We start from the raw sequence: 57,671 nt of genomic DNA, 5'->3' as shown, positions 1-57,671 counted from the left end.
AACACGATCCAGAAAATGGATTGCGCTTCTAACGCCATAAAGAACGGGAATGCGCTAAGCGTCCCGACCAGTGCGCCAGTAATGTAAACGCGCCGGCGACCAAAGCGGTCGGCGAGCCAGGCAAAGCAGGGGATGGTCAGACAGCTCAGTCCACCAACTAACAACCCGATATTCAGAAACAGTTCGCGAGGTAAGCCCAGATTCTGCGTGGAGTAATTAAGGGCAAACGCGGTGACGATATACATCGTCAGCAGTTCACACAGGCGCAGAGCTATAATTTTCAAAAACGCCCCTGGATGACGGATTAATGCCTCGACTACCGGTAGTCTCTTTTTCTCTGGTTGCGGTGCCTGCTGCTGCTGTTCGAATTCGGCCGATTCATCCATTCGGTTACGCATCCACAACGCGCCCAATACCAGCACGATGCTGAACAGGAATGGAATACGCCAGCCCCAACTCAGGAACTGCTCATCGGTGGTTTGCGAGCTAATCAGCGAGACCAGACCGGTAGAAAGTAACAGTCCGACGCCGTAACCAACCTGAACGCCGCTGCTGTAGAAGGCTTTTTTATTTTTCGGCGCGCTTTCGACCGAGAGCAACGCTGCGCCGCCCCATTCACCGCCAACGGCGAATCCCTGAATAGCACGCAGCGTCACCAGCAGAACGGGAGCCCACCAGCCAATGGTGTCAAAAGAGGGAATAATCCCTATCAGCGCAGTGGCAATACCCATCATCCAGACGGTAAGCATCAGCATACGTTTACGGCCCAGACGATCGCCGAAGTGGCCGAAGATCACCCCGCCTAACGGACGGAACAAAAATCCGACGCCAAAGGTAGCAAATGCGGCAAGTGTCCCCATCGCTGGGCTGACTTGCGGGAAGAACTCGTGGTTAAAGACCAGTGCGGCAGTAATGCCATAAAGCAGAAAATCATACCAGTCGACCACGGCACCCGCGAAGCTGCCAAGCGCAGCGCGTCGGGCGCGGTTAAGCGAAGAGGCGTCCTGTTGGGGACCCGTGGAGGTGAGGGTGGAATCCATAGTTATCCTGTCTGTACTGTTTTTTAGTTATTAGTATTTGAGTTGGGTTACACACATTGCAGTCGCAATATTAACGACCGTTATGAGATTACCGCGACAGACGGGAAGTGAAAACGATTATCTCCCTCATCTGATGGCAACATGAAAAATAAGATGAATGAAAAATCTGAATCAGGTGGAATCGTGGCCTGTCAGGAGTGTTCTGATTTCAGGCGGAGCATTAGGAGTACTGTATTTGGGGAAGCTATAAATCCACTTTCATAATGGTATACGGAGATTCAGTGAAACCACATCGCTCATAAGCACGAATCGCAAGCCCGTTATCTCCGTGGACATATAAGCGAAGCTCCAGTACCTTTTGTTCAAAATGTGCGCGGTAGATGCGGTAGCCCAGCGCATTAAGCAACATCGCGTCGGCCGGTGTGGCGTCACGGATTTGTAATGTCATGAATGATTCCCGTCCTGGTAATAAATTGACGATTACTGAATGATATCAAAACTGTAGGTGATACAGTGGGATGCGAATATTTCAGAGGCTTGTCAGTATGAGGATTGTTTTTATCCCTGCGTTGATCGTAGTCCTGATTGATAAAGAACAGGACATAGGACGGGAATTGACCCGCGATGAGGTTGAGTCCATTCGCGATGGTGCTACAGCCATCCGCCTGCCGGCCGAAGCAGCCGAGGATATAATCAGAGAGCGTGGCTACCGCGATATTGATCCTGAGAATGTCTGGCGCGAGTGGCAGGCGTATAAAGCTGACTGAATGTCGATGGGAACACACTGCTTTAGTGGCACATGAAAATTGTGCACTTACACGGATGCGTTTACTCAACACCTGGTGTGGAGCTGAGGGGCAACTTTGAGCGAGGGGCTGACATTGTGCTTAAATAATAATGATGGCTCTGGCAGGATGGGTGTTCAATGATTGCAAGGTGACCACTAATTCAGGTGACGTAAATGTGTAGCAATCCCCCACTTTAGGCCGATACATTTTCCATTAATCAGGTCGATAACAGAATAACTTGCATTGGGGTGAGCATAGCGAGGGAAACTATTGACAGTCCCTTCTTTAAGAATTGCCAGAGTGCCCTGACTGACATGCCCGTGAGACACAATACATATTGTTTGTTGATGTGATGAAGTATCTTCCAGGTTTTGTAAAAAACGCATAACTCGCTGAGAAGCATGCGCCAGTGACTCCCCCCCAGGTGGACAATACTCTGCATCAAGCCTGAATAATGCATTTGAATCGTTCGGATGTTTTTGTCTGAGTAGTTCTAACGGCATACCTTCAAACTGACCAAAGGCCTGCTCTTTAAGGGCCGGTTCAGCCGTCAGTGAACAGCGAAAGTGTTCAGCCAGGCTTTGCCCCATTTGCCAGGCACGTCCAAGCGGAGAAGCGTAAACACGCTCTATTTGATATTCACTTGCACTAAACGCTGCTAGTAGGACGGATGTTTCACGCAAACCCCGACAGGTCAAGGAGCTATCGCTGTGCCCCTGAATAATTCCGTCCAAATTCCACTCTGTTTCTGCGTGTCGAACAAGTATCAATTTCATCGTTAGCGGGCCATGCTCGTTGTTGTTCAAAATGCCCCAACAGCGCGATGTCAAATACACACCGTTGAAGCAGCAGAAGGCTTTCCGGTTTTGGAAATAATGAACAAGTGTAGCTTATTGCCGTTATGCAGCGGCTCTGGGTGTGAGGCGCTGAATTTTATCCGTAGTTAACTTCCGCTTTTGGCACTCAGCGGACGTTGGCATGAAGCAACCCGGCGCCCGTTAATATTAAGCGGAAAGATGAATTAACGCGTCTCCCCGTTTCTCCATCCTCTTCGCTTTTCCTTTATCCTGCCTCTCTTGCTGTGCATACAGCGACGTGTTATCACTCGTTAAATGCAAAAATTACCGAAGTTACGAGAACTTGCATTAGCCACGGATAATCAGCGTACCGAAACCTGCATTTCACGGGTTGCTATGGTGTTGAGGGTAATCCCTGAACACCGCCTGTCTGCAATTTATGAACCGATGATTAACATGGTTTTGACTGGTCCTAAACGCATGATGATTGATGACAGAACGCTGCAATATTATTCAGCTCAGAACAGTTGAAATGTTACCTGGGCAGGGTGAAGTCATCACAGCGCAAGTGATATGACAGGCGACCTGTTGAGACCATGGTACCATTACAGCTTGTGTCATTTACCTCACTACACACATCGGCCTACCAGATACTGGTTCGGGGTGTATTTCCGTATCCACATTGAATACGGTTCTCAGCAATCCAGGGTTCATCACCGCTTCTGGTGTGCCTTGCGCCATAATATGTCCGTTCGCCATTACCACCAGATGATCGCAGTACCGGCTGGCCTGATTAAGGTCGTGCAGCACTGCGACCACCGTTTTCCCCTGAGCCCGGAGTTCGCCCATTAACCGCATCAGTTCCACCTGGTGATTGATATCGAGATAGGTGGTTGGCTCATCGAGTAGTATGACGGGTGTATTCTGGGCCAGGACCATCGCCAGAAAGGCGCGCTGGCGCTGACCGCCGGAAAGATCGGTTAATCGTCGGTCGGCAAGATGTTGGATCCGGGTCTGGTGCATAGCATCTTGGACCCGCGCATTGTCTTCAACGGAGAGGCGCCCCCAGAGTGACAACCACGGGTTGCGACCGTACGAAACAAGCTCCTGGACGGTGATCCCCTCTGGCGTTAAATGGTGCTGGGGCAGCAGCGCCAGCCTGCGGGCTAGCTGGCGTGATGAGAGCGTGTTGATGGCATTATCGCCGAGAAATACGCCACCGGATTGCGGCGCTAACAGCCGTGAAAAACAGTTTAGCAACGTCGATTTCCCGCAGCCGTTAGGGCCGAGCAGGGCGGTTGTCTTCCCCGCTGGTAGGGCGAGTGAAACGCCATCAAGGATCTTGTTTGTACCGTAACAGACCGTCAGATTTTCAGTTCGTAATGTCATTTATCGCATTCTCACAAGCAGCCAGACAAACCACGGTGCACCGATAATGGCGGTCAGTACGCCAGCCGGAAGCTCCAGCGGGGGATGAGTAATTCGCGCCAGCAGGTCGGCAACCACCAGCAGCAACGCACCTGTCATGGCCGATATGGGCAGCAGCCAGCGGTGACGCCCACCGGTAATACTGCGCACCATATGCGGCACCACAAGACCAATAAAACTAATTGGGCCGCAGACGGCCACGCCGGTAGATGTCATGGCGACGGCCAGTAGCAAAGCCAGGAGCCGGATACGCGGCACCGACACACCGAGCGTGGTGGCGCGGGCATCGCCCAGTGCCAGAAGGTCGAGATCGCGGCAAAAACCCAGGCTCAGCGGCAGAAACAACATTAGCAGCGGGACGGCAATCTTCACAAAGCTCCAGTCACGGCCCCATAAGCTGCCGGTCAGCCACAGCAGGGCGCCGTTCACATCCTGCGGGCGCGAAAGCATCAGCCAGTCCGTCAGGCTGGCCCAGCAGGCAGACAGCGCGATACCCGTGAGTGCCAGCTTCATCGGCTGGCTGGTGTTCGCCAGCATTCTCAGCAGTATCAGGCCCACCATGCCACCGGCAAAGGCCAGCAGCGGCAGAGCAATCACCGGCAGTGACGGTACGAGAAGCAGTGCGCCCACAGAGGCAAGGCTGGCGGCATGGTTTACGCCGAGAATATCCGGCGACGCCAGAGGGTTACGAACGATCCCTTGTACCAGAACGCCTGCAACCGCGAGGGCTGCTCCGACAAACAACGCCAGCAGCAGTCGCGGCAGGCGGTACGCCGTTAACACGTAATGATACTCACGCCCGGCCTGCCAGTTGGTCAGCAGGGCGCGCCAGGGAACGGCGATCCCCCCCATTTGCAGAGACAGCAGCGAAAATCCTGCCAGTGCGAGGGCGATAAAAATGACTAACACAATTTTCAACCACGCCTCCTGACCAGCCAGACAAAGCAGGGCGCACCAATCAGAGCAACCACAGCCCCCGCGGGTAATTCGCCAGGAAAAGCCAGCGCGCGGGCCAGAACATCCGCCACTAGCATCAGTGTGGCGCCCATCAGTATGCTCATCGGCAGGACCTTGCGCTGGTCAAATCCTACCCAGAAGCGAGCCAGATGCGGCATCAACAGACCGATAAAAGCCACCGGGCCGGCCACGCTGACGCAGGTACCGACCAGAAGCAGCACCAGAATGTTGATGATTAAACGCAGCTTCGGCAGATTCACCCCCAGCGTACGGGCGGTGCTGTCGCTGACGTTAAGCAGATTCAGTTGATTGGCCAGCAGCAACACCACCGGTATAGCAACTGCCACCACCGGGAAAAGCTGCCAGAACTCCTGCCAGCGTACGTGGGATACGCCTCCCGCGAGCCAGTAAAAAATGCCGTAGGCGTGATCTTCCGTCAGCAGCAGGGTGATGCGGGTCAGGGCCATGCAAAACGCCGAGAACGCGATACCCGCGAGGATCAGTTTGTTTCTGTCCTGGGTATGGCGAAATCCGCCGCCTGCGGTCATCACCAGCAGCCAGCTTACGCCGCCGCCACAGGCGGCGATAAAGGAGATGGAGTAACCCGAAACGGGCACGGGGCTGAGCGCGCTGGTCAGTGCCATAGCCAGCGCCGCGCCGCTGTTAATGCCGAGCAGTGAAGGAGATGCCATTGAATTATGCGTCAGGGTTTGCAGCAGCGTTCCCGCGAGAGCCAGGCTTGCGCCGATCAGAATGGCGACCAGGCTTCGCGGCAAACGAAGGTTTTGCACCAGCGCTTGTGCAAGCGTCGGCGTATGGCCCGGCAGCAGAGCGTGAATGGCGTCAACGCCAGAAACAGGAATGGCCGAGTAGCAAAACAGACTCAGCCAGAAGAGAGTGATAAGCGCGGCAAGGGGAAGACCCCATTGCAACGCCGGATGTCTGAGAACTGTCATTTCACATCGGATAAAGGCTGGTGATGGAAGATTTTTACCGTGTCGCTGGCAATACGTTCGGCCGCAAAAATGCCGCGCATCCGCGCCCAGGCGTTACTGTCGACCGACGCCGTCTGCTGTTTTTGCGCAGCCGTTAACATCTGCCACAGCGGGTCTTGCTGCCAGCGTTTGACGATGCTCTCTTTGCGGTAGTGGGCGACCAGCAGCCATGCAGGATTGAGCGCCAGCAGCTGTTCCAGGCCGATGGACGGCATAGACGCACCCGCCATCGCCGCAGGTACCTTCAGCCCCAGAGAGGTCAGGACGCCCCCGGTCCAGGTCCCCTGCGTATGCAGGTTGAACTGCTGCTCCCGGGACGTACCAAACAACACCAGCGTGCCTTTTGGCAACTGGCTGGCCCACGCTGACATCTGTTGTTTGTGTTGCGCCAGACGTGACTGCATCTGTGCCTTTTTGCCCACAATCTCGCCGATGATGGCCGCAGACTGAAGATTTTCAGCGTAGGTTTCATTGCGAGATTTCAGCAGCAGAACCGGTGCTATTTGCTGTAAGGCGCTGAAAATACCCGCATGACGGCTGCTGTCGGCAATGATCAGATCCGGTTTCAACGCGCTAATGGCTTCTAAACTCGGCTGCGCGCGCGTGCCGACAGACTGCCAGGGTTTCAGATGGGCGCGAACTTCAGGAAGAATGCGCGTGGCATCGTTATCGTCGGCAATGCCGACAGGACTGACATCGACGGCAGCCAGCGCGTCCGCGAATGACAACTCCAGTACCACTATCCGCTGTGGCGTTTTATCAAGCGTAAAGGTGCCATGTTCGTCCTGAACCGTGGCTGCAAAAGCGTGGCTGGTGACCAGCAGCAGAGCGGCGAAAAGTGTGCGGATAAATGTGAACATCGGTGCTCCTGAAAGCCGGGTGGCGCTGCGCTTACCCGGCCTACGAAATCGGTGTGAATTAGAACTTCAACGACCCCTGCATATACAGCGTGCGCGGCTGGCCTGCGTAGATGCCTTTGTTGTTGTCGTCGTAAGAGCGGGTGAAGTACGCCTGGTCGAAGATATTTTTCACGCCGAACGCAAGGTTCAGGTCTGCCATCTGCGGACCAAAGTCATAGGCGACGCGTGCGCCCCAGAGCATGAAGCCCGGGATGCGGCCGGTGCTGCCGTCGGCACTCTCTTTAACGGTGTTGGCGTTATCCGCAAACTGGCTGGACTGGAAATCGCTGTTCAGGTTTAACGTCCAGCTACCCGGTTTATAGTCCACGCCCAATGTGCCTTTGTGTTTCGGCGAGAACGGTACCTGGTTGCCGTAGGTGTCGCCTTTCTCGCGGATCTCGGCGTTCACATACGCATAGCTTGCGTAGACCGAAACGTTGTCCAGCGTGGGTGTCAGCGTGCCAAGGTCATAGCGGGCCTGGGTTTCCAGCCCGGTATGGCGCGTTTTACCCCGTGCGGTTACGGTGTCGTTGGTCTGGTTTGAGTCATACTGATTATTAAAGTTAATCAGGAACAACCCCATTTCTGCCGTCAGCGCGCCATCGTCGTATCGGGTTCCGAGCTCCCAGGTTCGCGCTTTTTCCGGTTCCACATTGCCGCTTTGCACAGCCTTGCCAATTTGGCTGTACTGTACGGTGCCGAACGAGCCTTCGGTGTTTGCATAAAGATTCCAGCTGTCAGTAAGGTGATAGAGCACGTTGAGCGCCGGAAGTGGGGCGTTGTAGCTCACTTCCTCATGCGTGCCTTTGATGGCGTTGTTCTGGTATGACTCGATATGTTCAAAGCGCATACCCGGAGTGATCGTCCAGTTGCCTACGTCGATTTTGTCATCCAGATACCAGGCGTGCGCTTCGGTACCGGAACGGGTGTCGCGATCGTAAGGGCTGGAGTTGGACGGCAACTGCCCGCTGCTGGTGGCGGTGTAATAACGCATTTCATGCGTCGACTCGCTCACATAGCGATATCCCACGCCGACTTCGTGCGCGGAAGAGCCAAGCATAAAGCTCTGGCTGTAGCGCGGTTCAATGCCGCGTACCCAGTAGTTACGCGGTGAAAGGGTGATGCGTTTGCCCTGTTCCAGGTAGCCGCTACGCAGGGTTTCGGTGTAGAAGCCCTGAATATTGAATTTGTGCTGAGTGTCCGGCTGGAACTGATAGCCGAGGCTTGCCAGCTTGCGACGCCCCCAGAAGCGGTCGTAAGGGCGCGTGGACTGCCAGCGGTCGGCGTTGTAATCCGCGCGCGACAGGCCGCCGGGCATGTCGGCTTCACCGTCGTAGTATTGCAGCAGGCTGTTGAAAGTATGCACGTCGTTCGGCGCATATTTGCTTTTCAGCATCAGGTCGTCGATGCGCGTCGCGCTGTGCTCGCGCCAGTCGCTGCCGCGGGTGCCGGAGTAAAGCAGGGCGGTACCAAAACCGTTATCCGCCGTGCCGCCCACCATCAGATTGTGTGTCTCTTTTGGGTTATTTTGTGAGGACGTTGGGCTGAGCTGGCCTTCCATGCCGGCTTCGATACCGAAGTCTTGCGGAATGGCGCGGGTGACAAAGTTCACCACGCCGCCCACGCTCTGAGGTCCGTAACGTACGGCACCGCCGCCGCGTACCACATCGATGGCGTCCATATTTCCGAGCGAAACGGGTGCCAGGGAAAGCTGCGGCTGGCCGTAAGGGGCAAACGGCACCGGAATACCGTCCATCAGTACCGTTGAACGGCTGGCAAGGCGCGGGTTCAGGCCGCGAATACCAAAGTTCATCGCCAGATCGTGGCTACCGGTACCGTTGTTCTCCGGGGCGGTAACGCCAGGAATGCGGTTCAGCACCTCGCGCATGGTCGTCGCGCCGGTTTTGGCGAAATCTTCACGGCGGATAACGTCACGCGCGCCGGCATGTTCGAATACGTCGTTTTCGCGCGCATCGCCCAGCCAGTCGCCCACAACCGTGAGCGCATCTTCCTGCGGCGCAGGAACGTGTTCGAGCGTCCAGCTGTTATTCCCCAGTGGTTTCACCTGCAGGCCGCTACCGTTCAGCAGGTGTTGCAGACCGGTTTCGACGTCGTAGTCACCGTGAAGACCGTTACTCTGTTTGCCGCGCGTCAGGCTGGCGTCAACAGACAGGGTAATTCCGCTGCGTGCGGCATATTGGTTTAGCGCTTTATCGAGTGAGCCTGGTGCAATATCAATCTGCGCTGCGAAAGCGGATAACGAGAGCCCAGCCAGCGGCAGCAGGCTCAGGCGAATGGCGTTAACCAAAGGTGTTGTTTTGCTAAAAACGCGTAAAGGCGTCATACCTTCTCCATCATCATTTTTGTTGTGTTCAGCTATGAGTCGAATGAGAAGGGGAAAAAGGACAATGAAAATGAGAATTATTTTTCTTACAGTGCCAAGATATTGACCCAGTATCGCGTAATAGTCTGAATTTTCACTGGAAGTGTCTGGGCAATAATATCCAGAATCGCATCGGTATTTTTCAGCGGGAAAGTGCCACTCAGGCGCAGCCCGGCCACCGCCGGATCGCAACGCAGCACGCCGTTGCGATAACGGCTCAGCGTGGCAATCACTTCACCCAGCGGTTTATCGCTAAAGCTCAGAATGCCCTGCGTCCAGGCGGCGCTTTCATCATCCGCTGAGGTAATTGCACTAAATTCAGACGCGCTAAACTGCAGACTCTCGCCAGCGCTGACGATGCGTTTTTCCTGCGGACGGTTTGCCAGTAAGACTTCAACCGCGTGTTGTTGAACGGTAACGCGTGTGACGTTGTCCTGCTGGTAGACGGTAAATTCTGTGCCTAACGCGGTGAGAAGGCCCTGGCGGGTCACAACGTGGAAAGGTCTCTGCTGCGCGTCTTTTGCGGTAGTAATAGCAATTTCGCCGTACCAGAGATGGACAGCGCGTTGACGCGTATCAAAACGAACGTCCGCGGCGCTTTGTGTGTTGAGCGTCAGCAGCGAGCCATCGTCCAGCCGCTGATGGCTGACAGCCCCTTTGGCGGTGCGGTAGTCTGCGCGCAGACCTTCTCCGGCTTCAGATTGCCAGAGCTGCCAGCCTCCGCCTACGCCGAGCAGCAGCAGTAGCCCTTTCATGACATGACGACGGGTAAGACGCGTATCGTGCAGCGCCCGGCTGGCGATATCGCCCGGAACGCTTCTGAGCTGGCTGCGCAGGTTTTCAACCTGTTGCCAGGCCCACTGATGATCTTTGTCCTCTTCATACCATTGTTGCCAGCGCGCTTCCTGCTGTGGGCTGACACGCTCGCCGCTCAATACGGCATACCAGTGTGATGCCGAGCGCAAAGCCTGACGGCGAGAATCGGTGATAGAGGCGTTCACAGACCGTGCTCCAGACGAAACAGCAGACAATGTTCGATAGCCTTTGCCATATATTTTTTCACTGAACTGACCGAAACACCGAGCTTTAGCGCTATTTCGCTGTAAGTCAGACCATCCAACTGCGAAAGGAGAAACGCTTCGCGTGTTTTTCCGCTCAGCCCGTCAAGCATGCTGTCGATGAGTTGCAGGGTTTCGAGCTGACTCTCGCGTTCCTCGGGCGAAGGCGCGAGCGCCTCCGGCATCAGCGCCAGCATCTCCAGATAGGCTTTTTCCAGCGCGTTTCGACGAAACAGGTCGACCATTACCCGTTTGGCGAGAGTGCACAGGAAGGAGCGCGGATCGCGGATCGTCGAGAGCGACCCGCTGCCCATTACCCGTAGAAAAGTGTCCTGGGCAATGTCATCTGCATCAAAGGCGGACTGGAGTTTGCGCGTCAGCCAGCTTTTCAGCCAGCCGTGATGTGCATCATAAAGCGACTCGAGCGTAAAGGAAGCAGTGGTAGTGGCGTGGTCAGACATGCGGAATGTATCAAAAGTTAATTATCACGCGATTATAGTAATATGAGAATGGTTATCATTACAATTGGAAATATAATTGTATTATGTTGAACGTCTTAAAATATTGTTTTTTATAGAAATCTTATGATGTGGATATTGGATGGGAAAAGGAGTCTGCTTTTGGCATGTGCTGGTTGGAATGACATCTGACCATGTCTGTTGTGAGTGAGAATCGGACACCTCACTTCCTGTCACCAGTGGCGGAAACCTTGCTCATGCTGCTGGTGTTAGCGTTTATCTGGATGATGCGGGCACTAAAACGACGGGCGTTATTCGTCGTGATCAGCCCAGAACTATTGATATGGAACCTCGGAACGGCAAGCGCCTGGAACAAATACCTGCGGTCATTATGAATGAAGTGTTGGCCAGACTGAGCTGTGGCTTTGATATGCGCAATGAGCAATAGCATAAAAGCAAAAAGCCTGCTTAGTTTCCTGAGCAGGCTTCTTAAATATGGCTCCTCTGACTGGACTCGAACCAGTGACATACGGATTAACAGTCCGCCGTTCTACCGACTGAACTACAGAGGAATCGTTTGAACGAGGCGCATATTAGCGAGGGTGGTGAGGCTTGTCAAAGGGGTAAATACATTTGTGTGTTCGTTTGCTGACAAAATCAGCAAAGCGGCGATCTTTCCGTCTTTTTATGCTTTTGCCCCATTCTGGTGCGTGTCTACCTCTTCCAGGGCAGCCTGAATGAGATATTTCGGTGTGCAGAATGATCTTCCTTCGCTTTTACTCCTGACTTTGTGCGGCTTTAACCATAAAACACCGTTTTAGACGAAAGTGGCAAGTATCTTGCAATCCTGAATTCAATGACTGCCAGCACGGGTTCTGGTATTCCGACAGGAGGCAAAATGAACTTTAGACGACTGAAATATTTCGTGAAAATCGTCGATATTGGTAGCCTGACCCAGGCAGCGGAAGTATTGCACATTGCGCAACCCGCGCTGAGCCAGCAGGTCGCTACGCTGGAAGGTGAGCTTGATCAGCAATTGCTGATTCGTACCAAGCGTGGCGTCACGCCGACGGAAGCAGGAAAAGTGTTATATACCCACGCCCGGACGATTTTACGTCAGTGTGAACAGGCGCAACTTGCGGTTAATAACGTGGGACAGACCTTGACAGGCCAGGTCTCTATCGGCCTTGCGCCGGGGACAGCAGCGTCATCCATTACCATGCCGTTATTACAGACGCTACGTGCCGAACTGCCCGATGTGCAGGTCTATCTGCATGAAAACAGTGGGGCAGTGCTGAATGACAAGCTGCTCAGCGGGCAATTAGATATGGCAGTGCTCTATGAGCGTTCACCCGTGGCGGGCATCAGCAGTCAACCGTTGCTTAAAGAGGATCTGTATCTGGTCGGCACGCGTGAGTGCCCGGGGCAAAGCGTCGATTTAGCCGCGGTGGCGCAGATGAATTTATTCTTGCCACGGGATTACAGCGCGGTTCGCCTGCGCGTGGATGAAGCTTTTTCGCTACGTCGCTTAACGGCTAAAGTGATTGGCGAAATTGAGTCTATCTCCACCCTGACGGCCGCCATTGCCAGTGGTATGGGCGTCACAGTGTTGCCCGAGTCGGCCGCCCGTTCATTATGCAATGCAGCGAACGGCTGGATGGCGCGCATCACAACCCCATCGATGAATCTGCCATTATCGTTGAACGTATCAGCCAGAGGGAGCTTATCGCCCCAGGCGCAGGCAGTGAAGGAGATCCTGCTATCGCTGGTTAGCCGTCCGGCGCTGGAAAATCGCGAACTGCAGCTGGTCAGCTAAACCTTATTCCCGCGAGGAATAAGATGCAGGTTTTTATTATTTGTTATGCCGGGCATCAGACTTTAACAATAGCGTAATGTCTGATGTGCCCGGAGTGAAACGTGAATTTCCAGCAACTCAAAATAATCCGCGAGGCGGCCCGTCAGGATTACAACCTGACGGAGGTCGCGAATATACTGTACACCTCGCAGTCGGGCGTCAGCCGACACATTCGTGAACTTGAAGATGAACTTGGCATCGAAATTTTTATCCGTCGCGGTAAACGCCTGTTGGGCATGACTGAACCGGGTAAAGCCTTGCTGATCATTGCCGAACGTATTCTGAATGAGGCCAGCAATGTTCGTCGACTGGCGGATCTGTTTACCAATGATACGTCCGGCGTTTTGACGATTGCCACCACGCATACGCAGGCACGCTATAGCTTGCCTGCGGTGATAAAAGCCTTTCGTGAGCTGTTCCCTGAGGTGCGTCTGGAACTTATTCAGGGCACACCACAGGAGATTGATGTCCTGCTACAAAATGGCGGGGCAGATATCGGAATTGCCAGTGAGCGGCTGAGCAGCGATCCATTGTTGGTGGCTTTTCCCTGGTTTCGTTGGCACCACAGCCTGCTTGTTCCTCAGGACCATCCATTAGTGAAGGCTTCTCCGCTAACGCTGGAGTCCATCGCTCACTGGCCGTTAATTACCTATCGTCAGGGGATTACAGGGCGTTCCCGTATTGATGAGGCGTTTGCTCGCAAGGGGCTGATACCTGATATTATTCTCAGCGCCCAGGACTCGGATGTGATTAAAACTTACGTGTCACTGGGATTGGGGATTGGGCTGGTGGCAGAGCAATCCAGCGGCGAGCAGGAAGAGGGGACGTTAACCCGTCTGGATACCCGGCATTTGTTTGATGCAAATACCGTTTGGCTAGGGCTTAAACGCGGACAACTGCAGCGCAACTACGTCTGGCGATTCATCGAGCTATGCAACGCAGGGTTATCCGTCGATGAAATTAAGCGTCAGGCGATGGAGCCAGATGAAGCGGTGATTGATTATCAGATTTAACAATAAAAGCCCGTGAGAAACGGGCTTCTATCGTCGCCAGTATGGAAAAGCCTGGGTGTGAAGTGAAGCGCTCTACCTGGCTAATGGGATCGCAGAAAAGCAAAAAGCCTGCTTAGTTTCCTGAGCAGGCTTCTTAAATATGGCTCCTCTGACTGGACTCGAACCAGTGACATACGGATTAACAGTCCGCCGTTCTACCGACTGAACTACAGAGGAATCGTTTGAACGAGGCGAATATTAGCGATGCCGCTCAGCGTTGTCAAAGCCTGAATGGATAAATGCGATCGTTTGCTGAAATATTCCTCATTTCGCCGATTATTCAGACGCAACCGGTTGTTTTATGCACTTTTCGCGTTCGGGGCGTGGGTATTTCCACAACCAGCGGCCTGTGACCATACGCCAGTAAAATAACGCGGCGCGCACGGCCCAGTCGAAGAACATACCTAACCAAACGCCGACAACTCCCCATCCTAATACGATACCCAGAGTGTAGCCCGCGACTACGCGGCAGCCCCACATGCCCAGCATCGATACCCACATAGCAAAACGTGCATCTCGCGCACCTTTAAAGCCCGCTGGTAACACCCAGGAGGCTGCCCATATCGGCATAAATGCTGCGTTGAGCCAAATCAGGATGACTATGACCTCTTTTACATCCTGATCGTGGGTATAAAATGAGGCCATCACCCCGGCGAAAGGTGCGGTTAGCCAGGCAATTGCCGTTAGCCCAATCGTCGACAGCCAGAACACATGCCGTAGCTGGATTTCAGCCTGGGCAATCTGGCCATTTCCCAGACGCCTGCCGGTAATGATTGTCGACGCGGAACCTAAAGCATTCCCCGGTAAATTGATAAGCGCGGCGATAGAAAATGCAATAAAGTTCCCGGCGATAACGCTGGTTCCCATGCCTGAAACAAACATCTGCGTCAAAAGTTTACCGCCGTTGAACAGCACCGACTCGATACTTGCCGGAATGCCGATCCCCATCACTTCCCATATAATGGCGAGATTGAGTGGCTTAAAATAGCTTTTGAAGGGAATTCGCAGCGCGGGGTTAAAACCAATCATCAGTACCCAGATGATGGCAATCGCCCCGATGTAGCGCGAAATGGTCAGTCCCAGGCCTGCTCCCACAAATCCCAGACCTTGCCAGGAAAAGATCCCGTAAATCAGGATGCTACTGATGATGATATTCAGGATGTTCATACCGCCGTTTATCAACAACGGTATTTTAGTATTTCCGGCTCCACGTAGTGCGCCACTGCCGATCAGCGCAATGGCTGCCGCCGGGTAGCTGAGCACCGTCAGCTCCAGATAGGTAAGTGCCAAAGCTTTAACGTCTGGCGTTGCTTCACCTGCAACAACGTCAATAATCTGTTGACCAAAATAGTGAATGACCGCTGCCAGCACGGTAGCAAAAATTGTCATGATCACCAGCGATTGTCTGGCTGCGGCTCTGGCCCGTCGACGATCTCGTTTCCCGAGGCTAAATGCTACAACTACGGTGGTACCCAGATCGATGGCGGCGAAAAATGCCATGATGACCATATTAAAACTGTCGGCGAGTCCGACACCGGCCATTGCTTCTTTTCCCAACCAACTTACCAGGAAGGTACTCAGAACACCCATCAATAGCACACAGGTGTTTTCCAGGAAAATGGGGACAGCCAGCGGAGTGATTTCGCGCCAAAAGAGAACCTTATAACTCTTGCGTTTGGCATACCAGGGCGTGCGGGAAGCGACCTGGCGTAAGGCAGCGGAGACGTTCAAAGTGGACCTTAACGAAGAAAGTTGAAACCTCATTTCAAATGATGAGGGAGAATCATAAAAGCTGCAAAGTTTTTTCTATTTAAAATGTCTGTAAATGCAACAAACTGTCGAGATAAGCATCAATTGATTCGCATTCGAAGAAATGAGGTTTGACAAAATTTTTTTCGCCGCTAAGATAAGCCTCCACAACGATTCCTCTGTAGTTCAGTCGGTAGAACGGCGGACTGTTAATCCGTATGTCACTGGTTCGAGTCCAGTCAGAGGAGCCATATTTAAGAAGCCTGCTCAGGAAACTAAGCAGGCTTTTTGTTTTCAACGCGTCAAATTGGCATCAAATTTGACGCTGGCCTTTACCCTAATCAGGGGAGCAAGCAGCATAATCATGCCCAACATGGCGGCCATCCCGGTATATACAGCAGGAAAACCTGTGATTTCAGCCACCAGGCCTATAGGTGCAGGGGCCAGTAGCGTACCCAGATAACCGATCGTGGTGACGATGCTCATTCCCGTGTTGGTCGAGATATCAGGCTGGTTTCCCGCAGCGGAAAAAGCAATCGGTACCAGATTGGCTATGCCAATACCGGCAATAGCGAAGGCAACGGTGGCTTGCCAGGGATGACTAGCCATTGCGGCTGCCAGCAGCCCAATCCCAGCTAACAGACTGGATGAGCGCATCACGAGAATGGCATTAAAGCGGTTACGAGTGAAGTCTCCCATGAAGCGAAAGATTGCCATTGTTCCCGCAAAGCAGGCAAAGGAAAGGCTTGCCGTTTCTGTAGTCGCATTGAGATTTTTCAATAAATAACGTGACGACCAGTCCACAACAGCACATTCCGGGATCATGGCGAGCAGGGCAATAACGCCTATAAAGTAGATCGTGCATGAGCGATGTGGCTGCTTTCCTTTGATTAACCGTTTTATTTTTATCGATTTATCTTTGATGATATGTGGATATACCGACAGCGTGATCGCTAAGGAAATAGCACTAATTAAAAACAGGTGCATGAGAAAGCCGAATTGCTTAACCAGATACCCCCCAATAAGACCTGAAATGAAAAGCCCAATGCTCCAGAAACAGTGACATGAAGATAACACCGTGCGTGACAGTGCTTTTTCGACTGCCACGGCATTCGAGTTCATTGCGACGTTCATTGCTCCAATCATAGCACCCAGCAAAAATAGCACTGGTGCTAACCAGTAGATATCAGGTGCGAATCCAACAGGAATAAGGGCGACGGATGCCGCAATGGAAAAAATGCGCACGACACGCTGTGAGCCGTATTTTTCCATGGCCATGCCGGACATCGGCATCATAAATAATGCGCCAAGCCCGAAAATCAATATCAGGTGGCCAATTACTTTATCAGTAATGTGAAAGCGTGAAACCAGTTGGGCAATTTGTACTGCCCAGGCACCGGTTACAAACCCATTCACTGAAAATAATGTTGTAACAGCCCAGCGCCCTTTTTGCGCGACTTCCATTAGTGATCCTTTTAATTCTACTCTGATGCCTGAGACATATCTTTTTTATCGATGATCAAAATGTGGTCCGGACAAAATGAAATCGCGGTGTTTCCGTCCAGTCGTGATATGACCTCAACACCGGTAAAGTCTGGAATAGCAAGTCTGGCACCACATGGAATCAATTCAACGCCACCGATGCCAATGCAAAACGCGCCAGCGGCAACTGCGGACGTTACGCCACTTTTAGAATCTTCAAAGACGATTGTTTTCTCCGCAGGAAGATCAAGACGTTCGGCTGCGAGAAGATACGGGTCAGGGAAGGGTTTTCCCCGGGAGACGTCATCGCGTTCAACAATAACGGAAATGCAAGACTGAACCTGAAGCATCGCCGTCACACGGTCGATTTTCTCGCGCCAGCCACTGGTTACAATACCAACCCGGACGCCTGCTGCATCCAGCGCAGTGATAAGCTCAGAGACACCGGGAATAGGGTTGTAGGAAGCCGTGTTTTCGACATGAATAATATGAGCCTGAACTTTTTGCTGATCCACGAGCGGTAGGTCACTGAACAGTGCCCGAATAGTATGTGGACCAGGTTGCCCGTGGATATGTTTGATAATCTCGTCTTCAGATATTGTCTTACCATACATATCTGCTGCTTCGCGCCAGGCTCTTTCTATAACCTCATTTGAATCAATAAGCACACCATCCATGTCAAATAACACGGCGGCAGCTCTGTTGGTGATATTATGCATACTCGGTTTCCTTATTATTAGTTTGACTCGTTTGACTTAGTCTGGACGCGACGGCAATTTGTCCTAAAGAGATCCCTCCATCATTAGTGGGTACAAGTTGATGGCAGTAAGCTTCAAATCCTGCCGCGTGTAATCGGTCAAGAGCATTGATGAGAAGAAACTCATTACAAAAAACCCCGCCGCTTAATACCACTTGCCGTGTTTTTGCGTGCACAGACAAACGGATACAGACCGCGGTAATAATCTCTACGATGGTCGAATGAAAGCGTCGGCTTAACTCAGGTAAATCGAGAGGCCGTGTTGTCAGTGCTGAAATCAGTTCGTGGACCAACGGGCGATAATCCACTTCGAGATGGCCTTCTGATTCCACAATCGAGAAGGCAAAAGGTTGTGCCATATGAAGATCGCATTGCAACAACGCTTCTAATTCAATGGCGGCCTGCGCTTCGTATTCAATATGCGTACAAATACCCATTAATGCGGAGATGCCATCGAAAAGTCGACCGATGCTGCTGGTTACAGGCGTGTTGATCCTGCGCATAGCCATTTTGGCGAAGACGTCACGCTGTTGAGCCGGCAACGTGCTTAGACCTGGAATTGAGGATTCAGGAATATGCTCGCCGAAAATTTCTGTTAATAGCGAAATAGCGATCCGGATGGGTTCTTTAACTGCGCTGTCACCGCCTGGCAAAGCGATGTGGCGCAGATGTGCTGCACGTTCAACGCTTCTGGTATCCCCCACAAGAAATTCGCCACCCCAGATTGTGCCATCAGTGCCGTAACCCGTACCGTCGAATACTACGCCAATTGTTTTTCCTCTGAGTCCGTTCTCGGCCATACACGCAGCCATATGCGCATGATGATGCTGTACCTGAATAACCCGCAGCTGCGATTGCTCCAGCGCATTGCGCGTTGAGCGAAATGCCGGATGAAGGTCACAGGCCACAATCGTTGGCTCAATATCGAGGAGCTTTTGCAGGTGATTGACGCACGCAAGGTGTGATTTAAACGTAAGGTCATTTTTGAGATCGCCAATGTGTTGACTCATAAACACCTTATTACCTTTAGCAATGCTAACGGTGGTTTTCAGTTCCGCCCCGAGAGCGATGATCGGATCAACGTTGAAAGGTAGGTGGACAGGATAGGGGGCATAACCTCGTGAACGTCGCAGGAATGAAAGGTGGTTACGATGAGCCATAACGCGAACCACTGAATCATCGATACGCGTGTGAATATCACGATCGTTAAGAATAAAATAGTCCGCGATTTCGCCCAACTGCGCAATTGCACTCACATTATCAAATACGATAGGGTGGCCTGAAAGATTGCCGCTGGTCATCACCAGCGCTGGCATTGTGGCATCTTCTAGCATTAAATACTGAAGCGGCGTTGATGGCAGCATGACGCCAATATTCGGATTATGCGGTGCGATGATTTCCGGCATCGTACTGCGGCGTTTACGCAGCAGTACGATGGGGCGCTCTACACTTTCCAGGTGTTTTCTTTCCTGAGCGTTGACGTGGACTATTTGTGCCGCGTTGTCCGCGTCCCTTACCATAATGGCAAAAGGTTTTGCATCTCTACGTTTGCGCTGCCTCAGTTGCGAAACCGCATCTTCATTACTCGCATCAACAACCAGATGAAAACCGCCAAGGCTTTTAATCGCAATAATCGCCCCTTCGTGTAGCCTTGCTATGGCAAATTTGACGATATCATCTGTTATTACGGTCTCGCCATTACGCGACCTCAGATCCAGTTTTGGTCCGCATGCGGGGCAGGCATTGGGTTGCGCGTGATAACGACGATTATCGAGATCGTCATACTCATGCTGACAGGCCGGGCACATTGCAAAGGCTTGCATTGTTGTTTGTGAACGGTCATAGGGCATTGCCTGGATAATTGAATATCGCGGCCCGCAGTTTGTGCAATTAATAAAAGCGTACCGATAGCGCGGGTTCTGCGGATCAAACATTTCGTTCAGGCAATCCTGACAGACGTTTGAGTCTGGCGGGATAATGGTATCCATCTTCGCAAGCTGGCGGCTTTTACGGATACTAAACTCTGCGTAACGTTGATCCGAATTTTCTCGCGGTACCTCTACAATACCATTGATGCGGGCCATTGGCGGCGGGTTAGATGCCAGCTCATCAATAAGCTGCGCGATATTGTCTGATGTAGCCTGTAGTTCCAGTAGCACGCCTTCGGAATCATTGAGAACCCAGCCGGTCGCGGCAAAGGTGCGAGCCAGTCGATGGACAAAAGGACGAAACCCGACTCCCTGGACAATTCCGCAAATGCGGTAACGTCGGGTTTCCAGAGCGCCGCCTTGCTCAGCAGAGTCGTGGCAATTCTGCACCATAGAGCTCCTCTATTGTCGATACGGTTCCATCCTGCTCAAGCATGCTGACTCTCACTTCTGGCGTTGCTAATACCTCGCCAATAATGGCGGCTTTTTGGCCAAGTGGGTGCGTCTTTAATAGTCTGAGCACGTCTTCTGCGCTGTCTGGTTCGACAAACAGGCAAAGGCATCCCTCGTTTGCAAGATTGATGACATCGACGCCCAGCATATTTGCCGCCATCGCCGTTTCAGGCTGGATGGGTAAAGATTGCCGTTCGCAGCGCATTTCATGCTTTGCTGCACGGGCATGTTCATGGAGTACCGCGGAAAGTCCACCGCGAGTGACATCTCTCATCGAGGCAATTTTCCCGGCAGGAACGGCATCGATAAGCTGGTGAATCATCGCGTTGAGAGGGGCGCAGTCGCTGAGAATATTTCGTTCAAACCCCAGACCTTCACGCAGAGATAACAAATGAATGGAGTGATTCCCAATAAAACCACTGAGGATGATTTTTTGTCCTGGGCGCACGTTTTTGATTGAGACGGGGGCGCGCTCAATAACGCCGACGCCTGCTGTATTGATGAACAAGCGATCTGCCTCACCCTTGCCGACAACTTTCGTGTCTCCGGCAACAATTTTGACGTCTGCAGCAATGGCTGTATCGCGAACTGACTCAATAATGGCGCTCAGTTCAGATATGGGCATACCGTCTTCAATAATGAGACTCAGCGTCAGATACAGCGGACGTGCGCCACTTACCGCAAGATCGTTAACGGTACCGCATACGGCAATTTTACCGATATCCCCATTGCCAAAGATCAGCGGAGTGACAACAAAAGAATCTGTAGTAAATGCAATTTGTCGGGACGGTAACTCCAGTAACGCGCTGTCTTCCATGGTTCCCAGATAAGTATCGCCCAAAATTTCCGCAATTAATTCGACCAGTTCCCTGCTCAGGCGAGCGCCCGTGCCATGGTCCAGAACGACGGTATCTGTTGGTTTCATTGCTTGTGTTAATGGACTTTTCATGCGGTTTTCCTTTCGTTGCGCTCAGGAAGATCGTTATGTTTTGCTAGCAGCGATAAAATCTCAGCCGAGGGGGCAACGGTTGCGCAATAGCTGGCAAGCCACTCTAAGGCGCGAGTGGTATCATCGGCAGAAGGGGCAAATACGCAATCTTCCGGCACCCAAACATTGTATCCGCGGAAAAATGCATCTGCGGCCGTGGTTTGTACGCAAACATGCGTTTGTAAGCCGGTCACGATGACCGTTTTTACACCCAGTTTTTGCAGTGTTTCATCAAGATTATTATTAAAGAAACCGCTATCTCTGCCTTTTACTACGATGAGATCGGAGGGGGCGCAAATACTGTCGATTATTCGGTTTTCAGGTCGTCCTGCGAGGGCGGGAATACCTGCATCGCGATTTTTATAGCGCCGTTGTACTGCGGGATCGGCAGGATCATTTATTAACTGCAAATGGATGACTGCCTGGTTTTGATTTCTGATGCCGTCAAGAAACTGATTAAATGCAGTCAATTTTTGTTCTAATTCCTGAGTCGAATGGGTTATTTTATATGTAAATTCATATTGCAGATCATTTGTTAACACAGCTACATTTGGCATATTTATATTCTTTTATCATTAAAATAATGGGCGTAATTTTTTTTGCGATTTCTCTATGGAGAGTTATGTTTATTTATTGCCATGCTTTGCTATCATGTGCTTATTATAGGTATTTGTATAATTCCATTTTTTTCAAGGTTCGATAAATGAAAGGAATAGATATGAAATTGCTGCGTGCCTTTGTTACGTTGGCGATAAAAGGAAGTTATAGCAATGCTGCAAAGGAACTTTTCCTGACTCAGCCAGCACTGTCAAAGCAGATACAAACGCTAGAGCATTTGACCGGTGGTGAGCTTTTTTTGCGCGGACGCCATGGCGCGAGTTTGACAGTATTTGGTCAACAGATTTTTTCAAAAGCCAATGAACTTTTACAATCCCATATTGAATTTCTAAACTATGCGAAAGAAATAAATACCAGAAATCGTGAAAAGTTATTTATGGGATTTGGTCTTTCCTCTTTTCAGCAAGTACCTAAGTGGATAAATCAATTCCATCAGCAATTTTCCGAGTGTGAAGTGGTTATTAATCATCTTCCCTCCAGCGCTCAGATGAAAATGTTGTTGGAAGGACGCTTGCATATCGGTTTTGTCCGGATGCCGGTCAGTAAAGGCCTGGCTTCATATATTTTTTATGAGGAAACGCTGGCTCTTGCTGTTCCGATGGAGGGTTATATGGAAAGCATGACTATTCAGAGTGCGCTATCGGCATATCCCTTACTCCAGTTGGATCCATCAACCAGCCCATGTCTTGCGGAACAAACCTCACTCTTTCTACAAAGCATCCAACTTAGCGCTGAACCGGTCTCTGTAACAAATGACATGACTACGCTATTGGCATTGGTTGCCGGGGGGAACGGAGTCGCCTTTTTACCCACAAGTGTCCGGCATTTTTTGCCTGCCGAAGCGAGACTATTGATGCTCGCTGAAAAACAAATTCGCTGGAACATTGGTGTGGCATGGAACCCCAAAATTAAAAACCATCGGCGGGACGATTTCTTGCGCCTGGTGGTGGCCGGGGAGGCTGATATCGTCATGTAGCCGTTATACGCCCTGACGAGAGGGTAACGGCCACGCATTGATGCCTGACGTGTAAACCGCTTTGGGCATAAATGAAATAGGATTTCAGTACTATGCTTAAGCAATAGCGCTGGGAAATGGTTATAAGAGCAGCACTGACTGGGGTTTTCGCTTAAAAAATCGAGGGTTAAAGTTGAAAGAGCGTGAGTAACTCGCTCATACTCTATACTCGCAGAGTTACCCGGCGTAGCATGGCAAAACGCTTGGGCTGTTAATGAAAAAGGAAAACGTCGTGGCAGAAGAAACTATATTCAGCAAAATTATCCGTCGTGAAATTCCGTCGGATATCGTATACCAGGATGAACTGGTCACTGCGTTTCGTGATATTTCCCCTCAGGCACCTACGCATATTCTGATCATTCCTAACATCCTGATCCCAACCGTCAACGATGTGACGGCTGAACATGAACAGGCATTGGGCCGCATGATTACCGTTGCAGCGAAAATTGCTGAGCAGGAAGGCATTGCTGCAGATGGGTACCGCTTAATCATGAACACCAACCGCCACGGGGGTCAGGAGGTGTATCACATTCATATGCATCTGCTGGGTGGCCGTGCGCTTGGCCCAATGCTCGCGCATAAAGGTCTGTAGGCATGATCAGAGGATGCATTGCACTTTCACTGGGCTTGCTGCTACTGGCGGGTTGTCGAACACACCCAGAAATTCCGGTAAGTGATGAACAGTCGCTGGTGATGGAGTCAACGATTCTGGCGGCAGGTATAACAGCAGAACAGCCCACGTTAACCACGTCTGATATTCAGGCCTCGGCATCCTCGCGACTCTATAACGAAAGACAAGAACCCGTCATCGTTCATTATCGGTTTTACTGGTATGACGCCAGAGGACTGGAAATGCATCCTCTGGAAGCGCCGCGCAGCGTGACTATCCCGGCTCATTCGTCGGTGACGCTGTACGGCAGCGCCAATTTTCTGGGGGCGCACAAGGTTAGACTTTATCTTTATTTGTAAGGGGTGAATCTTGATGATCAAAATGAATCGCTACGCACTGATTGCCGCGCTGGCGATGTTTCTCTCTGGCTGTGTGGTGCAACGAGAGCCCGCACCGGTAGAGGAAGTCAAGCCGGTGCCGGAACAGCCTGTGCAGCCGCAACAGCCGGTGCCGGTAGTGCCAACGGTGCCAACCATACCGCAGCAGCCGGGTCCGATTGAGCATGAGGACCAAACGGCGCAGCCGACGCCACGTCAACGTCATTATGACTGGAACGGGGCTATGCAGCCGATGGTCGGAAAAATGCTGCAGGCTGACGGCGTAAAAGCGGGCGGCGTTCTGCTGGTTGATAGCGTGAATAACCGCACCAACGGCTCGCTGAACGCGGGTGAAGCCACCGAAACCTTACGTAATGCTCTGGCGAATAACGGTAAGTTTACTCTGGTTTCCGCTCAGCAACTGGCAGTCGCCAAGCAGCAGTTAGGTCTGTCGCCGAACGATAGCCTGGGAACGCGCAGTAAAGCGATTGGTATCGCCCGTAACGTTGGCGCGCAGTATGTGCTTTATTCCAGCGCATCCGGCAACGTCAATTCGCCTGCGCTGCAAATGCAATTAATGCTGGTACAAACTGGCGAGATAATCTGGTCAGGTAAAGGTGCCGTTCAGCAACAATAACAGACTCACGCGCGGCGAAGTGTTGTCGCGCTATTTCCCGCAGTATCATCCCGTCGCAGCCAGCCAAACTGGCCTGAGCGGCGGGAGCTGCATCATTGAGCATCATTCTCACCGGCTGGTACTGCGTTGTCATCACGACCCTGATGCGCCGGAATCGTATTTCTTACGCCAATATCATGCGTTAAAACACCTGCCAGAAAACCTTGCGCCACGTCCTTATTTTTATACGCGTGGGTGGATGGCCGTTGAGTTTTTTCACGGTAAGGTAGAATCCAGATTACCGGACGCCGACGAACTCGCAGGCTTACTGTATCATCTGCACCAGCAACCCCGATTGGGCTGGCGAATCAGCCTGCTGCCGCTACTTGAACAGTACTGGCAGTGTGGCGATCCGGCGCGTCGTACACCATGCTGGCTGCGCGCGCTGAAGCGGCTGAGGAAACGAGGTGAGCCTCGACCTTTGCGTCTGGGGCCGCTGCATATGGATGTTCACGGTGACAACATCGTACGCACAGCCTCAGGGCTGCGGCTGATTGATTGGGAATACGCCGGAGACGGTGATATTGCCCTGGAGCTGGCGGCGGTATGGGTCAGCGATGAATCCCAGCACCAACAGCTGGTTAGCACCTACGCTCAACGAGCGCACATTGAGCCAGACGTTTTGTGGCGACAAGTCAGACAATGGCAACCCTGGATAATGATGCTGAAGGCGGGGTGGTTTGAGTATCGCTGGCGGCAAACCGGTGATAGACAATTTATCAGGCTGGCCGATGAAACCTGGCGGCAGCTAACAATGAAAGGATAAGGAGAGCAGTGTGGGCCCAGTAATGTTGGATGTCGAAGGGTATGAGCTGGACGCAGAAGAGCGTGAGATTCTGGCGCATCCGCTGGTAGGTGGGTTGATCCTCTTTACCCGAAATTATCATGACCCGGAACAGCTGCGTGAATTAGTGCGACAAATCCGGACTGCGTCACGTAACCATCTGGTGGTGGCGGTAGATCAGGAAGGCGGACGCGTACAGCGCTTTCGAGAAGGCTTTACTCGCCTGCCTGCGGCTCAATCGTTTGCCGCGCTGCACGGTCTGGAAGAGGGCGGCAAACTGGCTCAGGACGCCGGATGGTTGATGGCCAGCGAAATGATCGCGATGGACATTGATATCAGCTTTGCACCGGTACTGGATGTGGGCCATATCAGCGCCGCAATCGGCGAGCGTTCTTACCACGCCGATCCGCTAAAAGCATTGGCGATGGCGACCCGCTTCATTGACGGTATGCATGCCGCAGGCATGAAAACGACCGGTAAACATTTCCCTGGTCATGGGGCCGTGACGGCGGATTCACACAAAGAAACCCCAACCGATCCTCGCTCAGAAGCCGAGATTCGTGCGAAAGATATGTCCGTGTTCCAGACGTTGATTACTGAGAACAAACTGGATGCCATTATGCCTGCGCACGTTATCTACAGTGATGTAGATCCGCGTCCGGCGAGTGGCTCATCTCACTGGCTGAAAACGGTGCTGCGCCAGGAGCTTGGCTTCGATGGTGTCATTTTCTCCGACGATTTGTCGATGGAAGGGGCGGCGATTATGGGAAGCTATGCCCAGCGTGGACAGGCATCGCTGGATGCAGGTTGCGATATGATCCTGGTCTGCAATAATCGTAAGGGAGCGGTCAGTGTGTTAGATAATCTGTCGCCGATCAATGCAGAACGTGTTACACGTTTGTATCATAAAGGTTCATTTTCACGTCAGGAACTGATGGATTCGGCACGCTGGAAGACGGTAAGCGCTCAGCTAAACCAGCTTCATGAGCGCTGGCAGGAAGAGAAAGCAGGTCATTAACGCAAGTTTGGCGAGGATGCGATGATTATCTATTTACACGGTTTTGACTCTAACAGCCCGGGCAACCATGAGAAGGTGTTGCAGCTGCAATTCATCGACCCGGATGTCAGGCTGATTAGCTACAGTACGCGGCATCCTAAACATGATATGCAGCATCTGCTGAAAGAAGTGGACAAAATGCTGCAGCTGAATGTGGATGACCGTCCGCTGATTTGTGGTGTGGGGCTCGGGGGATATTGGGCTGAACGGATTGGTTTTCTGTGTGATATTCGTCAGGTCGTGTTTAATCCTAACCTGTTCCCGTATGAGAACATGGAAGGCAAAATTGACCGGCCTGAGGAGTATGCAGACATCGCAACAAAATGCGTGACTAATTTCCGCGAAAAGAATCGCGATCGCTGTCTGGTTATCCTGTCGCGTCATGATGAAGCGCTCAATAGCCAGCGTTCGTCGGAAGAGCTGCATCACTTTTACGAGATAGTCTGGGACGAAGAGCAGACGCATAAGTTTAAGAATATCTCTCCGCATTTGCAGCGCATCAAAGCGTTCAAGACGTTAGGTTAATCCTTATTGAGTGCGTAAAAAACCAGCCATCGGGCTGGTTTTTTTGTTCTTAAAGTTCCGGTTGTCTATCTTTTCAGCATCAAAACTTGATACACATCAATTTTGGTATGACCAATGCACCGTTCGTGTTATTCTCACTCTCGAAGAACATTTTCATTACTGTAACTTGTTGTTAATTAAGAGCTATATTAATAACTTTTAATTAACAATTGGTTAATAAATTTGAGGGGGTCACGTTGACTACACCATTGAAAAGGATCGTGATTGTCGGCGGCGGTGCTGGCGGACTGGAAATGGCGACGCAGTTGGGTAAAAAACTCGGGCGTAAGAAAAAGGCCAAAATCACACTGGTAGACAGAAACCACAGTCATTTGTGGAAACCGTTACTGCATGAAGTGGCTACGGGTTCACTGGATGAAGGCGTGGATGCGCTGAGCTATCTGGCACATGCCCGTAACCATGGCTTCCAGTTTCAGTTAGGTTCGGTGATAGATATCGATCGTGAAGCGAAGACCATTACTCTCGCTGAGCTGCGCGATGAGAAGGGGGATCTGCTGGTTCCTGAGCGTAAAGTGCCGTATGACACGCTGGTGATGGCGTTGGGCAGTACCTCCAACGATTTCAACACCCCTGGCGTGAAAGAAAACTGCATTTTCCTCGATAACCCGCATCAGGCGCGTCGTTTCCACCAGGAGATGCTGAATCTGTTCCTGAAGTATTCCGCGAATCTGGGCGCTAACGGAAAAGTGAATATCGCCATTGTGGGCGGTGGTGCGACGGGGGTTGAGCTCTCCGCTGAGCTGCACAATGCGGTAAAACAGCTGCACAGCTATGGTTACAAAGGACTGACCAACGACGCGCTGAACGTTACGCTGGTGGAAGCTGGCGAGCGCATTCTGCCTGCGTTGCCGCCGCGTATTTCCGGTGCTGCGCATAATGAGTTAATCAAACTGGGCGTACGCGTACTGACCCAGACTATGGTCACCAGCGCTGACGAAGGCGGACTGCACACCAAAGATGGCGAATACATTAAAGCCGACCTGATGGTGTGGGCGGCGGGTATCAAAGCGCCAGACTTTATGAAAGACATTGGCGGTCTGGAAACGAACCGTATTAACCAACTGGTGGTTGAGCCAACTCTGCAGACCACGCGCGATCCTGACGTGTACGCGATTGGCGACTGCGCTTCCTGCGCTCGCCCGGAAGGGGGTTTTGTGCCTCCACGCGCTCAGGCAGCACACCAGATGGCGACCTGTGCGATGAACAATATTCTGGCACAGATGAACGGCAAGCCACTGAAAGCGTATCAGTACAAAGATCATGGCTCTCTGGTCTCGCTCTCTAACTTTTCTACCGTGGGTAGCCTGATGGGCAACCTGACTCGTGGTTCGATGATGGTGGAAGGGCGTATTGCGCGCTTTGTATACATCTCACTGTACCGCATGCACCAGATTGCTTTACACGGCTACTTCAAAACCGGCCTGATGATGCTGGTCGGCAGTATCAACCGGGTGATTCGCCCGCGTCTGAAACTGCATTAATATCGACTTGTGGCGCCGGATGATTTTACGCATCCGGCGCCTTCCTTCAGAGTTCTCCGAATCATCCTGCGTTCATGCCTCATCCTGCTATTTTCATCCGTAATCTGATTGGCATTCCTTACCTTCTGTTGCAAAGTTGTTGCTAATAGCAAAAAAGGAGGAAGTCCCGTGAATAAATCAATGTTGGCGGGTATAGGGATTGGCGTAGCTGCTGCGCTGGGTGTTGCAGCAGTGGCCAGTCTGAACGTTTTCGAGCGTGGCCCACAGTATGCGCAAGTTGTCTCTGCAACACCGATTAAAGAGTCGGTAAAAACACCGCGTCAGGAGTGCCGGAACGTAACTGTCACGCACCGTAAGCCGGTACAAGATGAAAACCGTATTGCGGGTTCCGTATTGGGTGCGGTTGCGGGTGGCGTTATTGGCCACCAGTTTGGCGGCGGACGTGGTAAAGATATTGCCACCGTGGCCGGGGCTTTAGGCGGCGGCTATGCAGGTAATCAGATTCAGGGTTCGATGCAGGAAAACGATACTTACACCACCACGCAGCAGCGTTGTAAAACGGTGTATGACAAATCTGAAAAGATGCTGGGCTACGACGTGACGTACAAAATTGGCGATCAGCAGGGGAAAATCCGTATGGATAAGGACCCCGGCGCGCAAATTCCGTTGGATAACAACGGACAGTTGGTACTGAATAACAAAGCGTAAAATAGCATTATCCTGAACATTAGCCCCCCATTCGCTCAGGCTGGGGGGCTTTTTTTATCAGAAGGTTAAGGCATAGTTCAGACCAAAGGTGCGGCCCCGGCCCTTGTATTCATACAGTGACGGACTGCCGTAGGTTGGGCTGTACAGCAGTGGCGCACGTTGTCCCCACAGCGTGGTATACTCTTCATTCAGCAGGTTTTCCACGCTAAAGGTCAGCTTACCCAACGGGAGCTGATAGCTGCCGATAAAGTCCATGGTGTTATAGCCATCCAGCTTATTGCCGCTGGCGTCGGTCAGATCAAATGTTTGCTGGCTCTGTACGCGCAAGGTCCACGGTTCTGGTGCCCAGCCGACCCACGCGGTTGCTTTCGACGGTGAGGCCAGAGTCACATCCCATTTTTGCCATTTACCGTTCTGTTTCACTTCCGATTTAATAACATTGAAGTTGCCGCCCAGGCTCCAGTCCGTATCCGCAATGAAATAATCCACCGCGCCTTCAAGGCCATAAATGCGGCGATCGTCGGGTTGAACGTTAATGGTCATATCGCTGCGGTTGATAACGATCGATTTATCCGAAGTCGAGTAGTAAGCGGCCAGTTGCGTGCGCAGACTATCGCCGGTGTAGCGCCATCCCAGTTCGTACGAGTTAACTTTAATCCCTTCCAGACGTGAATCCGCCACGTTGACGCTGCGCTGGAGCTGGTAATGATCGCCAACCAGCGAATAGGTGCCGTTACCGTAATATTTCCCTGGATCCGGAAGCTCCACGCCCTGAGAGAAATTAAACCACGTTTGCTGACGGTCAGTCAGATGGGCGAGGATACCGGCGTTGAACAGGAAATTATCGTAATCGGTTTTGCCACCCGGAATGGTATCGGCAGAGTTCGCAAGCCCGGTCGCGATTCCCTGCTGTTGAGCATAGCCAACGAAATCATCAACCCTGTTTTCGGTCCATTGATAGCGCACGCCGCCGCTGAGGGTAAAGATGTCGTTAATGTCATAGCTGTTTTGCAGGAAAGGCGCGAAGTTGGTGATGCTGTAACCGGGGTAACGCCCGGTGGTATAAGCGGTGCGGTTATCCATGCCGCCGGAGGGCAGGGACCAGGCCAGATCGAAGAATTTCTGATTGGAATCGAAGGTCTCGTGATCGGCATCGATACCCCACGTCAGCTCCCAGTTATCCATCAACTGGCTGTTGAGGGTAATTTTGGCGCCAAACTGGTCTGTGTCCTGCTGTGATGCGGAGAAACTGGTGACCTTACCTTTGCTGAGCGTCGGGAAAGGATAGAATTTCAGCGATTCGTCGCGGTAATAGATTTGGCTGACCAGGTTCTGGCCGAAAAAATCCGCATCTGAATATTGCAGGCTGATCAGATGACGTTCGGTGCCGGGAATACGATCGGAATTCAGTCCGCTGCTGGTATAAGCTTTACCGTTTCCGGTCACGGCGGACATGTTCTCGCCGAGATCCAGCCCGTAATCATCATCCCCCTGGCTCTTGTAATACTGTGTAACCAGTTGCAACTGACGGTTGTCGTCAAGTTCAATCGTCCCGGTGCCCATCACGTCCAGACGATCGGAGTGCTGTAGCCCGGTTTGGGTGTTATCCAGCAGCAGGGCATCGTGATTACCGTCATACCAGCCGCCAAATCGTTGATACGCGACGGACATACGCCCGGAAGCGCGATCGGTTCCTCCACTCACCGCCGCGGCAACGCGTTCATCATGATCGTTACTGTTGTTGAAGCCGCTTTTGCTCCCCAGTTCGAGTTCTACTTCACGCTCCGGCTGGCCTTTTTTGGTGACGATGTTGATTAATCCGCCGGTACTGCCACCGCCATAAAGTGAGGTTGCGCCTGAAATGACTTCAATGTGCGCAATGTTAAACGGGTCAATGGAGTCAAGTTGACGGCTGTCGGTTCGCGAGGAGTTCAGACGGACACCGTCAATGAGCACGACAATGGCGCGACCACGCATGTTCATGCCGTAGTTTGTACGCCCCTGGCTACTGACATCGATTCCTGGGATTAACTGAGCAAGAACATCCTTGAACTCTTTCCCCCCCTGAACCTGTTGTTCAATCTCGCTTCCTTCAATAACCCAGGTCGTTTGCGCCATTTCTGCCACGGTGCGTTGGCTACGGTTGGCGCTGACGATGAGGTTCTCTTCCTCAGCCGCAATGGCCGGGAGGGTTAAAGACAACAGGAGAGGATTGAGCACCCAGAGACGCTTATTCATTTGTATTCCTTTTAAAAAGAGTCGATCTGTTTTTGTTATGGCGGTAGAGAAACCGATGGTTACATTGTGAAACAGGCATTAAAACAAATGCGAATATTGCTGATAACAATTGTCGTTATCAATACCTTTTACAAAAAATGATCGGATAACACGATGAAAACAATGAGAAATGTAGGGACAATGGAACGGGAATCTAACCGGGGGCTTTATCAGCTCCCGGGGGGGTTAGTACAGCGGGGGAATTGCGGGAAAGGGTTAAGCTTTGACGAGTTCGGGCCACAGTCGCAGGGTGGTACGTGCGATCTGCATCAGTTTTTCAAACGTTGCACCTTCACGGGCGCTGATCGACATACCTTGTAAAATACAGTTCAGGTATTCAGCCAGTTTTTGCACGTCACAGTAGGCGGGGATTTCACCTCGTTGCTGACGCTGATGAAGAAACTGAGTAAGCGTCTGTTCCTGCATTGCATGGCGGGATTTCACCGTGTGCGCAATATCGCGGGAAGAGGCTGCCAGCGTCGCAGAAGTGTTAATCATGAAACATCCCGCCGGGGTGTCCTTGCTGGTAAAGCAGGTCGCTACGGCGGTGAAATAGTCTTCCAGTGCGGACTCAAGGCTTTTTTCTTCACAAAACAGCTGAGCTTCGTGTTTCGCCGCAAAGCGGGTGATGTAGCGGTCCAGCACGGCACGGAACAACCCTTCTTTATTGGTGAACTCCGCATACAGCGTGGGCGCTTTTGCGCCTGTAGCTTCTACGAGATCGGCGAGCGAGGTCGCTTCATATCCGTGCTGCCAGAAGAGTGTCATGGCCTTATCAAGCGCGGCTTCCCTGTCGAACACTTTTGGTCGGCCACGGCTTTTTTTTGCACAACCTGTCGTTTCAGTTGTCATGGCGCCGATGTACCTTTGTTGGGTTTATTGAATAACCATTATAAAAATATTCGACTGCACACTCCAGCGGATTCACGATAAAAATAAATTATATCTATTGTCATGAAAAATAAGACCTTTATATTTTATATAACGATCATTATAAAAAAGTATTGACGTGTGACCTGGATCACATCTATGATTTACCTATCGATCGTTAAGTTAATCTTTCCGGCACCCATTCATCTGCTAAAGGTCACTATCATGAAAAACGTAAAAACCCTGTTTGTTGCTGCTGTTCTTAGCTCACTGTCATTTGCAAGCTTCGCCGCTGTTGAAGTTCAGTCCACACCTGCGGGTCAAGAGAAAGTCGGTACTATTTCTGCGAATGCGGGGACTAACTTAGGTTCACTGGAAGATCAACTGGCGCAGAAAGCCGATGAGATGGGTGCGAAGTCTTTCCGTATTACTTCCGTTACCGGCCCTAACACCCTTCATGGGACTGCTGTTATCTACAAATAAGATTTAACCCATCGCAATGCCACTGCGAGTTAAATAAAAACCCCCGCGGAATAAAATCCAGCGGGGGTTTTTTATGTGCGGAGTTTACATCGGCTGTTGAGCAACGTCGTGATGACGGGTCACATCGACCGGCATGCCTGAGCGAATCTCCATCGCATGATCCATGACGGCGGCATCTGTTTGCGCCGCATTTTTAAATGTCTGCATGGACGCGTTCAGCACGATTGGCAACAGTTGCGGGTCGTCATTGATTTTTTCGGACAGCGGCTGATGCACTTCTACCAGCCGCACGCCGTTAGGCTCAACGGATGCTTTGATCGGCGTATTGATAATATTGACCTTAGTTCCGGGCGTTACCTGACGGAATAGGGTTTCGATATCACCGTCGCGCAGACGAATACAGCCGGAACTGACGCGCATGCCGATGCCAAAGTCAGCATTGGTGCCGTGCAGCAGATAGACGCCGCCGTATGCCGCTAAGCGAATTGCATGATGGCCCATCGGGTTATCCGGACCGGCAGGTACAACGGCAGGCAGGTCAATTCCGTTTGCTTTGTATCGCGCGCGGATATTTGCCGTCGGCGTCCAGGTGGGGTTGGCGCGTTTATCAGAAATGGTGGTTACCATCGTAGGCGTCAGCGTGTCACCACCTAACTGGCCAATACCAATAGGATAAACGGTCACCGAATTGGTCCCCGGCTGGTAATAATAAAGACGCAGTTCGGCGAGGTTGATAACAATACCTTCGCGCGGGGCGTCAGGTAGCAGAGTTTGTAACGGTATAGTCAGCACGCTGCCCGGACGTGGTACGTAAGGGTCAACGCCGGGGTTGGCCTGCAGCAGCGCTAAAAAGCCGACATTATATTTTTTCGCAATCGCCTCCAGAGAACCGCCATTGTCTTCAACAACGTGAACGGTATTCTGGCCCACCAGACGGCTTCCCGGCGGTGGCAGCGGCCAGGTGTTTGCCTGAGCCGGAAGTGCTAACGCGAAGGTCGCTGCCAGCGTAAAAAACGCGAGCCAGCGAGAGAGTCGTTTATTGTTTAACATCACCATAAATCCATTGTTTTTACGTGGTTTTTATTATGTAAAAGTAAACGAGAATTATGGCGGTTTGCTGTGTCTGGAAGTGCAGGGAAGTGCAAAGAGTTTGTAAATTCATCAGGCCGGGTGAGTGGTGTGCTCACCCGGTCTGTTCACTATGCTACGGCGTTTTCTTCAAGCTGACGCATAAACTGGCGGACCCAGTCGATCCGCGTTTTACGCTCGCCCAGATCCTGCATAAATTTCAGTCGGGTTGGGCCGTCCAGACGGAAGTGTTGCGGTTGTTTTTGCAGTAAACCAATCAGCCAGACCGGGTTGACGTGGTTTTTCTCGGCAAATTCAATGGTACCGCCTTTGTCATGACCTTCGAGCTTTCTGATCCCCAGTTTCTGCGCCTGCTGGCGTAAACGAGCGATATCCAGCAACGTACGAGCCGGGTCGGGCAGCAGGCCAAAACGATCTATAAGCTCGACCTTAATCTCTTCCAGTTCGTTTTCGCCTTTCGCGCTGGCAATGCGCTTGTAGAACGATAGTCGGGTGTTAACATCCGGTATATAGTCATCCGGCAGCAGAGACGGCATACGCAATTCAACTTCGGTTTGCTGGCTGGTGAGATCTTCCAGTGACGGCTCACGCCCTTCTTTGAGCGCATCGACCGCATTTTCCAGCAACTCCATATACAGTGAGAAGCCGATGCTTTCCATGGAACCACTTTGATCTTCACCCAGCAGTTCCCCGGCGCCGCGAATTTCAAGGTCGTGGGTCGCCAGCGCAAATCCTGCACCCAAATCTTCCAGCGAAGCGATGGCTTCCAGACGCTTTTGCGCGTCGGTGGTCATTGCTTTTGGATGCGGCGTCAGCAGCCAGGCGTACGCCTGATGGTGTGAGCGTCCCACACGACCGCGTAGCTGGTGCAATTGCGCTAAACCAAAGTGATCGGCGCGTTCGATGATAATGGTGTTGGCGGTCGGAATGTCGATCCCGGTTTCGATAATGGTGGTACACACCAGCACGTTAAAACGCTGATGGTGGAAATCGTTCATCACGCGTTCCAGCTCGCGCTCGCGCATTTGCCCGTGGCCGATACCAATACGCGCTTCCGGCACCAGTTCTGCTAATCTGTCAGCGGTTTTCTGGATATTTTCGACGTCGTTAAACAGATAATAAACTTGTCCCCCGCGCAGAACTTCACGCAGGATCGCCTCGCGTACCACCAGGCTGTCGTATTCGCGCACGAAGGTTTTGACCGCCAGACGACGAGCAGGCGGCGTGGCGATGATCGACAGATCGCGCATGCCGCTCATCGCCATATTGAGCGTACGCGGAATAGGCGTTGCCGTCAGGGTCAGAATATCGACATCCGCACGCATCGCCTTGATGCGTTCTTTGTGGCGAACGCCGAAACGGTGCTCTTCATCGACAATCAGCAGACCCAGATCTTTTAACTTCACATCCGCTTGCAGCAGTTTGTGCGTGCCGATGAGAATATCAATTTTCCCCTCGGCAACCTGTTCCAGAATCTGCGCTTGCTCTTTGGCGCTACGGAAACGGGACAACATCTCAATGCGTACCGGCCAGTTGGCAAAACGATCGCGGAAGTTGTCGAAGTGCTGCTGTGCGAGCAGGGTAGTCGGAACCAGCACGGCAACCTGTTTGTGGTTCTCTACGGCAAGGAAAGCGGCGCGCATCGCGACTTCGGTTTTACCAAAACCGACGTCACCGCACACCAGGCGGTCCATGGCCAGAGGTTGGCACATATCGCTGAGTACAGCGTTGATCGCCTGCGCCTGGTCAGGCGTGGTTTCAAACGGGAAGCTGTCGCAAAACAGCTGATACTGTTCACGGTCATGCTTAAAGGCAAAGCCTTCTTTCGCCGCGCGCTGGGCATAAATATCCAGCAGCTCTGCCGCGACATCGCGCACCTTCTCAGCGGCTTTCTGTCGGGCGCGTGACCAGGCATCGCCACCCAGTTTATGCAGCGGTGCATTCTCTTCTGCACCGCCTGCATAGCGGCTGATCAGATGCAGTGACGACACCGGCACGTACAGTTTGGCATCGTTGGCATAGGTGAGCATCAGATATTCACCGGTGATACCGCCCGCTTCCAGCGTGGTCATCCCGGCATAGCGACCCACGCCGTGTTCCAGATGCACTACCGGCTGACCGGGATGCAGCTCTGCAAGGTTACGAATTAATGTATCCGGGTTGATGGTGCGACGCGAATCCTGGCGGCGACGCGCCACGCGTTCCCCAAGCAGATCGCTTTCACAAATCAGTGCCAGATTGCGTTTGCTATCGATGAAGCCGTGCTCAGCTGCGCCAATCATCAGATAACGACCGTTATCTACGGCTTCATCGAGTCGCAATATCCGCTTCGGTGCCACTTTGATACGAGCGAGCAACTCGCCAAGCGCTTCACGTCGGCCTTCACTTTCGACCGAGAAAATCACCGGGCCGGTAAAGCCCTCAAGGAATTTACGTAACGCATCTAACGGTGATTTTTGCTGTGCCTGCACGGCGATGTCCGGCAGCTTCTGGAACCCGAGGTTGGTATTCGCAGCTTTGTTCGCCAGACTCTCGGTTTTCAGTTGAACGCGCGGCCAGCGTTTAAGTTCAGAAAACAGCTCATCAACCCGCAGCCACAGCGATTCCGGCGGCAGAAGCGGGCGCATTGGATCAACACCGCGATTTTCAAAGCGTGACAGGGTATCGGCCTGGAAGCGTTCTGCGCTGGTCTCGATATCACCGGTATTGACCAATAACGTATTGGCAGGGAAGTAGCTGAACAGCGGCGGCAGCGGCTCGCTGAAAAATAGCGGTTGCCAGTATTCAATACCCGCAGGTAACGTGCCTTTGCTGACCTGCTGATAAATATGTTCGGCGTCGCGTTTAACCTCAAAGGTATCGCGCCACTGACTACGGAATAGCTCGATGGCCGTTTTGTCAGTCGGGAATTCGTGCGCGGGAAGCAAATTAATGGCATCGACTTCTTCCAGCGTGCGCTGGGTGTCGGTATCAAACAGACGCAGGCTGTCGATTTCGTCATCAAAGAAATCCAGACGATAAGGCAACTCGCTGCCCATCGGGAACAGATCCAACAACGCGCCGCGCGTGGCGTATTCGCCGTGTTCCATGACCTGATCAACATGGCGATAGCCAGCGCTATCCAGCTGTTCGCGCAGGGCGTCGCGCGAAAGCCGCTGACCTTTTTTCATGACCAGCGCATGCCCGTGCAGATAGCTGTGCGGACAGACACGCTGCATCAGAGTATTTACCGGAACGATCAGCACGCCTCGCTGCATGGCAGGCAGTTGATACAGCGTAGAGAGACGCGAAGAGATAATCTCCTGATGGGGAGAAAAACTGTCATAGGGCAGCGTTTCCCAGTCGGCCAGGTTCATCACCATCTGGTCGGTGAACTGACGAATTTCATCATGCAGGCGCAAAGCATTTTGCATGTCCGGCGCGATCAGCACCACTGGACCGGCGTGATGTTCGGCGATTTCGGCGACCAGCGTTGCGCAGGCGGCACCGGTAAGCTCACCCAACTGGCGCTGATCGCCAGCTTTCGCTGGGAGCGTGTAACGATGTTGTTCAGGCATTCGGTTGTCAGGTTCTCGTTTAGATATACATCTGATAAGCAATGTTCTTTATTATCCGTGATCGTTTCTCATAAGCAAATTGATTCGCCCCCTGATGGGGGCAAAAAGCGCGTTGAGGTTAGCGCGAAACGACCGATAAAGAAGGCGGGGAAAAGAGCAGGTCGGCCACTGTTTTTTGTGAAATTTTACGCACCAACAGGCCAAACAAGGTGCACAGCAGCAGGCAGGCGAATGGATACACCAGCAGCAGGGCCAGCTCTGCATATGCAGGCCAGGCGGCATGATTAATGTTTGGGATTAGCGTTAAGCTGAACAGCTCAACCAGAATACGGTGGGTGGTGTAGATGGCGATGGTATTGGCACCAATTACGCTTAACGGGCCGGACTCACGCATACCAAAGCGCAGCTCAAATTGATAAAACAGCTTCATGATCAGCACAATGGAAAGAAGAGAAAGTAATAGTGAGACATTTGCCAGCCACGCGACGATGGCGGCGATTGCGCTAACCAGAACAATGAGCGCATGGCGGCGCAGGGGCACCTCCTTAATCCATACCATCAGCGTTGCGCCAAACCATGCACCGAGGCTGTACCAGGGCAGATTGCGAATCACGCTGTTCATTCCCCACCACGGCGTCGGGACAAAGTTGATCGTCACGCTCAGCGCCACAAATAACGCCAACAGCGGCACCGCCCAACGGCTGAAAATTTTACACAGAACAAAATAGACAATCAGCGCGTACAGATACCACAAGCTGGTGCTGGCCGTCAGCATCCCGTGGGTAAAACCTGCGATCGAACCAGCATAAGCGGCGTTGGCAGCATGGCTCAGATCGCGCTGTGGGGCCAGCCAGTTATTGAGCGCCACTAACGCCAGCCATTGCACCACACCCCAGAGAATCAGCACCCAGGCAATACTCCAGATCCGTTTATCCACGCAGGTGGTCCACGGGACGCTATCAATGTAGCGACGGATCAGATATCCCGAAATAAAGAAAAAGACCGGCATGCGAAACGGCGCCAGGTACAAATTGAGGTAAATCCAGCATTTGCTCAGCAGCTCTGAAAGCGGATGCTGAAAAGTAGTGAGGTGCGGGTAAAATGTGATTACCGAGTGGTAAATCACCACCAGACAAATACATAACCCTTTGATTTGATTAATCCATAGTTCTTTTTTATTCATCGAGACGGCGTATCCATATTGTTGGTTATAGCCTGCCATCCTGCGCAACCCGCTGTGCGCTGTAATGCGTAACTGTCTGCATTTTGATTTTTTAAGATAAAGATCAGGGTCCAGGATGGAAGGGAAGAGGGACAGCTTTAGCGAATTGATTTATTTATACTTTTAGGAATAGTGCTGACGAACACTTACGGTTCAGTCATTTACCCATTCCGCTTTCGCTTATATACTCGTGACTTTGCTAACAGCAACCAGACGGATTTCATGTACCAACCTGTCGCTCTATTCATCGGCCTGCGTTATATGCGTGGGCGTGCAGCAGATCGCTTCGGTCGCTTCGTTTCCTGGCTCTCCACCATTGGCATTACCCTCGGGGTAATGGCGCTGGTCACGGTGTTGTCGGTGATGAACGGTTTTGAGCGCGAGCTGCAAAACAATATTCTTGGCCTGATGCCTCAGGCCGTTCTCTCGTCTGAACAGGGTTCCCTCAACCCGCAACAACTGCCGGAAAAAGCGGTGGTGTTGAACGGCGTCAACCGAGTTGCACCCATAACTACGGGAGATGTGGTGCTGCAAAGCGCGCGTAGCGTGGCGGTCGGCGTGATGCTCGGTATCGATCCGGCGCAAAAAGATCCGTTAACGCCGTATCTGGTCAATGTGAAACAAACAGATCTGCAACCGGGTAAGTATAATGTCATCCTCGGCGAGCAGCTTGCCGGGCAGTTGGGCGTGAACCGTGGCGATCAAATTCGCGTGATGGTGCCTTCGGCCAGCCAGTTTACGCCAATGGGGCGTTTGCCGAGCCAGCGTCTGTTTACGGTGATTGGCACCTTCGCCGCCAACAGCGAAGTAGACGGTTACCAGATGCTGACCAACATTCAGGATGCTTCCCGCCTGATGCGCTATCCGGTGGGCAATATTACCGGCTGGCGTCTGTGGCTGAACGAACCGTTAAAAGTTGATACGCTGAGCCAGCAAACGCTGCCGCAGGGCACCAAATGGCAGGACTGGCGCGAGCGCAAAGGGGAACTGTTCCAGGCCGTGCGCATGGAGAAGAACATGATGGGGCTACTGCTTAGCCTGATCGTGGCTGTGGCGGCTTTTAATATTATTACCTCGCTGGGTCTGATGGTAATGGAGAAGCAAGGGGAAGTGGCGATTCTACAAACGCAGGGGCTAACGCCGCGGCAGATAATGATGGTGTTTATGGTTCAGGGGGCCAGTGCCGGGATTATCGGCGCGCTGCTTGGCGCGGTGCTGGGCGCATTGCTCGCCAGTCAACTGAACAATTTAATGCCAATTATTGGTGTGCTGCTGGATGGCGCGGCGCTGCCGGTCGCTATCGAGCCGCTGCAGGTTATCGTCATTGCGCTGGTGGCGATGGCCATCGCGCTGCTGTCTACGCTTTATCCTTCCTGGCGCGCTGCCGCCACTCAACCCGCTGAGGCTTTACGTTATGAATAAGATCCTGTTGCAATGCGACAACCTGTGCAAACGCTATCAGGAAGGCACTGTGCAGACCGATGTCCTGCACGATGTCAGTTTTAGCGTCGGCGAAGGTGAGATGATGGCGATTGTCGGCAGCTCTGGCTCCGGCAAGAGTACGCTGCTGCATCTGCTGGGCGGATTGGATACGCCGACTTCCGGCGACGTGATTTTTAGCGGTCAGCCAATGAGCAAGCTCTCGTCGGCGGCGAAAGCGGAACTGCGCAATCAGAAGCTGGGCTTTATTTACCAGTTCCACCATTTACTGCCGGACTTTACCGCGCTGGAAAACGTAGCGATGCCGCTGCTGATAGGCAAGAAAAAACCGGCTGAAATAACCGAGCGCGCACGGGATATGCTGAAAGCCGTAGGACTGGATCATCGTGCCAGTCATCGCCCGTCTGAACTGTCTGGCGGCGAACGCCAGCGTGTGGCCATCGCTCGTGCGCTGGTGAATAACCCGCGTCTGGTCCTGGCGGATGAGCCAACGGGTAACCTGGATGCGCGTAACGCGGACAGCATTTTCGAGCTTCTGGGCGAGCTGAACCGTTCTCAGGGCACGGCATTTCTGGTGGTGACGCACGATCTGCAACTGGCGAAGCGGATGAGCCGCCAGCTGGAGATGCGCGATGGTCGCCTGACGGCTGAACTGAGCCTGATGGGAGCTGAGTAATGGCTTCGCCTTTATCATTATTGATTGGTCTGCGCTTTAGCCGTGGTCGGCGGCGCGGCGGTATGGTTTCGCTGATATCAGTGATTTCCACCGTTGGCATCGCGTTGGGTGTGGCGGTGTTGATCGTTGGTTTAAGTGCCATGAACGGATTTGAGCGTGAGCTGAACAACCGTATTCTGGCCGTAGTCCCACACGGAGAGATTGAAGCCGTAAATCAGCCGTGGAATAACTGGCAGGAAGCGCTCGACAAAGTACAAAAAGTGCCGGGTATTGTCGCCGCGGCGCCTTATATCAACTTTACCGGACTGGTAGAGAGCGGGGCGAACTTACGCGCGGTGCAGGTGAAGGGCGTTGACCCGAAACAGGAACAGCGTTTAAGCGCACTTCCATCCTTCGTGCAAAACCATGCCTGGGATAATTTTAAAGCCGGTGAACAACAAATCATCATTGGTAAGGGTATTGCCGATGCGCTGAAGGTGAAGCAGGGCGACTGGGTGTCGATTATGATCCCTAACGCCAGCGCGGATCATAAATTACAGCAGCCTAAACGCGTGCGTTTGCACGTAACGGGAATTCTGCAGCTGAGCGGTCAGCTCGATCACAGCTTTGCCATGATCCCAATGGAAGATGCGCAGCAATATCTGGATATGGGAACCAGCGTTTCCGGGATTGCGCTGAAGGTTAACGACGTGTTTAACGCCAATAAGCTGGTGCGGGACGCGGGCGAAGTGACCAATAACTATGTTTATATTAAGAGCTGGATCGGTACTTACGGCTATATGTATCGCGATATCCAGATGATTCGCGCCATTATGTATCTGGCGATGGTGCTGGTGATTGGTGTGGCCTGCTTTAATATCGTTTCCACGTTAGTGATGGCGGTAAAAGACAAAAGCGGCGATATTGCGGTATTAAGAACCCTCGGGGCGAAAGATGGGTTGATCCGTGCCATTTTTGTCTGGTACGGCCTGCTGGCGGGTCTGTTTGGTAGCCTGATAGGCGTCGTCATCGGGGTGGTTGTCTCGTTGCAACTGACGCCGATCATCAACGGAATCGAGGCGCTTATCGGTCATCAGTTCCTGTCCGGCGATATCTATTTCATTGACTTCCTGCCATCGGAATTACACTGGCTGGATGTGATTTACGTGCTGGTGACAGCACTCGTGCTGAGTCTTTTGGCAAGTTGGTATCCGGCGCGTCGCGCCAGTAATATTGATCCTGCGAGAGTACTTAGCGGCCAATAACAACAATAATACACGACAGCATTCATGCTGCATCAAGGCGTAGCCAACGCAGAGGCATCTTGAAGGATGACGTGTATCAAGGAGCGGTGATGTATTACGGATTTGACATCGGCGGGACCAAAATTGCGCTGGGCGTGTTTGATAAGCAACGTCGTCTGCAATGGGAAACTCGCGTCCCTACACCTCGCGACAGCTACGACGCTTTCCTTGATGCGGTCTGCAATCTGGTGACGGAAGCTGACCAGCGTTTTGGTATCAAAGGTTCGGTCGGTATCGGGATTCCTGGCATGCCGGAAACGGAAGACGGCACGTTGTACGCGGCCAACGTTCCTGCCGCCAGTGGCAAACCGCTCCGCGCCGATCTTAGCGCTCGCCTTGACCGCGATGTTCGTCTGGATAACGATGCGAACTGTTTTGCTCTCTCCGAAGCCTGGGATGACGAGTTTACCCAATATCCGCTGGTGATGGGGTTGATCCTCGGTACGGGCGTTGGCGGCGGCCTGGTGCTTGACGGGAAATCCATCACCGGACGCAGCTATATCACCGGCGAGTTTGGTCATATTCGTTTGCCGGTTGATGCGCTGACGCTGATGGGCTTTGATTTCCCGCTGCGCCGCTGCGGATGCGGCCAACTGGGATGCATCGAAAGCTATCTTTCCGGCGGTGGATTTGCGTGGTTGTATCAGCATTACTACCATCAACCGCTGGATGCCCGTGAAATTATCGCGTTGTGGGAGCAGGGCGATGAACATGCGCGTGCACACGTTGAACGCTATCTGGATTTGCTGGCGGTGTGTCTTGGGAATATCCTGACTATCGTCGATCCTGATTTGGTGGTGATTGGCGGAGGCTTGTCGAATTTTACCGCTATTACGACGCAACTGACGGACCGACTGCCACGTCATCTGTTGCCGGTTGCCCGGGTACCGCGTATTGAGCAGGCACGGCACGGTGATGCCGGCGGGATGCGCGGGGCTGCTTTCCTACATCTTACCGATTAATACAAAGAGGTTGTTATGCTGTCGCGTCGGGGTCATCGGTTAAGCCGCTTTCGTAAAAATAAACGCCATTTGCGCGATCGCCTGCGTCAACGAATCTTTTTCAGAGACAGAGTGGTGCCGGAATTGATGGAAAAACCAAGAGTGCTGGTACTGACGGGAGCGGGAATCTCCGCTGAGTCAGGAATTCGAACCTTCCGCGCGGCGGATGGTCTCTGGGAAGAACATCGGGTTGAGGACGTTGCGACTCCGGAAGGATTTAGTCGAAACCCGGAACTGGTTCAGTCGTTTTATAACGCCCGTCGCCATCAATTGCAACAGCCAGAAATCCAGCCCAACGCGGCGCATATCGCACTGGCAAAACTCGAAGCCGAACTGGGCGACCGTTTTTTACTGGTGACGCAGAACATTGATAACCTGCATGAGCGTGCGGGCAGCCAGAACGTTATCCATATGCACGGCGAACTGCTCAAGGTTCGCTGCTCGCAAAGCGGGCAGATTCTGGAATGGAAGGACGATGTGACCCCGGAAGATAAATGTCACTGCTGTCAATTTCCGGCACCGCTGCGACCACACGTGGTGTGGTTTGGTGAAATGCCGCTGGGCATGGATGAAATTTACATGGCGCTGGCAATGGCGGATGTATTCATTGCGATTGGCACATCGGGACATGTTTATCCGGCTGCGGGTTTTGTGCATGAGGCGCGACTGCATGGGGCACATACGGTAGAACTAAATCTCGAACCGAGCCAGGTTGGCAGCGAGTTTGAAGAGAAGTATTACGGTCCGGCAAGCCAGGTGGTGCCAGAGTTTGTTGAGAAGTTATTGAAAGGTCTGTGAACACGGATGGCGTAGGCCCGATAAGCGCAGCGCCATCGGGCAGTGATGATGCGCCGGATGCGACGCTGGCGCGTCTTATCCGGCCTAAGAGGAGGGCAATTAGCGTCCTGCTTTCAGCTTCTGATAATACTCTTCATAGATAGCGCTGGCGGAACCGACGTCGTTCTGCCATTCCCCTTTGTTGATGGTTTCTGCGTCAGGGTACAGGGTTTTATCATTTGCGACTTCAGGGCTTAACAGCTTACGTGCTGCCAGGTTTGGCGTCGGATAACCAATAGTTTCCGCAACTTCTTTCGCCACGTCCGGGCGCAGCAGGAAGTTAATCAGCTTCAGCGCACCTTCTTTGTTTTTCGCGTTAGCCGGAATAGACAGGCTATCCATCCAGAAAATGCCACCTTCTTTAGGCCATACCACTTCCAGCGGTGTACCTGCCTGACGCGCAACATACGCGGAGCCATTCCATACCATCCCCAGATTGACTTCACCTTCCATATACGGGTTGGCCGGGTTGTCAGAGTTAAACGCCGCGACGTTAGGCATCAGCTTCTTCAGTTCGTTATAGGCGGCTTCAATCTCTTTCGGGTCGGTGGTATTGCCGGAGTATCCCAGCTTGCGCAGCGCCATCTGGAACACTTCACGCGCATCATCCGTTAACAGCAGACTGCCTTTGTACTCCGGTTTCCATAGATCGGCCCAACTGGTGACGGTTTTCGGATCGATAGCATCGCTGTTTACGCCAATGGCCGTCGCACCCCAGATATACGGGATGGAGTAGTCATTGTTCGGGTCAAACGGCTTGTTGAGCATTTCCGGATCGAGGTTGTGGAAGTTGGTCAACGTCGACTTGTCGATCTTCTGGATCATGCCTTCTTTACGCATTTTATCGACATAATAGGTGGACGGAACCACCAGATCGTATGCGCCGTCTTTATAGGTTTTGAGCTTGGCGTACATGGTTTCGTTCGACTCGTAGGTCGAATAGATAACCTTAATGCCGGTCTCTTTGGTGAATTGTTCCAGCAGCCCTGGCGGGACATACTCGGTCCAGTTATAGAAATAGAGCGTGTTGTTGTCATTCGCGTGAGCGGCGCTCATGCCCAGTGCCAGAGCACCCGCCGCGAGCAGGTGGCGTGACCATTTTTTCATCATTTAACGTCCCCTGAATTAAGGGCCTCAGCGGCCCTTGGTTTTATCACGTGCAATAAGCTGGCTGGCGATCACCATAACCAGCGACAGAACCAACAAAATGGTCGCCAGCGCGTTCACCTCTGGTGATACACCGACTTTGACCATTGAGTAGATTTTTAATGGCAGAATTTCATAACCCGGTCCGGTAACGAAGGACGAAACGACGACATCATCCATCGACAGCGTAAAGCTCAGCAACCAACCTGCAGCCACCGCAGGCATAGCCAGTGGCAGTATAATCTTGCGCAGAATAGTTACTTCGCTGGCACCCAAATCTTTAGCAGCCTCAAGCATGCGTACATCAAAACCTTTCAGGCGTGAGTAAACTGTCACCACCACAAAAGGCAGACAAAAAGTGATATGTGAGAACAACAGCGACCAGAAACCCAGTTGAATGCCGATCAGCATAAACAGCACCAGCAGAGATATTGCCATCACAATATCTGGCGACATCATCACCACGAACAGCATACCACTGACGAACGGTTTACCGCGAAAACGGTAGCGGTACAGCGCAACCGCAGTGAGTGAGCCGATCAAGGTGGCAAACGTGGCGGATAGCACAGCCATCGTCAGCGAGTGCTGCGCCGCCTGCAACAGGCTGTCGTTATTCATCAGCAGGCCGTACCATTTGGTAGTAAAACCCTGCCAGTTGATGCCGAAGCGCGAGCTGTTAAAGGAGTTCACAATCAGAATGATGATTGGAATATACAGATACGCGTAGATAGCGGTCATAAAACCGCCGCGGAGCAGTCGACCGATCATTCGAGTTCCACCTTCTTGTTCAGCAAGCGCGAGGCACGCCAGTAGATCAGCAGCATCAGACCCATCACGATGGTCAGCGTAATGCTGGTGGCTGCACCAAACGGCCAGTCACGGATGTTCAGGAACTGAACTTTAATCACGTTGCCAATCAGCAGGTTTTTCGCGCCGCCCATTAAGTCGGAAACGTAAAACAGCCCCATTGCGGGCAGCATGACCAGCAGGCATCCGGCGATAATCCCCGGCATCGTCAACGGAATAATGATGCGGGTGAAGGTCTGAAGTTTACTGGCACCTAAATCGCGTGCGGCTTCCAGCAGCGGTTTATCGAGTTTTTCAATGCTGGAATAGAGCGGCATCACCATAAACGGTAGCAGGATGTATACCAGCCCGATAATCACCGCGCTGGGGGTAAACATGATGCGAATGGGTGTATCGATAACCCCGAGCCATAACAGAAACTCGTTGAGATAGCCTTTGGTACTGAGGAAAATTTTGAGTCCGTAGATACGAATAAGTGAATTGGTCCAGAACGGAACAATCAGCAGGAACAGCAGCAGCGGGCGCACTTTTTCCGGCAGTTTCACCAAAAACCAGGCAAACGGGTAGCCGAGTACCAGACAGGCGAGCGTGGCAATCAGCGCCATATTGAGGGAGTGAACCAACACCTCAAAATAGAGCGGATCGAGCAGGCGCGTATAGTTCTCCAGCGTAAAGACCATTTTGACGAAATTGGCGTCGTCGCGGGTCAAAAAGCTGGTACCGATGATCATCAGGTTGGGCAGAAAGACAAATAACACAAGCCAACCGACAATGGTGACGATCACCACACTCTGGAATTTACTTGTGTTCTTCATCAGCCAGTACTACCTCCCAGCTTTCTACCCAGTTAATCGCCATTTTCTGGTCGAGAGAGTGGTCAAAGTCAGGATCGTCTTCATTGAAGAATTCGCTGACCATCACCATCTTGCCATTTTCCAGTTCCACAACCGACTCCAGCGTCATGCCTTTGTAGTTGCGTTCGCGCACGTAGCCGATCAGGCCTTCGATATGATTATCATCGTTGATTTCATCTACGCGCAAATCTTCAGGACGTAACAGGACGTGCAGCTTTTGTCCGGGAACCACCGCGAAGTTGACATAAATATTGCACTCGCGGCCTTCAACATTAGCACGAACACGCTGTTCATCCAGACGTTCAATCACCGTGGCGTTAAACATATTGATCTCGCCGATAAACCCGGCGACGAACAGATTCTTGGGCTCTTCGTAGATTTCGCGCGGCGTACCGTCCTGCTCAATCTTACCATCGCGCATCACCACGATGCGGTCGGACATAGTCAGCGCTTCTTCCTGATCGTGTGTGACAAAGACAAAAGTGATACCAAGCTTACGCTGCAGCGCTTTCAGTTCATTCTGCATCTGCTTACGCAGTTTGTAGTCCAGCGCAGAGAGGGATTCATCTAACAAGAGTAAGCGGGGTTTGTTGACCACAGCTCGGGCAATCGCTACGCGCTGCTGCTGGCCGCCGGAAAGTTGATGCGGTTTTCGCTGGGCGAACTCTTCCAGTTGCACCATGCGCAGGGCTTCGGTAACGCGGGGAGAAATGTCGGCTGCGGGCGTTTTTTGCATGCGTAAACCAAAGGCCACATTCTCAAATACGGTCATGTGGGGGAATAACGCATAGCTTTGGAAGACGGTATTCACGTAGCGGTTTTCCGCTGGAACGTGAGTAATGTCCTCGTTGTCCAACATAATATGACCGGAATCAACCGTTTCCAGACCGGCAATCAGGCGAAGAACGGTTGTTTTACCGCAGCCAGAGGGGCCAAGCAGCGTAAGAAACTCGCCATTATTGATGGTCAAATCCAGGCTGGAAATCACCTCTTTGCCATCGAAACTTTTGCGAATTCCCGCTAATTGCACCAGTGGAGAAAGCGAACGCGGTTGTTTATTCAATTTTTTACTCTGTCCCATGTAAACGCAACGGATGGCTGACCGATGCGGGGTTTGTGGTTAACCACCTTGATGACTCTTAATGAGGGCCGTTATTCTACGGCAAACCATTGTAATCGCCAATCCTTGTTGCGAATTACTGACTTAGCCCTATAGTCAGAGGGGATGTCAGGGCGAAATATTCTCACTTGCGGGGATAAAAGTGACCTGACGCAATATTTGTCTTTTGTTGCTTATTGATAATGTTGTCACAAAAAGTGAGGGTGACTGCATGGATAAACTACTTGAGCGTTTTTTACACTACGTGTCGCTGGACACCCAATCAAAATCGGGCGTGCGGCAGGTACCCAGCACCGAAGGACAGTGGAAATTATTACAACTGCTCAAACAACAGCTCGAAGAGATGGGGCTGGTTAATATTTCACTGAGCGAAAAAGGCACGCTGATGGCAACGTTACCCGCTAACGTTGCTGGCAATATTCCTGCGATCGGCTTTATTTCCCATGTGGATACCTCACCGGATTTCAGTGGTAAAAATGTCAATCCGCAAATTGTTGAAAACTATCGCGGTGGCGATATTGCGTTAGGCATCGGTGATGAAGTTTTATCGCCAGTGATGTTCCCGGTGCTGCATCAACTTCTGGGTCAGACGCTGATCACCACAGATGGTAAAACGTTGCTGGGCGCGGATGATAAAGCAGGCGTGGCGGAAATCATGACCGCACTGGCTGTGCTTATCCAAAAAGATATTCCGCACGGTGATATCCGCGTGGCCTTTACGCCAGACGAAGAGGTGGGTAAAGGGGCGAAGCATTTTGACGTTTCGACATTCGATGCGCAGTGGGCCTATACCGTTGACGGTGGTGGCGTAGGTGAGTTGGAGTTTGAAAACTTCAACGCTGCGTCGGTTAATATTAAAATTGTTGGCAACAATGTGCATCCCGGCACCGCAAAAGGGGTGATGGTGAATGCGCTGTCGCTGGCGGCGCGTATTCATGCAGAGGTTCCGGCAGATGAAAGCCCGGAAAAGACGGAAGGCTACGAAGGCTTTTATCATCTGGCGAGTATGAAAGGGACGGTCGATCGGGCGGATATGCACTACATTATTCGTGATTTTGACCGTAAGCAGTTTGAAGCGCGTAAACGCAAGATCATGGATATCGCCAAGAAGGTGGGTAAAGGGTTACACCCCGACTGCTACATCGAACTGGTGATTGAAGACAGTTACTACAATATGCGCGAAAAAGTGATTGAGCATCCGCACGTACTGGATATCGCCCAGCAGGCGATGCGCGATTGCGATATTGAGCCGGTGCTAAAACCGATCCGTGGCGGCACTGACGGCGCGCAGCTGTCGTTTATGGGATTACCATGTCCGAATCTGTTCACCGGCGGCTACAACTATCATGGTAAACATGAGTTTGTAACCCTGGAAGGAATGGAAAAAGCGGTGCAGGTGATTGTGCGTATTGCTGAACTGGCCGCGCAACAAAAATAAAGTATGTGTAGTTGCCGGATGGCGCTTCGCTTATCCGGCCTACATTATTACACTCCAGTAGGCCTGATAAGACGCGTAGCGTCGCATCAGGCACACTTCGCATTATCCTTCGAAGAACCAGTACCCGCTATTGACCAGCGCGGCAAGCATGGCAAGGAAAGAAGGATCTTCCAGCGCATCCTCAAAGTTCTCAGCCGTCAACACAATATGACTGGCCAGCGCTTCCAGGGCAGGACGATGCGGTGAATCAATTTTCTCACCGTTAGCGTAGACGTCGTCGCCAATACGCAATACACGCAATCCGCCCAGACGCACTAACACATCACCTTGCTTCAGGGCATCGTAAATTTCGTCTGGCTGATATGGTGGCTCCGGCGGGGCAATATCCAGTTCATGACGAGACTGAGAAATAAACTCGCCAAACCACTGCTGGAAATGTTCTGGTTGATTAATCAGCCCGAGCATCATTTCGCGCAGCTTATCCATCTCCTGCGGCAGAACGTCGGCCGGATGATCGCGCGGCGGCAGGTCCGGATCGCTGTAATAGGTGCTACCCAGTTCGCGTTGTAAAACGTAATCGGCGAACCCGCTGATCAGCTCGCGAGTGTTTGGCGCACGGAAACCGACCGAATAGTTCATCGCGTTTTCCAGCGCATAACCTTCGTGCGGGAATCCCGGTGGAATGTACAGGATATCGCCGGGTTCCAGCTCTTCATCGATAATAGCTTCGAACGGGTCGACCTGAAGGAGATCCGGGTGAGGGCAGTGTTGTTTCAACTGCAGTTTTTCACCTACGCGCCAGCGACGACGACCTGTTCCCTGAATGATAAATACATCGTACTGATCCAGGTGCGGGCCAACGCCGCCGCCGGGGACAGAGAAAGAAATCATCAGGTCGTCGATGCGCCAGTCCGGTAATTCACGGAACGGGCGCATCAGCGCGGCAGTTGGCTCGTGCCAGTGGTTGACCGCCTGCACCAGCAAAGACCAGTTGTTCTCGCCAAGATGGTCGTAGCTTTCGAAGGGACCGTGGCTAACCTGCCATTTTCCGTCCTGGTGGCTGACGAGTCGGCTGTCGACTTCGCTTTCCATTGCCAGTCCAGCCAGTTCGTCAGGAGAGAGAGGATCAATAAAATTGTTAAACCCGCGTTTTAAGACCACCGGGCGTTTCTGCCAGTGGCGTTCAAGAAAATCGGGCCAGTTAAGTGTGAGTTGGTATTCCATAATGAGCATCCCGCAGGCTGGTATCTGCAACCGATTATAACGGATACTTAACCTCAAGCGTGAAGTCAGTACATATTTATTACATGCGACGATTACTCGTCTTTCTGACCCGGCTGCTGGCGACCAAAAATAACCTCCATGCGCGCACCACCCAGCAGGCTATCACCGGCAATAATCTGCCCGTCATACTGTTCGGTGATTTCTCGCGCCACCGCCAGACCGACGCCTTGTCCTGGACGTAGCGTATCTACGCGCTGTCCACGGTCAAACACCACTTCCCGTTTGCTTTGCGGAATACCAGGACCATCATCTTCAACCAGAATATGCAGCTGATCCTCAGACAGTTGCGCTGAAATCTCGACAAACTCCAGACAATATTTACAGGCGTTATCCAGTACGTTGCCCAACACCTCGACAAAATCATTCTGTTCGCCCACAAAGCTGATTTCAGGTGAGATATCGAGATTAATGTTGACGCCTTTACGCTGATACACCTTATTCAGTGCCGAGGTCAGTTTATCCAGCAACGGCGCGATCGGGTGCAGTTCGCGGCTGAGTAGGGCACTGCTGCCACGCATGCTCGCGCGATGCAGGTAATAGCCTATCTGTTGGGAAATACGGCTGATTTGTTCCAGCATGACAGGCTCTGCGTCGCTGACGCTCATCTTTTCATTACGCATTGAGCGCAGAGTACTCTGCAATACCGCCAGTGGTGTTTTCAGGCTATGGGTGAGGTCTGTTAACGTGGTGCGGTATTTGTCATAACGCTCACGTTCGCTTTTTAACAGCCGATTGAGATTACGAACCAGGCTGGTCAATTCGCGTGTGGTGGCGGGGTTTAGCATCTCACGATGATGTTCCTCAAGCTCACGAACTTCACGCGCCAGCGATTCAATCGGCCGCAGGCTCCACCACGCGGCCACCCATAACAGCGGAATGACCAGCAACAGATTGGCGACCAGCACATAAATAAACCAGCTCCAGACCATATACGAGCGCTTTAGCTCTATCGGAATGGTATCGACAACCACAATGGTCAGTTGCGGCATTCTGGCAGTAGCAGGATAGACGTTTACCGCCACGGAGTGGGTCATTTCGGCGTCGTCGTCATCTTCTCTGACTTCTTTTAACTGTTGCTGAGCGGAGTGATCTTCGCCCAGTAAGGTGCTGGTGGCGTCTACATTGGCTTCAATTTCATGAAAACCGTTCGTTTTTAGCCAGTCCGGTTGAATACTTTGCGTCAACCAGGGAACATTGCGCTGTGCCCACAACAACTCACCGCTTTCGTTATAGATCAGCGACATTGTTGGGCTTTGCATATCGAGATTTTCAGGCAACTCGACGTTTATCTTGCCGTTTTCCCACTTTGCCAGGGTATAGAATAGATTACTTTCACCCCGCAGCAGGCGGAACGTTGTCTTATCAAAGCTGACACTGTAACCCACAAGGGCAACCATGCCGTAGGCCAGCGACAGCACCAACACCACGCCTGCAGTTGCCAGTAAAAAGCGTAACCGCAGCGATAACGGGAAAAAATGATGCAATAGTTTATTCATTAGCGCAGTTCAAAAAGATATCCCTGGCCACGCACGGTAGTGATCACCTCATGCGGATATTGCGCCTGAATTTTTTTACGTAGACGCCCCATCAGGACATCAATAGTGTGACTTTCGCGCAGCTCGGCATCCGGATAAAGCTGCAACATGAGCGAATCTTTACTGACCACTTTGCCATTATTACGGATGAGAGTTTCCATAATGGTATATTCAAACGCCGTGAGCTTGATAACCTCATCATTGACGGATAACTCGCGTCGGGAGAGGTCCACCTGAAAAGGCGGAAGGGAGATAATTTGCGATGCCAGACCGCTGTTTCGACGCATCAGTGCCTGCATGCGTGCAGCCACTTCTTCGATGTGAAACGGTTTGGTGACATAATCGTCAGCGCCTGCACTGAGGACTTCCACTTTGTCCTGCCAGCCTTCGCGCGCGGTTAATACCAGAATTGGCAGCGAAACCTCATTACTGCGCCAGCGGCGGATTAGCGACAAACCATCTTCATCGGGGAGCCCTAAATCAACGATCGCGATATCCGGCAGATGCTCATTCAGATAATAGTCCGCTTCCTTCGCATCTTCTGCATCATCCACCTGATGCCCTAAATCCTGTAACTGAACCTTGAGGTGGTGGCGTAATAAAGCATTATCCTCGACAACCAGTACGCGCATCATCGTTTCTCCCTAAAATAATGGTATGAATAGTTTAACGCTGATTATGTGGATTGAAAGCAGCGCTATGAAATTAAATAACTTTTCTCATGCTCCCCTGCCCGTGGGGGCGCCCTGGGGACAGTGCCGTTGGCATCTGATTGTTCAGCATGTTGACCTGATCCTGGTTCATGTCGCCAATCCACTTGGAGTAAACCTCGTACACCATGCGCGCATCTTCATGTCCCATCTGACTCGCTATGAATGACGGGTTCGCTCCGGCCATCAACGTCCAGCATGCGTAGGTATGCCGTGACTGATAAGGATTCCTTTCGCGGATATTTGCAAGTTTAGTGCCTCGCTTCCAGCCATAGGCAATCGAGTTCTTGGAGAAGTAACTGCCTTTTTTTGACGAATATGCTGTCGGTGAAAAAACGAAGCGAAGAGATTGCTGCTCAGTTTTTCCGATCTCCCGATGGTGAAATCGAATTTCTTGCTTCGGATTAGCGCCGGTGACTTCGTATTGTTCCTTCAGTGCATCCAGAGCAGGTTTAAGCAACGTTATCGTCCTTATTCCGACATCTGTCTTAGGGGGTACAAATACTCGCTTATTCGTCAAACTTCTGGATACGTGGATTTCACCTTTTACCAAATCAATGTCTTCCCATGCCAGGGCGCATATCTCGCCCGGCCTCATCCCCGTATGTACAGCAACAATAATGATTAATGCCTGGCTACGGGGAAGGGCGGCTATCAGAGCCTGGTACTCATGAAGTAAAAGTGGGTCGGGATCATTTTTAGATAACTTGAGTCGCGACACTCCTTCATAAGGAGCATGCAATATAAACTGGCTTCGGTTTGCGAGCTTAAGCATTTCTGATAAAACTGCCATCTGTTTATTGACTGTTGAGGGCGCGCGGCCCTGCCTGGTCAGATTCGGCATCGCCGGGTTAATAATTGTCCCGGTCAATAACTCCTTTCGGTAATGCAAAATGTCGGCATGCTCAATATCTACCAGACGGGTATTTTCTCCGATTACACGCAGTAACGTATTTACGACCGAAGTAAGCGATAGCAGTGTTGCGCCAGATACCTCTAAGGCTTTGGTGTCTGTAAAAAAATCACTCAGTTCTTTAAACGTGGTGATTTTTTTGGTTGTGATGTACTTCTTAAGCGCTTTGGATTCCGGGAAACGTTCTGCATAGTCGAACTTACCGAGCTGTATTTCGCTTGTGATGAGCGCGAAGATTGCCTGAATACACCCTAAAACCATATGGGATGGGTATGGGGGGACTGAAATGCCCTTATGATCATTACCGAGTAAATCATCACGGAGAGTTCGCCAATTGAGGAAAGGTGACACGGATTTACAGATCAACAACCCCTGGCGTTATAACAACGCAGGGGTTGAATATTTTACTGAATACTTTCCAGGTCTTTTGCTATATCGCGATGGCGTCCCTGGTCGGCAATCTCACGCCCCTGGCGAGCCGGTGCTTTAAGAGCCTTTTCCAGATAGCGTTTCCCTTCGCCAGTCTTTTTCTCTTTCAGCAAAAAGTCACCATAAAAATAGTTTGGATCGATGCCATCAGGATTTATCGCCAGTGCTTTTTTCAGCATTTCTTCGGCTTTGTTTTTATCACCAAACCCAATCGGCCAGCCGGGAACCTGATAATATAGCGCCCCAAGGCTGGTCCAGGCTGATCCTTGTAAAGCATTGGGGTCGATGCTGATCGCTTTTTCCAGATCGCTACGGGCCTGTTTGACCAGACTCAATGCACCCAGCCCTCCTTTAGCCCCCGCCCAGCTACTGTCGATAATCGCCGACCAAATAAGCAATGCTGCGTCAGCATTATTTTTTGCCTGACTCGCACTATGGGCCCGCTGACTTAGTGTGGTAAAACAGCTCTCTTTTTTTGCTTCAAGGGTCTGATACTGACAAACGGACCAGTCGTGCTGGAGGTTTTCCAGCGTGGTAGTCGCCATGGCAGAGGCGGGAAAAGCTGCTGTCAGGAGCAACGTTTTCATAATTTTCATTTGTCTTCACCTTTGAATGTGCCCTGGGTATAGGACTGGATCACTGCTAATTTTTTACCCAGCGCTTTGTCTACCATACCGGGAAACCAGGCATTGATTTTAACGAACAAACGTTCCATCGCGCCGAAGCGGTAGCGTTTCTGCTCTGTCTCAAGGAGATGTACCAGACGTACGGCGACAAATTGTGGGGAGTCACTGCTGTTGCCCAGTTTGCGGTTAAGCGCGTAAACCTCGTCACTGTTGAGCGCCGTTTCGGTAGCACGCGGCGCGGCATACAGTACGCTGATACCATTCCCCTTTAATTCGCGCCCCAGCGCTTCCGACAAACGGTGCGTGGCCGCTTTGGTGGCGCTATACACGCTCCAGGCAGGGTGGCCAATCTCACCAAATATCGAACCAATGTTTAGGATGATGCCCTGTGGATTAAACTTATCCAGCATGGCGCGGGTCAACAGAGTGGGGATTTCGATATTGGTTCTAATCTGTTCCCGAATATCGTCAAAAGACTGTTGTTCAAACAGTGCAAAACGGCTGGTTCCGGCATTGTTGATCAGGATATCCAGTTTGTTCTCATCTTTGAATCTGCTGGCCAGCGCGACGATTTCGTCATCAGTATAACTGCTCATTAGCACAATATGATGCCGTTCCGGATAGGGAAGCATCTCTTTCAGAAGCGTCATCGCCTGTGCATTTCGTCCAACCAGGCAGAGTCTGGTTCCTTTGTGCGCCAGCCTGTGCGCCAGCTCTTGTCCGATACCACCGCTGGCGCCAGTCAGCAGAACGGTTTTATCATGCAGGTTCATACGTGGTCTGCCCCAGTTGGTTAAGCATCTCTGTGTACAGGTGATAGACGCGACGAGCGGCATAGATAATGGCTGCCTGATCGGCCTCGTCAGTCACGGTATCCATAAGTGAGGCGAAAAATTTAAGATGTCCTTGATCAAGTTCACCGTGTGAACGCAGGTAGGTTGTCGCCTGTTCTGGCAACCCCAGTGTCCGTTCCACCTGGGCTGCAATCGCGGTAGCAATAGATACGCTGGTTCCCTCCAGAACCTGTACCATGCCAAAAATACTCATAGGGTTGACCCGTTCAATGCGGTAGTAGAGCCAGGCCACCATCATTTCTATCGGTATCCCTGGGGTGCCATTGCGAACGCTTTCCGCATCACCGCTGCAAGCCTGAATATCGTTCAGGATCCATTCCTGATGCCCGTACTCTTCGTCAATATATTCAGCAATTGCGCCCCGAATGGCTTCATGTGAGGCTGGCAAACGGCTGCCAGCACTCATCAACAGGGGGACGGTATGGCTGACGTGATAGTAAGCCTGTGTCAGAAAAGCGATATACAGGTCGCGCGAGATGTCACCAGTCTGGCAGCGCGCGATGACAGGCGAGGAGAGTAAACTCCGGCGTTCGGCCTCAGTCTGTTGTTGTAATTTGTTATAAAAGCTCATGATGACTCCTCTTCACTACAGGTGAGAATTTGTTGCCAGAGGGATTGCCGGATGAGTTCCCGGCGTGGGCGGCCATTTGCAGTGAGCATGCCAGGCTCTGATATAGCTGAAGTGAATAACAGGCGATGGAACTGCGCATAATCAGGCAGGCGAGCTGAAAGGGCCAGCAGCTGCTCGCGGGCCTGCATCTGTTGCCCGTCGAAGACATCGACGAGTGCAACGTTATGCCTTAATCCTTCTCCAAAAATCACTATCCGGCGTACAGCTGGACAGATCATGGCCTCTGCCTCAGGCCATTCAGGTGAAAAATTACGACCAAAAGCGTTTATCTGGACATTCTTCAGGCGCCCCTGAATACGAACAAACCCGTGTTCATCAACACTGCCAAGATCGCCGGTGGCAACTGTTGGGGAGGCTGGTGCGGATCCCAGATATCCCAAAGCGTTAGCCGGGCTGGTGACACACAATTGTTGCTGGTCATCAACATTGATCTGGATACCTGGCAATGGCTGACCGACGCTGTTCTCTTTTATAGCGTCGGGCAGATTGAGGGCAACGACAGAGCCACATTCTGAGAGACCGTATCCTTCATATACAGGTAAGCCACTCTTTATCGCCATTGTCAGCAATGAAGCCGGAACCTTGCCACCGCCTGCGGCGACAAACCGTAAAGATTGCGTACTGCCTGGTACCTGCTTGTGTAGATGCAGTAACACACGTAGCAACTCTGGTACCAGCACCAGACTTTGTGGGCACCAGGTGGTCAGCGCCTGAAGAAACTGGGCTGGATTAAAGCGGCTGGAACCTTCAAACCCAATCCGGGAGGGTGGGAGAATCACCGTCTCAGCGCCAAGTAGCAGAGGGATGTAAACGCCGCACAGATTTTCCAGCAGAATACTGAGGGGCAGTGTCACCAGGTGTTTTTCCAGTTTCAGGGGGTGCAATGCGGCCGCTAACGTTTGAGCCATCCATACCATACCATCCAGACTCAGACAGACGCCTTTTGGCTCTCCGGTTGTACCGGAGGTATACGTTATCTTTGCCGTTCCTGCCGGCAGAGTCACGGGGTCCTCTACTGCACGGATTTGCAGTCTCCCGAGTACAAAATCGTGTTCCTGCCAATCCGCCAGGATTTCTCCACCGATTTGTGCATCCACAGAGGCTGATGATCGTACCCAGGCTTTCTGTTGCCCGCTGAAAAAGGAGGGGACAGGGATGATCACCACTCCACTTATCAGGCATGCGAGATCGATGATGGCCCATTCAGGGCTGTTATCCATTTCAAGTGCCAGCCGTATTACCTTGAGGGCAGATAATTGTTCGGCCACTGCTTTAACGGCATCATGGTATTGCTGCCAGCTCCACGAGCGAGAATCGCCCTGCAGGACGATGGCATTTGGCTGAAGCGCAGCCTGTTTCTCAAGCGTGTTCAGAAGCATAAGATCCTCCGGAAGGGGTTATCCAGGGAGCAGAAGGCGGATCAGCAAACATTCTCAGCAACAGGCTGGTCTGACTCAGTGTGGTTTGCCCACCATGTAACTCCCCCGCCATAATTTGCGGGTCATGTTCGTAATAGCTCCCCCATTCACGCGCAGCTTCGCCAAGCCTTGTCGAGTCAGCAGGCATCAATGTGACTGGTTGCAGATTCAGGCGGAAAAAGGTATTGCGTAT

The 57,671-nt window shown here is 52.0% G+C and carries 54 protein-coding genes, 3 tRNA genes and 1 pseudogene (2 of these 58 running past the window's edge); 22 read left to right on the top strand and 36 right to left on the bottom strand.

Going from position 1 to position 57,671, the window contains the following annotated elements:
- Positions 1-1,040: the 5' portion of a shikimate transporter gene (shiA, locus tag SK39_RS02540; RefSeq protein WP_048216615.1), read on the bottom strand. Its footprint begins 277 nt before the window's first position; 1,040 of the gene's 1,317 nt are visible here — the first part of the coding sequence; the start codon lies at positions 1,038-1,040; its stop codon lies off the left edge, out of view.
- A gap of 244 nt (positions 1,041-1,284) precedes the next feature.
- Complete coding sequence (locus tag SK39_RS02535) at positions 1,285-1,488, bottom strand: hypothetical protein (RefSeq protein WP_048216614.1); 204 nt, start codon at positions 1,486-1,488, stop codon at positions 1,285-1,287.
- A 97-nt stretch (positions 1,489-1,585) separates the two neighbouring features.
- Between SK39_RS02535 and SK39_RS02530 the strand changes: the two genes are divergently transcribed.
- The gene (locus SK39_RS02530; protein WP_048216613.1) at positions 1,586-1,807 is read left to right on the top strand and encodes a hypothetical protein; all 222 of its coding nucleotides are present in this window, start codon (positions 1,586-1,588) and stop codon (positions 1,805-1,807) included.
- 176 nt (positions 1,808-1,983) lie between these two features.
- On the opposite strand, the gene SK39_RS25295 is transcribed toward SK39_RS02530, so the two are convergent.
- Entirely contained in the window at positions 1,984-2,604 is a 621-nt protein-coding gene (locus tag SK39_RS25295; protein ID WP_048241212.1) for a histidine phosphatase family protein, read from the bottom strand.
- A gap of 336 nt (positions 2,605-2,940) precedes the next feature.
- Here SK39_RS25295 and SK39_RS27790 point away from each other — a divergent pair, with 336 nt between their 5' ends.
- Positions 2,941-3,156: an AraC family transcriptional regulator N-terminal domain-containing protein gene (locus tag SK39_RS27790; RefSeq protein ID WP_044700668.1), complete on the top strand. Its 216-nt coding sequence runs from the start codon at positions 2,941-2,943 to the stop codon at positions 3,154-3,156.
- A gap of 90 nt (positions 3,157-3,246) precedes the next feature.
- Here SK39_RS27790 and fecE read toward each other — a convergent pair whose 3' ends face one another.
- The 7 genes from fecE to fecI form a co-directional block, all read right to left on the bottom strand.
- Positions 3,247-4,014, bottom strand: coding sequence for a Fe(3+) dicitrate ABC transporter ATP-binding protein FecE (gene fecE, locus SK39_RS02515; protein ID WP_003036301.1), 768 nt, complete (start codon positions 4,012-4,014; stop codon positions 3,247-3,249).
- The gene (gene fecD, locus SK39_RS02510; protein WP_048216612.1) at positions 4,015-4,971 is read right to left on the bottom strand and encodes a Fe(3+) dicitrate ABC transporter permease subunit FecD; all 957 of its coding nucleotides are present in this window, start codon (positions 4,969-4,971) and stop codon (positions 4,015-4,017) included. It lies immediately after the preceding gene.
- Positions 4,968-5,966 (bottom strand): iron-dicitrate ABC transporter permease FecC, encoded by a 999-nt coding sequence (gene fecC, locus SK39_RS02505; protein ID WP_048216611.1) that lies wholly within the window; start codon positions 5,964-5,966, stop codon positions 4,968-4,970. The genes fecD and fecC overlap by 4 nt, the downstream gene beginning before the upstream one ends.
- Positions 5,963-6,865, bottom strand: a complete 903-nt coding sequence (locus SK39_RS02500; protein ID WP_016149945.1) for a Fe(3+) dicitrate ABC transporter substrate-binding protein FecB — start codon at positions 6,863-6,865, stop codon at positions 5,963-5,965. The genes fecC and SK39_RS02500 overlap by 4 nt, the downstream gene beginning before the upstream one ends.
- Positions 6,866-6,923: 58 nt before the next feature.
- Positions 6,924-9,248 (bottom strand): TonB-dependent Fe(3+) dicitrate receptor FecA, encoded by a 2,325-nt coding sequence (fecA, locus tag SK39_RS02495; RefSeq protein WP_048216610.1) that lies wholly within the window; start codon positions 9,246-9,248, stop codon positions 6,924-6,926.
- An 86-nt stretch (positions 9,249-9,334) separates the two neighbouring features.
- Positions 9,335-10,288 carry a ferric citrate uptake sigma factor regulator FecR gene (gene fecR / locus SK39_RS02490; protein WP_048216609.1) on the bottom strand — a complete coding sequence of 318 codons (954 nt, stop codon included), beginning with the start codon at positions 10,286-10,288 and terminating at the stop codon, positions 9,335-9,337.
- On the bottom strand, positions 10,285-10,806 hold the full coding sequence (gene fecI, locus SK39_RS02485; RefSeq protein WP_048216608.1) for a ferric citrate uptake sigma factor FecI: 522 nt from the start codon (positions 10,804-10,806) through the stop codon (positions 10,285-10,287). Before fecI ends, fecR begins: the two co-directional genes overlap by 4 nt.
- 223 nt (positions 10,807-11,029) lie before the next feature.
- Between fecI and SK39_RS25290 the strand changes: the two are divergent.
- Positions 11,030-11,251, top strand: a pseudogene (locus SK39_RS25290) (type II toxin-antitoxin system PemK/MazF family toxin); the annotation flags it as partial.
- A gap of 48 nt (positions 11,252-11,299) precedes the next feature.
- Here the strand turns inward: SK39_RS25290 and SK39_RS02475 are convergent.
- Positions 11,300-11,375 (bottom strand) — tRNA-Asn (locus SK39_RS02475).
- Positions 11,376-11,701: 326 nt separating this feature from the next.
- Between SK39_RS02475 and nac the strand changes: the two genes are divergently transcribed.
- Entirely contained in the window at positions 11,702-12,619 is a 918-nt protein-coding gene (gene nac, locus SK39_RS02470) for a nitrogen assimilation transcriptional regulator NAC (protein ID WP_003030855.1), read from the top strand.
- Positions 12,620-12,720: 101 nt separating this feature from the next.
- Positions 12,721-13,671, top strand: a complete 951-nt coding sequence (gene cbl, locus SK39_RS02465; protein WP_003846751.1) for an HTH-type transcriptional regulator Cbl — start codon at positions 12,721-12,723, stop codon at positions 13,669-13,671.
- A gap of 140 nt (positions 13,672-13,811) precedes the next feature.
- Here the strand turns inward: cbl and SK39_RS02460 are convergent.
- Positions 13,812-13,887, bottom strand: a tRNA-Asn gene (locus SK39_RS02460).
- 99 nt (positions 13,888-13,986) lie between these two features.
- Complete coding sequence (locus SK39_RS02455; RefSeq protein ID WP_003846749.1) at positions 13,987-15,474, bottom strand: EmmdR/YeeO family multidrug/toxin efflux MATE transporter; 1,488 nt, start codon at positions 15,472-15,474, stop codon at positions 13,987-13,989.
- Between the two features lie 160 nt (positions 15,475-15,634).
- Between SK39_RS02455 and SK39_RS02450 the strand changes: the two genes are divergently transcribed.
- Positions 15,635-15,710 (top strand) — tRNA-Asn (locus tag SK39_RS02450).
- Positions 15,711-15,753: 43 nt separating this feature from the next.
- On the opposite strand, the gene SK39_RS02445 is transcribed toward SK39_RS02450, so the two are convergent.
- From SK39_RS02445 to SK39_RS02425, 5 genes are read right to left on the bottom strand one after another with little or no spacing between them, the layout of a single operon-like run.
- Positions 15,754-16,923, bottom strand: coding sequence for an MFS transporter (locus tag SK39_RS02445; protein ID WP_032936161.1), 1,170 nt, complete (start codon positions 16,921-16,923; stop codon positions 15,754-15,756).
- Positions 16,924-16,940: 17 nt separating this feature from the next.
- On the bottom strand, positions 16,941-17,660 hold the full coding sequence (locus tag SK39_RS02440; RefSeq protein ID WP_032936159.1) for an HAD family hydrolase: 720 nt from the start codon (positions 17,658-17,660) through the stop codon (positions 16,941-16,943).
- Positions 17,653-20,019 carry a carbamoyltransferase HypF gene (gene hypF, locus SK39_RS02435; RefSeq protein ID WP_048216606.1) on the bottom strand — a complete coding sequence of 789 codons (2,367 nt, stop codon included), beginning with the start codon at positions 20,017-20,019 and terminating at the stop codon, positions 17,653-17,655. The genes SK39_RS02440 and hypF overlap by 8 nt, the downstream gene beginning before the upstream one ends.
- On the bottom strand, positions 19,991-21,028 hold the full coding sequence (hypE, locus tag SK39_RS02430; protein WP_003846740.1) for a hydrogenase expression/formation protein HypE: 1,038 nt from the start codon (positions 21,026-21,028) through the stop codon (positions 19,991-19,993). The genes hypF and hypE overlap by 29 nt, the downstream gene beginning before the upstream one ends.
- Positions 21,025-21,624: a cysteine hydrolase family protein gene (locus SK39_RS02425; protein WP_048216605.1), complete on the bottom strand. Its 600-nt coding sequence runs from the start codon at positions 21,622-21,624 to the stop codon at positions 21,025-21,027. Before SK39_RS02425 ends, hypE begins: the two co-directional genes overlap by 4 nt.
- Positions 21,625-21,770: 146 nt before the next feature.
- Here SK39_RS02425 and SK39_RS02420 point away from each other — a divergent pair, with 146 nt between their 5' ends.
- From SK39_RS02420 to SK39_RS02380, 9 genes are all read left to right on the top strand, one after another.
- Positions 21,771-22,661 carry a LysR family transcriptional regulator gene (locus tag SK39_RS02420; protein ID WP_003841843.1) on the top strand — a complete coding sequence of 297 codons (891 nt, stop codon included), beginning with the start codon at positions 21,771-21,773 and terminating at the stop codon, positions 22,659-22,661.
- A 271-nt stretch (positions 22,662-22,932) separates the two neighbouring features.
- Positions 22,933-23,292: a purine nucleoside phosphoramidase gene (gene hinT / locus SK39_RS02415; protein ID WP_003030826.1), complete on the top strand. Its 360-nt coding sequence runs from the start codon at positions 22,933-22,935 to the stop codon at positions 23,290-23,292.
- A 2-nt stretch (positions 23,293-23,294) separates the two neighbouring features.
- Entirely contained in the window at positions 23,295-23,669 is a 375-nt protein-coding gene (locus SK39_RS02410) for a YcfL family putative periplasmic lipoprotein (protein ID WP_048216604.1), read from the top strand.
- 13 nt (positions 23,670-23,682) lie between these two features.
- The gene (gene lpoB, locus SK39_RS02405; RefSeq protein ID WP_003846732.1) at positions 23,683-24,324 is read left to right on the top strand and encodes a penicillin-binding protein activator LpoB; all 642 of its coding nucleotides are present in this window, start codon (positions 23,683-23,685) and stop codon (positions 24,322-24,324) included.
- Complete coding sequence (gene thiK / locus SK39_RS02400) at positions 24,305-25,129, top strand: thiamine kinase (RefSeq protein WP_048216603.1); 825 nt, start codon at positions 24,305-24,307, stop codon at positions 25,127-25,129. Before lpoB ends, thiK begins: the two co-directional genes overlap by 20 nt.
- Positions 25,130-25,139: 10 nt before the next feature.
- Entirely contained in the window at positions 25,140-26,165 is a 1,026-nt protein-coding gene (nagZ, locus tag SK39_RS02395; RefSeq protein WP_003846728.1) for a beta-N-acetylhexosaminidase, read from the top strand.
- A 21-nt stretch (positions 26,166-26,186) separates the two neighbouring features.
- The gene (gene ycfP, locus SK39_RS02390) at positions 26,187-26,729 is read left to right on the top strand and encodes an alpha/beta hydrolase YcfP (RefSeq protein ID WP_003030817.1); all 543 of its coding nucleotides are present in this window, start codon (positions 26,187-26,189) and stop codon (positions 26,727-26,729) included.
- 236 nt (positions 26,730-26,965) lie between these two features.
- On the top strand, positions 26,966-28,270 hold the full coding sequence (gene ndh, locus SK39_RS02385; RefSeq protein WP_048216602.1) for an NADH-quinone dehydrogenase: 1,305 nt from the start codon (positions 26,966-26,968) through the stop codon (positions 28,268-28,270).
- Positions 28,271-28,438: 168 nt separating this feature from the next.
- A complete protein-coding gene (locus SK39_RS02380; protein ID WP_003030814.1) occupies positions 28,439-28,978 on the top strand; it encodes a glycine zipper 2TM domain-containing protein in 540 nt (179 codons plus the stop codon).
- A 57-nt stretch (positions 28,979-29,035) separates the two neighbouring features.
- Here the strand turns inward: SK39_RS02380 and SK39_RS02375 are convergent, their stop codons facing one another.
- Together SK39_RS02375 and comR are read right to left on the bottom strand one after the other, a co-directional pair.
- Positions 29,036-31,216, bottom strand: coding sequence for a TonB-dependent siderophore receptor (locus tag SK39_RS02375; RefSeq protein WP_046670504.1), 2,181 nt, complete (start codon positions 31,214-31,216; stop codon positions 29,036-29,038).
- A 255-nt stretch (positions 31,217-31,471) separates the two neighbouring features.
- Positions 31,472-32,107, bottom strand: a complete 636-nt coding sequence (gene comR, locus SK39_RS02370) for a TetR family copper-responsive transcriptional repressor ComR (RefSeq protein WP_016149993.1) — start codon at positions 32,105-32,107, stop codon at positions 31,472-31,474.
- Positions 32,108-32,350: 243 nt separating this feature from the next.
- Here comR and bhsA point away from each other — a divergent pair, with 243 nt between their 5' ends.
- Positions 32,351-32,608 (top strand): multiple stress resistance protein BhsA, encoded by a 258-nt coding sequence (gene bhsA, locus SK39_RS02365; RefSeq protein WP_003030810.1) that lies wholly within the window; start codon positions 32,351-32,353, stop codon positions 32,606-32,608.
- Between the two features lie 84 nt (positions 32,609-32,692).
- Here bhsA and ldtC read toward each other — a convergent pair whose 3' ends face one another.
- The 3 genes from ldtC to SK39_RS02350 all read right to left on the bottom strand — a co-directional run bounded on the left by ldtC (position 32,693) and on the right by SK39_RS02350 (position 38,437).
- Positions 32,693-33,658, bottom strand: coding sequence for a L,D-transpeptidase LdtC (gene ldtC, locus SK39_RS02360; protein ID WP_016149995.1), 966 nt, complete (start codon positions 33,656-33,658; stop codon positions 32,693-32,695).
- Positions 33,659-33,807: 149 nt separating this feature from the next.
- Positions 33,808-37,254, bottom strand: a complete 3,447-nt coding sequence (gene mfd, locus SK39_RS02355; protein ID WP_003846721.1) for a transcription-repair coupling factor — start codon at positions 37,252-37,254, stop codon at positions 33,808-33,810.
- Between the two features lie 118 nt (positions 37,255-37,372).
- Positions 37,373-38,437, bottom strand: coding sequence for an acyltransferase family protein (locus SK39_RS02350; RefSeq protein ID WP_016149996.1), 1,065 nt, complete (start codon positions 38,435-38,437; stop codon positions 37,373-37,375).
- Positions 38,438-38,698: 261 nt separating this feature from the next.
- Between SK39_RS02350 and lolC the strand changes: the two genes are divergently transcribed.
- The 5 genes from lolC to cobB all read left to right on the top strand — a co-directional run bounded on the left by lolC (position 38,699) and on the right by cobB (position 43,674).
- Complete coding sequence (gene lolC, locus SK39_RS02345; RefSeq protein WP_003030806.1) at positions 38,699-39,898, top strand: lipoprotein-releasing ABC transporter permease subunit LolC; 1,200 nt, start codon at positions 38,699-38,701, stop codon at positions 39,896-39,898.
- Entirely contained in the window at positions 39,891-40,592 is a 702-nt protein-coding gene (lolD, locus tag SK39_RS02340) for a lipoprotein-releasing ABC transporter ATP-binding protein LolD (protein WP_003030805.1), read from the top strand. Before lolC ends, lolD begins: the two co-directional genes overlap by 8 nt.
- Positions 40,592-41,836 (top strand): lipoprotein-releasing ABC transporter permease subunit LolE, encoded by a 1,245-nt coding sequence (lolE, locus tag SK39_RS02335; protein WP_003030804.1) that lies wholly within the window; start codon positions 40,592-40,594, stop codon positions 41,834-41,836. Before lolD ends, lolE begins: the two co-directional genes overlap by 1 nt.
- Positions 41,837-41,925: 89 nt before the next feature.
- Positions 41,926-42,837 carry an N-acetylglucosamine kinase gene (gene nagK / locus SK39_RS02330; protein ID WP_048216601.1) on the top strand — a complete coding sequence of 304 codons (912 nt, stop codon included), beginning with the start codon at positions 41,926-41,928 and terminating at the stop codon, positions 42,835-42,837.
- A 15-nt stretch (positions 42,838-42,852) separates the two neighbouring features.
- Positions 42,853-43,674, top strand: a complete 822-nt coding sequence (gene cobB / locus SK39_RS02325) for a Sir2 family NAD+-dependent deacetylase (protein WP_003030799.1) — start codon at positions 42,853-42,855, stop codon at positions 43,672-43,674.
- Between the two features lie 99 nt (positions 43,675-43,773).
- Here cobB and potD read toward each other — a convergent pair whose 3' ends face one another.
- The 4 genes from potD to potA are packed head-to-tail and all read right to left on the bottom strand — an operon-like array spanning position 43,774 to position 47,601.
- Entirely contained in the window at positions 43,774-44,820 is a 1,047-nt protein-coding gene (gene potD, locus SK39_RS02320) for a spermidine/putrescine ABC transporter substrate-binding protein PotD (protein WP_003030797.1), read from the bottom strand.
- 27 nt (positions 44,821-44,847) lie between these two features.
- Positions 44,848-45,627 carry a spermidine/putrescine ABC transporter permease PotC gene (gene potC / locus SK39_RS02315; protein WP_003030794.1) on the bottom strand — a complete coding sequence of 260 codons (780 nt, stop codon included), beginning with the start codon at positions 45,625-45,627 and terminating at the stop codon, positions 44,848-44,850.
- A complete protein-coding gene (potB, locus tag SK39_RS02310; RefSeq protein ID WP_003030793.1) occupies positions 45,624-46,481 on the bottom strand; it encodes a spermidine/putrescine ABC transporter permease PotB in 858 nt (285 codons plus the stop codon). Before potB ends, potC begins: the two co-directional genes overlap by 4 nt.
- Complete coding sequence (gene potA, locus SK39_RS02305) at positions 46,465-47,601, bottom strand: spermidine/putrescine ABC transporter ATP-binding protein PotA (RefSeq protein ID WP_003030791.1); 1,137 nt, start codon at positions 47,599-47,601, stop codon at positions 46,465-46,467. The genes potB and potA overlap by 17 nt, the downstream gene beginning before the upstream one ends.
- A gap of 250 nt (positions 47,602-47,851) precedes the next feature.
- Here potA and pepT point away from each other — a divergent pair, with 250 nt between their 5' ends.
- On the top strand, positions 47,852-49,078 hold the full coding sequence (gene pepT, locus SK39_RS02300; RefSeq protein WP_048216600.1) for a peptidase T: 1,227 nt from the start codon (positions 47,852-47,854) through the stop codon (positions 49,076-49,078).
- A gap of 102 nt (positions 49,079-49,180) precedes the next feature.
- On the opposite strand, the gene roxA is transcribed toward pepT, so the two are convergent.
- From roxA to SK39_RS02255, 9 genes are all read right to left on the bottom strand, one after another.
- Positions 49,181-50,302: a [50S ribosomal protein L16]-arginine 3-hydroxylase gene (gene roxA, locus SK39_RS02295; RefSeq protein ID WP_003030786.1), complete on the bottom strand. Its 1,122-nt coding sequence runs from the start codon at positions 50,300-50,302 to the stop codon at positions 49,181-49,183.
- Between the two features lie 92 nt (positions 50,303-50,394).
- Positions 50,395-51,858 (bottom strand): two-component system sensor histidine kinase PhoQ, encoded by a 1,464-nt coding sequence (gene phoQ / locus SK39_RS02290; RefSeq protein WP_048216599.1) that lies wholly within the window; start codon positions 51,856-51,858, stop codon positions 50,395-50,397.
- Entirely contained in the window at positions 51,858-52,529 is a 672-nt protein-coding gene (gene phoP / locus SK39_RS02285) for a two-component system response regulator PhoP (protein ID WP_003030783.1), read from the bottom strand. The genes phoQ and phoP overlap by 1 nt, the downstream gene beginning before the upstream one ends.
- A 73-nt stretch (positions 52,530-52,602) precedes the next feature.
- Complete coding sequence (locus SK39_RS02280) at positions 52,603-53,886, bottom strand: tyrosine-type recombinase/integrase (RefSeq protein ID WP_231593810.1); 1,284 nt, start codon at positions 53,884-53,886, stop codon at positions 52,603-52,605.
- A 38-nt stretch (positions 53,887-53,924) separates the two neighbouring features.
- Positions 53,925-54,545, bottom strand: coding sequence for a hypothetical protein (locus tag SK39_RS02275; RefSeq protein ID WP_103856767.1), 621 nt, complete (start codon positions 54,543-54,545; stop codon positions 53,925-53,927).
- Positions 54,542-55,348, bottom strand: a complete 807-nt coding sequence (locus tag SK39_RS02270) for an SDR family oxidoreductase (protein ID WP_048216598.1) — start codon at positions 55,346-55,348, stop codon at positions 54,542-54,544. The genes SK39_RS02275 and SK39_RS02270 overlap by 4 nt, the downstream gene beginning before the upstream one ends.
- Positions 55,335-56,000 (bottom strand): iron-containing redox enzyme family protein, encoded by a 666-nt coding sequence (locus SK39_RS02265; protein ID WP_048216597.1) that lies wholly within the window; start codon positions 55,998-56,000, stop codon positions 55,335-55,337. The genes SK39_RS02270 and SK39_RS02265 overlap by 14 nt, the downstream gene beginning before the upstream one ends.
- Positions 55,997-57,439, bottom strand: coding sequence for an AMP-dependent synthetase/ligase (locus SK39_RS02260; protein ID WP_048216596.1), 1,443 nt, complete (start codon positions 57,437-57,439; stop codon positions 55,997-55,999). The genes SK39_RS02265 and SK39_RS02260 overlap by 4 nt, the downstream gene beginning before the upstream one ends.
- On the bottom strand, positions 57,420-57,671 hold the 3' portion of the coding sequence (locus SK39_RS02255; RefSeq protein ID WP_053069593.1) for a thermostable hemolysin. 405 nt of this gene lie beyond the right edge of the window; the window shows 252 of its 657 coding nt (coding positions 406-657); the start codon falls outside the window, past its right edge — the gene reads right to left on this strand; the stop codon is at positions 57,420-57,422. Before SK39_RS02255 ends, SK39_RS02260 begins: the two co-directional genes overlap by 20 nt.

Source organism: Citrobacter sp. BIDMC107 (assembly GCF_001037575.1).
GTDB classification, from domain to species: Bacteria; Pseudomonadota; Gammaproteobacteria; order Enterobacterales; family Enterobacteriaceae; genus Citrobacter; species Citrobacter freundii.
This window is presented reverse-complemented; position numbering and strand designations above follow the sequence as displayed.

Excerpts from the sequence above, each read along its gene's own strand:
- SK39_RS02535 (WP_048216614.1), bottom strand. The coding sequence starts at position 1,488 with ATGACATTACAAATCCGTGACGCCACACCGGCCGACGCGATGTTGCTT.
- SK39_RS02530 (WP_048216613.1), top strand. The coding sequence starts at position 1,586 with ATGAGGATTGTTTTTATCCCTGCGTTGATCGTAGTCCTGATTGATAAA.
- SK39_RS25295 (WP_048241212.1), bottom strand. The coding sequence starts at position 2,604 with ATGAAATTGATACTTGTTCGACACGCAGAAACAGAGTGGAATTTGGAC.
- SK39_RS27790 (WP_044700668.1), top strand. The coding sequence starts at position 2,941 with ATGCAAAAATTACCGAAGTTACGAGAACTTGCATTAGCCACGGATAAT.
- fecE (WP_003036301.1), bottom strand. The coding sequence starts at position 4,014 with ATGACATTACGAACTGAAAATCTGACGGTCTGTTACGGTACAAACAAG.
- fecC (WP_048216611.1), bottom strand. The coding sequence starts at position 5,966 with ATGACAGTTCTCAGACATCCGGCGTTGCAATGGGGTCTTCCCCTTGCC.
- SK39_RS02500 (WP_016149945.1), bottom strand. The coding sequence starts at position 6,865 with ATGTTCACATTTATCCGCACACTTTTCGCCGCTCTGCTGCTGGTCACC.
- fecA (WP_048216610.1), bottom strand. The coding sequence starts at position 9,248 with ATGACGCCTTTACGCGTTTTTAGCAAAACAACACCTTTGGTTAACGCC.
- fecI (WP_048216608.1), bottom strand. The coding sequence starts at position 10,806 with ATGTCTGACCACGCCACTACCACTGCTTCCTTTACGCTCGAGTCGCTT.
- nac (WP_003030855.1), top strand. The coding sequence starts at position 11,702 with ATGAACTTTAGACGACTGAAATATTTCGTGAAAATCGTCGATATTGGT.
- SK39_RS02455 (WP_003846749.1), bottom strand. The coding sequence starts at position 15,474 with ATGAGGTTTCAACTTTCTTCGTTAAGGTCCACTTTGAACGTCTCCGCT.
- SK39_RS02445 (WP_032936161.1), bottom strand. The coding sequence starts at position 16,923 with ATGGAAGTCGCGCAAAAAGGGCGCTGGGCTGTTACAACATTATTTTCA.
- SK39_RS02440 (WP_032936159.1), bottom strand. The coding sequence starts at position 17,660 with ATGCATAATATCACCAACAGAGCTGCCGCCGTGTTATTTGACATGGAT.
- hypF (WP_048216606.1), bottom strand. The coding sequence starts at position 20,019 with ATGGTGCAGAATTGCCACGACTCTGCTGAGCAAGGCGGCGCTCTGGAA.
- hypE (WP_003846740.1), bottom strand. The coding sequence starts at position 21,028 with ATGAAAAGTCCATTAACACAAGCAATGAAACCAACAGATACCGTCGTT.
- SK39_RS02425 (WP_048216605.1), bottom strand. The coding sequence starts at position 21,624 with ATGCCAAATGTAGCTGTGTTAACAAATGATCTGCAATATGAATTTACA.
- SK39_RS02420 (WP_003841843.1), top strand. The coding sequence starts at position 21,771 with ATGAAAGGAATAGATATGAAATTGCTGCGTGCCTTTGTTACGTTGGCG.
- SK39_RS02410 (WP_048216604.1), top strand. The coding sequence starts at position 23,295 with ATGATCAGAGGATGCATTGCACTTTCACTGGGCTTGCTGCTACTGGCG.
- lpoB (WP_003846732.1), top strand. The coding sequence starts at position 23,683 with ATGATCAAAATGAATCGCTACGCACTGATTGCCGCGCTGGCGATGTTT.
- ycfP (WP_003030817.1), top strand. The coding sequence starts at position 26,187 with ATGATTATCTATTTACACGGTTTTGACTCTAACAGCCCGGGCAACCAT.
- SK39_RS02375 (WP_046670504.1), bottom strand. The coding sequence starts at position 31,216 with ATGAATAAGCGTCTCTGGGTGCTCAATCCTCTCCTGTTGTCTTTAACC.
- comR (WP_016149993.1), bottom strand. The coding sequence starts at position 32,107 with ATGACAACTGAAACGACAGGTTGTGCAAAAAAAAGCCGTGGCCGACCA.
- bhsA (WP_003030810.1), top strand. The coding sequence starts at position 32,351 with ATGAAAAACGTAAAAACCCTGTTTGTTGCTGCTGTTCTTAGCTCACTG.
- ldtC (WP_016149995.1), bottom strand. The coding sequence starts at position 33,658 with ATGTTAAACAATAAACGACTCTCTCGCTGGCTCGCGTTTTTTACGCTG.
- mfd (WP_003846721.1), bottom strand. The coding sequence starts at position 37,254 with ATGCCTGAACAACATCGTTACACGCTCCCAGCGAAAGCTGGCGATCAG.
- SK39_RS02350 (WP_016149996.1), bottom strand. The coding sequence starts at position 38,437 with ATGAATAAAAAAGAACTATGGATTAATCAAATCAAAGGGTTATGTATT.
- lolC (WP_003030806.1), top strand. The coding sequence starts at position 38,699 with ATGTACCAACCTGTCGCTCTATTCATCGGCCTGCGTTATATGCGTGGG.
- lolD (WP_003030805.1), top strand. The coding sequence starts at position 39,891 with ATGAATAAGATCCTGTTGCAATGCGACAACCTGTGCAAACGCTATCAG.
- lolE (WP_003030804.1), top strand. The coding sequence starts at position 40,592 with ATGGCTTCGCCTTTATCATTATTGATTGGTCTGCGCTTTAGCCGTGGT.
- nagK (WP_048216601.1), top strand. The coding sequence starts at position 41,926 with ATGTATTACGGATTTGACATCGGCGGGACCAAAATTGCGCTGGGCGTG.
- cobB (WP_003030799.1), top strand. The coding sequence starts at position 42,853 with ATGCTGTCGCGTCGGGGTCATCGGTTAAGCCGCTTTCGTAAAAATAAA.
- potD (WP_003030797.1), bottom strand. The coding sequence starts at position 44,820 with ATGAAAAAATGGTCACGCCACCTGCTCGCGGCGGGTGCTCTGGCACTG.
- potC (WP_003030794.1), bottom strand. The coding sequence starts at position 45,627 with ATGATCGGTCGACTGCTCCGCGGCGGTTTTATGACCGCTATCTACGCG.
- potB (WP_003030793.1), bottom strand. The coding sequence starts at position 46,481 with ATGAAGAACACAAGTAAATTCCAGAGTGTGGTGATCGTCACCATTGTC.
- potA (WP_003030791.1), bottom strand. The coding sequence starts at position 47,601 with ATGGGACAGAGTAAAAAATTGAATAAACAACCGCGTTCGCTTTCTCCA.
- pepT (WP_048216600.1), top strand. The coding sequence starts at position 47,852 with ATGGATAAACTACTTGAGCGTTTTTTACACTACGTGTCGCTGGACACC.
- roxA (WP_003030786.1), bottom strand. The coding sequence starts at position 50,302 with ATGGAATACCAACTCACACTTAACTGGCCCGATTTTCTTGAACGCCAC.
- phoQ (WP_048216599.1), bottom strand. The coding sequence starts at position 51,858 with ATGAATAAACTATTGCATCATTTTTTCCCGTTATCGCTGCGGTTACGC.
- phoP (WP_003030783.1), bottom strand. The coding sequence starts at position 52,529 with ATGCGCGTACTGGTTGTCGAGGATAATGCTTTATTACGCCACCACCTC.
- SK39_RS02275 (WP_103856767.1), bottom strand. The coding sequence starts at position 54,545 with ATGAAAATTATGAAAACGTTGCTCCTGACAGCAGCTTTTCCCGCCTCT.
- SK39_RS02270 (WP_048216598.1), bottom strand. The coding sequence starts at position 55,348 with ATGAACCTGCATGATAAAACCGTTCTGCTGACTGGCGCCAGCGGTGGT.
- SK39_RS02265 (WP_048216597.1), bottom strand. The coding sequence starts at position 56,000 with ATGAGCTTTTATAACAAATTACAACAACAGACTGAGGCCGAACGCCGG.
- SK39_RS02260 (WP_048216596.1), bottom strand. The coding sequence starts at position 57,439 with ATGCTTCTGAACACGCTTGAGAAACAGGCTGCGCTTCAGCCAAATGCC.